41 protein-coding genes, 1 tRNA gene and 1 other RNA gene are annotated in these 53262 nt (G+C 58.4%); 17 read left to right on the forward strand and 26 right to left on the reverse strand.

The annotated features are described in order from the left end of the window. Positions 1–787 precede the first annotated feature (787 nt). Positions 788–2608, forward strand: coding sequence for a hypothetical protein (locus AAAX73_RS07380; protein ID WP_349125531.1), 1821 nt, complete (start codon positions 788–790; stop codon positions 2606–2608). A 278-nt stretch (positions 2609–2886) separates the two neighbouring features. On the opposite strand, the gene AAAX73_RS07385 is transcribed toward AAAX73_RS07380, so the two are convergent. The 3 genes from AAAX73_RS07385 to AAAX73_RS07395 form a co-directional block, all read right to left on the reverse strand. Next, on the reverse strand, positions 2887–3219 hold the full coding sequence (locus AAAX73_RS07385) for a hypothetical protein (RefSeq protein ID WP_250787847.1): 333 nt from the start codon (positions 3217–3219) through the stop codon (positions 2887–2889). Further along, on the reverse strand, positions 3164–3478 hold the full coding sequence (locus AAAX73_RS07390; RefSeq protein WP_124785972.1) for a hypothetical protein: 315 nt from the start codon (positions 3476–3478) through the stop codon (positions 3164–3166). The genes AAAX73_RS07385 and AAAX73_RS07390 overlap by 56 nt, the downstream gene beginning before the upstream one ends. 106 nt (positions 3479–3584) lie before the next feature. Then, positions 3585–3809: a hypothetical protein gene (locus AAAX73_RS07395; protein ID WP_096227031.1), complete on the reverse strand. Its 225-nt coding sequence runs from the start codon at positions 3807–3809 to the stop codon at positions 3585–3587. Between the two features lie 131 nt (positions 3810–3940). Between AAAX73_RS07395 and AAAX73_RS07400 the strand changes: the two genes are divergently transcribed. Then, complete coding sequence (locus AAAX73_RS07400; RefSeq protein WP_124785971.1) at positions 3941–5107, forward strand: WYL domain-containing protein; 1167 nt, start codon at positions 3941–3943, stop codon at positions 5105–5107. A gap of 1010 nt (positions 5108–6117) precedes the next feature. Beyond that, a complete protein-coding gene (locus AAAX73_RS07405; RefSeq protein WP_349125532.1) occupies positions 6118–6792 on the forward strand; it encodes a DUF3800 domain-containing protein in 675 nt (224 codons plus the stop codon). A 476-nt stretch (positions 6793–7268) separates the two neighbouring features. Here AAAX73_RS07405 and AAAX73_RS07410 read toward each other — a convergent pair whose 3' ends face one another. The 4 genes from AAAX73_RS07410 to guaA all read right to left on the reverse strand — a co-directional run bounded on the left by AAAX73_RS07410 (position 7269) and on the right by guaA (position 13366). Continuing rightward, positions 7269–8030: a nucleotide-binding protein gene (locus AAAX73_RS07410; protein WP_349125533.1), complete on the reverse strand. Its 762-nt coding sequence runs from the start codon at positions 8028–8030 to the stop codon at positions 7269–7271. Between the two features lie 41 nt (positions 8031–8071). Continuing rightward, entirely contained in the window at positions 8072–9892 is a 1821-nt protein-coding gene (locus AAAX73_RS07415) for a DUF262 domain-containing protein (protein ID WP_349103168.1), read from the reverse strand. Positions 9893–10114: 222 nt separating this feature from the next. Then, positions 10115–10300, reverse strand: a complete 186-nt coding sequence (locus AAAX73_RS07420; RefSeq protein WP_349103169.1) for a hypothetical protein — start codon at positions 10298–10300, stop codon at positions 10115–10117. A 1467-nt stretch (positions 10301–11767) separates the two neighbouring features. Further along, the gene (gene guaA, locus AAAX73_RS07425) at positions 11768–13366 is read right to left on the reverse strand and encodes a glutamine-hydrolyzing GMP synthase (RefSeq protein ID WP_349125534.1); all 1599 of its coding nucleotides are present in this window, start codon (positions 13364–13366) and stop codon (positions 11768–11770) included. Positions 13367–13634: 268 nt separating this feature from the next. Between guaA and AAAX73_RS07430 the strand changes: the two genes are divergently transcribed. Beyond that, positions 13635–14648: an asparaginase gene (locus AAAX73_RS07430; protein ID WP_349125535.1), complete on the forward strand. Its 1014-nt coding sequence runs from the start codon at positions 13635–13637 to the stop codon at positions 14646–14648. Positions 14649–14670: 22 nt separating this feature from the next. On the opposite strand, the gene AAAX73_RS07435 is transcribed toward AAAX73_RS07430, so the two are convergent. After that, positions 14671–14889: a helix-turn-helix transcriptional regulator gene (locus tag AAAX73_RS07435; RefSeq protein WP_349125536.1), complete on the reverse strand. Its 219-nt coding sequence runs from the start codon at positions 14887–14889 to the stop codon at positions 14671–14673. A 76-nt stretch (positions 14890–14965) separates the two neighbouring features. Between AAAX73_RS07435 and AAAX73_RS07440 the strand changes: the two genes are divergently transcribed. After that, a complete protein-coding gene (locus AAAX73_RS07440) occupies positions 14966–15355 on the forward strand; it encodes a hypothetical protein (protein WP_349125537.1) in 390 nt (129 codons plus the stop codon). Between the two features lie 9 nt (positions 15356–15364). On the opposite strand, the gene AAAX73_RS07445 is transcribed toward AAAX73_RS07440, so the two are convergent. From AAAX73_RS07445 to AAAX73_RS07460, 4 genes are all read right to left on the reverse strand, one after another. Beyond that, a complete protein-coding gene (locus AAAX73_RS07445; RefSeq protein ID WP_349125538.1) occupies positions 15365–15748 on the reverse strand; it encodes a DUF1648 domain-containing protein in 384 nt (127 codons plus the stop codon). 11 nt (positions 15749–15759) lie between these two features. Then, complete coding sequence (gene ychF / locus AAAX73_RS07450) at positions 15760–16836, reverse strand: redox-regulated ATPase YchF (protein ID WP_055309950.1); 1077 nt, start codon at positions 16834–16836, stop codon at positions 15760–15762. A gap of 126 nt (positions 16837–16962) precedes the next feature. Then, positions 16963–18306 carry a 6-phospho-alpha-glucosidase gene (locus AAAX73_RS07455; protein ID WP_195520637.1) on the reverse strand — a complete coding sequence of 448 codons (1344 nt, stop codon included), beginning with the start codon at positions 18304–18306 and terminating at the stop codon, positions 16963–16965. A 155-nt stretch (positions 18307–18461) separates the two neighbouring features. Continuing rightward, positions 18462–20096, reverse strand: a complete 1635-nt coding sequence (locus AAAX73_RS07460; RefSeq protein WP_349125539.1) for an alpha-glucoside-specific PTS transporter subunit IIBC — start codon at positions 20094–20096, stop codon at positions 18462–18464. Between the two features lie 334 nt (positions 20097–20430). Between AAAX73_RS07460 and AAAX73_RS07465 the strand changes: the two genes are divergently transcribed. Together AAAX73_RS07465 and AAAX73_RS07470 are read left to right on the forward strand one after the other, a co-directional pair. Beyond that, on the forward strand, positions 20431–21456 hold the full coding sequence (locus tag AAAX73_RS07465; RefSeq protein WP_117716787.1) for a zinc-dependent alcohol dehydrogenase family protein: 1026 nt from the start codon (positions 20431–20433) through the stop codon (positions 21454–21456). A 65-nt stretch (positions 21457–21521) separates the two neighbouring features. After that, positions 21522–22277 (forward strand): GntR family transcriptional regulator, encoded by a 756-nt coding sequence (locus tag AAAX73_RS07470; RefSeq protein ID WP_117876759.1) that lies wholly within the window; start codon positions 21522–21524, stop codon positions 22275–22277. Positions 22278–22408: 131 nt separating this feature from the next. On the opposite strand, the gene AAAX73_RS07475 is transcribed toward AAAX73_RS07470, so the two are convergent. The 4 genes from AAAX73_RS07475 to AAAX73_RS07490 all read right to left on the reverse strand — a co-directional run bounded on the left by AAAX73_RS07475 (position 22409) and on the right by AAAX73_RS07490 (position 27432). After that, positions 22409–23662: a 4Fe-4S binding protein gene (locus AAAX73_RS07475; RefSeq protein ID WP_349125540.1), complete on the reverse strand. Its 1254-nt coding sequence runs from the start codon at positions 23660–23662 to the stop codon at positions 22409–22411. A gap of 150 nt (positions 23663–23812) precedes the next feature. Next, positions 23813–24880: a glycerol dehydrogenase gene (locus tag AAAX73_RS07480; RefSeq protein ID WP_349125541.1), complete on the reverse strand. Its 1068-nt coding sequence runs from the start codon at positions 24878–24880 to the stop codon at positions 23813–23815. Between the two features lie 144 nt (positions 24881–25024). After that, positions 25025–26125 (reverse strand): glycerol dehydrogenase, encoded by a 1101-nt coding sequence (locus tag AAAX73_RS07485; RefSeq protein ID WP_117563611.1) that lies wholly within the window; start codon positions 26123–26125, stop codon positions 25025–25027. Between the two features lie 83 nt (positions 26126–26208). Continuing rightward, a complete protein-coding gene (locus tag AAAX73_RS07490; RefSeq protein WP_117655226.1) occupies positions 26209–27432 on the reverse strand; it encodes an iron-containing alcohol dehydrogenase in 1224 nt (407 codons plus the stop codon). A 500-nt stretch (positions 27433–27932) separates the two neighbouring features. Between AAAX73_RS07490 and AAAX73_RS07495 the strand changes: the two genes are divergently transcribed. The 4 genes from AAAX73_RS07495 (at position 27933) to AAAX73_RS07510 (ending at position 32650) form a co-directional block, all read left to right on the forward strand. After that, the gene (locus AAAX73_RS07495; protein WP_349125542.1) at positions 27933–29009 is read left to right on the forward strand and encodes a hypothetical protein; all 1077 of its coding nucleotides are present in this window, start codon (positions 27933–27935) and stop codon (positions 29007–29009) included. Next, positions 29009–30052, forward strand: coding sequence for a hypothetical protein (locus AAAX73_RS07500; protein ID WP_349125543.1), 1044 nt, complete (start codon positions 29009–29011; stop codon positions 30050–30052). The genes AAAX73_RS07495 and AAAX73_RS07500 overlap by 1 nt, the downstream gene beginning before the upstream one ends. 45 nt (positions 30053–30097) lie before the next feature. Further along, positions 30098–32275, forward strand: coding sequence for a MurT ligase domain-containing protein (locus AAAX73_RS07505; RefSeq protein ID WP_349125544.1), 2178 nt, complete (start codon positions 30098–30100; stop codon positions 32273–32275). A gap of 298 nt (positions 32276–32573) precedes the next feature. Then, a tRNA-Glu gene (locus tag AAAX73_RS07510) sits at positions 32574–32650 on the forward strand. Positions 32651–32928: 278 nt separating this feature from the next. On the opposite strand, the gene AAAX73_RS07515 is transcribed toward AAAX73_RS07510, so the two are convergent. Both AAAX73_RS07515 and AAAX73_RS07520 read right to left on the reverse strand, forming a co-directional pair. Beyond that, positions 32929–33690, reverse strand: coding sequence for a 4Fe-4S binding protein (locus AAAX73_RS07515; RefSeq protein ID WP_349125545.1), 762 nt, complete (start codon positions 33688–33690; stop codon positions 32929–32931). 183 nt (positions 33691–33873) lie between these two features. Further along, positions 33874–35961: a glutamine synthetase III gene (locus AAAX73_RS07520; protein WP_118205277.1), complete on the reverse strand. Its 2088-nt coding sequence runs from the start codon at positions 35959–35961 to the stop codon at positions 33874–33876. Between the two features lie 426 nt (positions 35962–36387). Here AAAX73_RS07520 and AAAX73_RS07525 point away from each other — a divergent pair, with 426 nt between their 5' ends. The 6 genes from AAAX73_RS07525 (at position 36388) to AAAX73_RS07550 (ending at position 43757) form a co-directional block, all read left to right on the forward strand. Then, positions 36388–37260: a methylenetetrahydrofolate reductase gene (locus tag AAAX73_RS07525; protein ID WP_349125546.1), complete on the forward strand. Its 873-nt coding sequence runs from the start codon at positions 36388–36390 to the stop codon at positions 37258–37260. Continuing rightward, positions 37260–38048: a hypothetical protein gene (locus tag AAAX73_RS07530; RefSeq protein WP_349125547.1), complete on the forward strand. Its 789-nt coding sequence runs from the start codon at positions 37260–37262 to the stop codon at positions 38046–38048. Before AAAX73_RS07525 ends, AAAX73_RS07530 begins: the two co-directional genes overlap by 1 nt. A gap of 9 nt (positions 38049–38057) precedes the next feature. Next, a complete protein-coding gene (locus tag AAAX73_RS07535) occupies positions 38058–40613 on the forward strand; it encodes a homocysteine S-methyltransferase family protein (protein WP_349125548.1) in 2556 nt (851 codons plus the stop codon). Between the two features lie 108 nt (positions 40614–40721). Next, positions 40722–42086, forward strand: a complete 1365-nt coding sequence (locus tag AAAX73_RS07540; protein WP_250786845.1) for a PFL family protein — start codon at positions 40722–40724, stop codon at positions 42084–42086. A 382-nt stretch (positions 42087–42468) separates the two neighbouring features. Next, a complete protein-coding gene (locus AAAX73_RS07545) occupies positions 42469–43299 on the forward strand; it encodes a methyltransferase domain-containing protein (RefSeq protein WP_349125551.1) in 831 nt (276 codons plus the stop codon). Positions 43300–43457: 158 nt separating this feature from the next. Beyond that, positions 43458–43757 (forward strand): YhbY family RNA-binding protein, encoded by a 300-nt coding sequence (locus tag AAAX73_RS07550; RefSeq protein ID WP_117839974.1) that lies wholly within the window; start codon positions 43458–43460, stop codon positions 43755–43757. A gap of 58 nt (positions 43758–43815) precedes the next feature. On the opposite strand, the gene AAAX73_RS07555 is transcribed toward AAAX73_RS07550, so the two are convergent. From AAAX73_RS07555 to ssrA, 8 genes are all read right to left on the reverse strand, one after another. Next, entirely contained in the window at positions 43816–46812 is a 2997-nt protein-coding gene (locus AAAX73_RS07555) for a BTAD domain-containing putative transcriptional regulator (protein WP_349125549.1), read from the reverse strand. Between the two features lie 450 nt (positions 46813–47262). After that, on the reverse strand, positions 47263–47991 hold the full coding sequence (gene nagB, locus AAAX73_RS07560) for a glucosamine-6-phosphate deaminase (RefSeq protein ID WP_349116551.1): 729 nt from the start codon (positions 47989–47991) through the stop codon (positions 47263–47265). A gap of 272 nt (positions 47992–48263) precedes the next feature. After that, positions 48264–48761 carry a PTS glucose transporter subunit IIA gene (locus tag AAAX73_RS07565; protein WP_117839977.1) on the reverse strand — a complete coding sequence of 166 codons (498 nt, stop codon included), beginning with the start codon at positions 48759–48761 and terminating at the stop codon, positions 48264–48266. A 71-nt stretch (positions 48762–48832) separates the two neighbouring features. Further along, positions 48833–50170 carry a phosphoglucosamine mutase gene (gene glmM, locus AAAX73_RS07570; RefSeq protein WP_349125550.1) on the reverse strand — a complete coding sequence of 446 codons (1338 nt, stop codon included), beginning with the start codon at positions 50168–50170 and terminating at the stop codon, positions 48833–48835. A 123-nt stretch (positions 50171–50293) separates the two neighbouring features. Next, a complete protein-coding gene (gene rpsI, locus AAAX73_RS07575; RefSeq protein ID WP_022094634.1) occupies positions 50294–50689 on the reverse strand; it encodes a 30S ribosomal protein S9 in 396 nt (131 codons plus the stop codon). Positions 50690–50691: 2 nt separating this feature from the next. Then, complete coding sequence (gene rplM, locus AAAX73_RS07580) at positions 50692–51135, reverse strand: 50S ribosomal protein L13 (protein ID WP_022094635.1); 444 nt, start codon at positions 51133–51135, stop codon at positions 50692–50694. A 157-nt stretch (positions 51136–51292) separates the two neighbouring features. Then, positions 51293–52171 (reverse strand): patatin family protein, encoded by an 879-nt coding sequence (locus AAAX73_RS07585; protein WP_118080924.1) that lies wholly within the window; start codon positions 52169–52171, stop codon positions 51293–51295. Positions 52172–52610: 439 nt separating this feature from the next. After that, positions 52611–52974, reverse strand: a transfer-messenger RNA (tmRNA) gene (gene ssrA, locus AAAX73_RS07590). Between the last annotated feature and the right edge of the window lie 288 nt (positions 52975–53262).

The following is a 53262-nucleotide window of genomic DNA, read 5'->3' on the forward strand; positions in this document are numbered from 1 at the left end:
ATCTCCACCGTTCCTTCAACTGGGAAAATGCCGCCCCCGGACCCCGGGAGGGGCCGCGGGGGCGTTCGGCTAACTGCGGGAATGGGCTATTTGCTCAATGTGTTCGGCTGAGATTGGAAATCAACCAATAAATCAGGAGGGCATTCACTGGAACACCCTCCGGTTTTGGTGATTACCGTGCGCCTACCCTTGTTTTTTGCCTTGCGGCCCGTTTCCGTTCCTTTTCAGCCTGTTCCTGCTGGTAAGCGGCCTCTAATATTCTGTCCGCCTGTTCCGTGCCAATGGCCCGCCTGACCCGCTCGTAGTCCCTGACCTTTCCCTTTAGACTGTCTCTCTCGGCGCAGACCTCGTAAATCCTTTCTGACAAAGAACTGTTTTTGCTGACCTCCCGGCCATAGTAAGTGAATCAGCGCGGGTGGTTTGCGCGCCATTTGCAAAACCCCAGGTCGCGACCCTTCGCCATTCGTGGGAAAAGTGAGTAGTCTCAGGTGGCTTACTCATGAGTTGAACCGCTTTCGCGATTAGGGGCCTAATAGCGGCTTCTCCACTAACTGCCCCTGGGTTTGCCTTTGTCCGCCGCACGGGATGGCTCCCGAGGCAACGCGGTGAGATAATGCCATCCAACGCAGGCAATGGAGCCTGAAAATATAGGTGACGGCGGCATGGCCCGAGCCAGCACTTTTGGCCCGCCTCCGTAGCCTCCTTTTTCATATGCGGTCCGCGATACGCCTATGGGAGCGATTCGCTCGTGCAAGGCTGTAAACACGCAGAGAAAACGAGGTATTGGATGAATAGCGAACCGATCTACAAAGAATTCCTTCTTGGAGAAGGCTTAAGCGAGTTGAAGAAAATTCGAGATGGCTGGAGGGATGAAAGCGGCTATTCCGAGTCGAGGGGAGGAACCTCTTTAATACCTGAAAATCTATGCAATGTCTCAGGGTCCGAACGGCTTAACTATACCTTCATCATGGACAGAGCCAATGAGTGCATGTATCGACTGATTTGCGAGTCGATTTTCATGCTTCTTACAGAATATGGATACATAACACTACGTGCCCGCGTTCGCAGAAGCGATGCTTACCAATATCTCCCAAAAGACGGCCTAGCCGGGCCGACCGTCCTCAAAGCGAGCAAGAGGGTGGTCCGCATAATCAAGGTGGATGTCGATGGCTCCCCGAGCGTTTTTGTATTCAAGGAACCTGGATTAGACCAGAGTCTCCCGAAAGAGCTTGAGGATTCGCTGAGGGAAAACTTTGGGGTATCGAAAATCACCTACGTCTCTTTGGTTATGGACGGAGCGAAGAGGGAGGTTCTCAATTACGAGTCGGTGAAGGACGCTACGCCCTACATCTCGGGTAAAGAGTTCTTCCGCCTGTTCTTTCCACAAGAGGAGTTCGACAAATTCGAGGAGGCTGTGGTTGAGCTTAGGCAGAAAGCGCGTTCCTACTATGGCTTGAGCATAACCAAATCGCTTAACCATTTGCGCATGGGCCATTTCAGGAGAGACATCCGAGACCGTCTGATCGGCTACAAACCAGACGTGGAATTGGGGTCCGAACAGAGAATGGCCATAGACAAGAGCTTTGTCGTAGACGGCAGATACTCGGCGTTGACCGGTGACACGGATTTCGCAGTAAGCTTCCAGACCGCAGAATGGCTAAGGGATTCTTTAACGCATGCAGGATGCATAGATTTCGCCCCCATCGCGTTGGAGTACTTCAAATCGCTCGAACAATTCCTGTACAGATTTCTTTACGCCATACATAAGACTTCGAAATCGAAGAGTAGGCGTATTTACTACGGCAAAAAGCTCGGAGAAAACCCTTACTACCTGCCTGCGAAAAGAGATGGCGTTCCCGACAAATCGCGACACATAGAAGTCAAGGACGGAGAAATCGAAATCAACGATGAGCTTTTCACGGATGGTTTCGAATATGTCTTAGACCTCGGTAGGCTCACAAGGTTCTTCGGCGACTATGTTTGCGAGAAGCAGCAGCTGTACAGCCGCAATGAAGACCTTCTCGATACGGCGATAAGCGAGGATACGTACGAGTCGATAATTCGCGCACTCCAAAGCGCTCGAACGATGAGGAACGGCATTGCTCACAAAGACAATCTCTACGATTGGACCGAGATGGAAAGCGCCCGGTCGTCAGTCCTCTTGGCTTTCTACTTAGTCCTAGGTTCTTACAGCATCGATACTGAAATGCGAAGCCTCCTCGGCATCGAAAGCGATTGCGTGCAGAAAAGCGAGGAGTGGAAGCTCTGCAACTACGTGGCATCGGCGGCCGTTCCTAAAGGCAATCCTCTTGAGTTTCCCGTTTTTTATCTCGATGGCGACGATTCCCCCGAGGCCGCCTTGTTTGCTTGCCCCGACGACGAAGAATCCGATCCCGACCGATATGGAAAAGCCCAATCGTTCTCGGGTGTGTACTTCAAGAGAATCGGATCGCATAAGCGTTACGATATCTCGTACCCAACTGACCGTCTTCCCTCATTGGTTGAACAAGGGATGCTGATTATCTGCGGTGAGGGGCTGAAGCTCATGGGGCCTCAAAAGGTCATCTACAGAGACGGAAATTACCTTGGGGACACGAGCGCAGAGTGACTTCGAACCCAGGGCGTGGACCTCGCGCTCCCGCCCTAAAGACCATCGTGGCCGGTTTTAAGGGCGGGAGCGCGAGGAATGTCCGTAGGGTTCATGCCTTCCCGGGCGCAAGCCACCAGTCCGTAACCGCAGGTGAGGCAGCGCCGTGGCTTGCACGCTGGTGGCAAATTCGCAGGTCAAACATCTCCGTCATCTATCGACGAAACGAGAAGCCCCACGTTGACGCGTCTATGAGTTGATGACCTGAACGACGGTCGTCCTAGTTGCCAGCTTCCGCATCAGAGAAACCACTTGGAGCAGAAGCCGATCTGGAAGACCGAATGGACGAGCATCGAGATTCCGAGGCAGACCATCATCGCGCAAAACCCGATTCCGGCCCATTTCAAGAAAGGGTCTTTTTCTTGCTTGTCGGAAGCTCGCTCCATCCAGTCGCGCGAATACGTATCGCCGTACTCGTCGCTCTTTGAGGCCTCTTTCGAAAGCAGCTCGAGAGCTTCGTCGAGGTCATCAGCAAGCTTGTTTCCGTCGATTCCGACCTTGAAAAGATGAGTCTCATCATGCTGCTTGAGCGCCGATTGGTTCTGCAAAAGGTAGAACCTCTCGCCGTTCACCCCGTTCGCCAGAGCGGTCCTCTCGCTCGAAAACGACCGAATCTCCTTCTTGAGCCTTGAGAAGGCCCCCCTTGCCCTCGATTCCGAACTTCTGCGCGAGCGACTCAAGCTGCCAGAGCAGGTCGTACAGCCCCGCCGCGGGCAGGAGCCCGGCCCCGTACGCCTTCTCGAGCATCGACCGCTCGAAGCGATCGTAAACGGGGATCGCCTCCCCGTACGTCAACCTGGTGCCAACTTCGGGGAAATCATTGCATTCCATATCGTCTCCTATCATTCGAATCGAGAGTTAATTCCTTGGGGCGCGTCACGCGTCGACGACGCCGCGTCCCACAACAGCGGTTGTTGCTTCCGCGTGGGCGCATCGCCTAGCACGCAGGGCGCAGATCAAGCCTGAAATCACCTTTGGCGATAGAGAGGCTGTAGTTCGACCCGACTAAAACAGCGATGCCCATCAAGGCCAGACCGCAAGCGGCGATCAGCTGCTCCGGCGAAAAGCCGAGGATCCTCCTTCCGTTATCGCACGCCGCCTCCGCTACGGCATCGGCTGACGAAATCGTCGGGGCGTTCACCGCCCGTCCGGCGTCGTTCATAGTTGGCTCCCTACTCTCTCTTCCATTGCTTCGACCCTTATTTTCAACCGCCATCGGAATTTCGTCTCCTCTGACTGGTTTGGATTGCCTACAATTTCATAGGCAATAAAGCTGTTTATGGAGGACCTGCAATGTCTAGGACATTCACCGAGGAGGAGATCTCCGAGTTAAAGGAAGCCGGATTCGCGGCGAGCGGCACATCGAGAAGCAGGATCCTGTCCGTCCTCGACCTCCTCGTCCGCTTCACCGATGAGAGGACGGGCATATCCGCATCGGAAATCGCGCGCGTCATAGGCATCTGCTCCGAGAGGCCGACGTCGGAGAACGCCATTCTCAAGGACCTGCACCAGATAAGCGAAAGCATGCCCATGGGAATCCGCATGGCGATACCTGGCCACGGCGAGAACGTCGGGTTCAGGGCCGTAAACAAACCCCTGTCATCCGAGGAGGCGATCCTCATCTCGGACGTGCTGGGGACGAGCTCCTTCATCGGCGAGGGGCGGAAGGACAAGATCTCCTCGAAGGTGCTCGCATTCTCCTCCGACTATGACGTCGACGAAAGCGTGGAGACCGTGTTCGTCGACCGCAAGGCCGGCAGGGACACCGACGCGATTTTCAACGTCCTCCATGCCGCATCCCGAGCGATCCGCATGAACGAAAGGCTCGCCTTCAAGAAGCAGGTTCACCTGATGAACGGATCGACCGTAAAGATTGGGCCGTACGAGGAGGACCCGGTGGCGATCGTGTTCAGCTTCGGCCGCTACTATCTCGAGAGCATGCATATCGACGAAGGCGGTTCCCCCAGTCCCTACTTCTACCGACTAGACGATATCGCGGACCCGGTTGTCACCGGAAAACCGGTGTCGGATCGGGATAAGGTAGAGGCGCTGAGGACGCGCGTGGTCGCGGACACGCGCCAGCGGGTCGACATGTTCGGCTCGGGCACCGCCAGAAAGCTGTTCCTGGAAGTATCCGGCACTCATGCCAAGTACGTTTACGAAAGGTTCGGCCACGACCTCAAATTCTGTCACATCGACGAGAGCGACGAAAGAAACGTCATCGGCTACGCCTGCGTCAGCGCGATGCCGTCTCCGACCTTTTACAGGTGGCTATTCGGGATGGACGGCGCGGTGAGGCTGGCGAAGCCTAAGGGGAAACGGTGGGTCGAGAGCTTCCCGAATGCCGTCGCCTCCGACCTAGAATCCTATATCCAAGATTACGAAGCAGCATCAGAGGGCTACAAAGCCGCACTGGATGCAGCTATTTCACGATTGGACTCGAAGAGCTGCCGGCAATGAGGCAATCCCAATCGGTCCGATTCAAAAGCCAATATTGACTAACTCGAATTCGGCTCGCATCCTCGCGCCGTTCGTCTGCTCCCATTCGTCCGAAATGACAACCACAGCAGGTCGTGTCCCAACGGATGGGTACCATTTATCCGGGTGCACCTGGGGCAACGGGTTGAAGAACCTGCACAAGGTCGCTCGCAGAACACGCAACATCAAACACGACAGAAGAGGCGAACGACAGATGCCGGACCCCGGACGACAGCACCGCGGAAGACGAGCATTCCGACCACAACCGAACAACTCCAGCTACTAGGCAGGCGCCCGCATGGGTGCCTTTTACTTTTCAGGGACTTAGCTGCGAGCTAAGGCACGCGGCTCATGGCCGTTTCGTGAAGGCACGACCAGCTCGACCCACTTCGACCCGTCTCCGCTCCTGCCGTGCTCACCAATCGCCATCAGGCGGTTCAATCGTCGTGCAGACGAAAAGGCACACGGTGTCGTGCGGTGTCCTCGCGCGGTGCCGCACGGGAAGATTGGAGGAACCATGGCACGCACAGCCGAATGCGCCGCGCCCGAGGGAAGCCGAGATCGGGACGAATGGATGACGGTGATCGAGATGCAGGAGTACATGAGGGCGAGCCGAAACAAGGCGTACGACCTCATCTGGTCGGGAGAGATCGACTCGTACAGGCTCGGCAGGAAATGACGGCGGCGACCGCCCCGGGAGCCGCCCGCGGCCGGGCACGCGAGGGAGCCTTGAAACGAAAGGAACTCGAGGACGACCATGACAAAGAGCATTAGCAGGAGCCAGGTGAGGCTCATCACATCGACTAACGCGATATTCGGCGCCGACGAGGCGCGCGATGCTGCGCATAAGCCGCGACGCCATGTACCGGCTCGCCCCCCCTTGCACTCACCGTCAGAGCATGCTATAAGATTATTGGTGGCTCATTAAGCTACCTCCAAGTGCCGGGGGAGTCCCCCGGCTATTTTTTTATCCATTCCATTAGGAGTCCCCATTGGCCAAGGAGCTCAGCATCTTCGTCGACGAGAGCGGCGACCGCAGCGGCAAAGCTCGCTACTACCTGCTCACACTCGTCTTTCACGACCAGGCAGACAGCATCGCCGAGGCGGTCACGGGCTATGAGGCCAAGCTTGCCAGGGCCGATCTCCCTAACATTCCGTTTCACTCCGAGCCTCTCATGAACGGGCACAAGGATTATGAGTTTCTTAACATCGAGCAGCGCAAGGTGATGCTCGCCTACTTCTCCTCGTTCGTCCGCAAACTTCCCATTTCCTATATTACGTTCGTCTACCGCCGCAGCCAGTTCGAAGACCCGACAAGGCTAATGGAGCGTATGGGGCACGATATCTCCTCTGCCATGATTGAACACCTGGGCTTCTTTCAATCCTTCGACGATGTGAAGGTCTATTACGACAACGGTCAGGACATTGTCAAGCAGGCGCTCGACCGCTCGGTGGGCAAGGTCCTCTCAAAAGGGGTCGTCCGACGCCGTAAGACCTCGATGACCGACTACCGCCTCGAGCAAGTTGCGGATTACCTCTGCACTATCGAACTTGCCTTGGTCAAGTACGAGGCCAAGGAGAACGGTGAGACGTACAACAAGTTCTTCGGAGGTATAGGCTCTTTCAAGAGGAACTGGCTCAAGCAAGCCCGCAGCAAGCGGATATAGGTGGTCTCGCGGTTTCGCAAGGAACGGTTAGCTCTCCCCTGGCGGGGAACTCCAAGCGACGTGCTTCGAGCGGCGGAAGCTGAAGCGCAAGCAGAAGCAGCGCGGGCAATGGTCGGTGCCGACATGGGCCCAAACGTGAACAGTGCTACGTCCCCTGTTCACGGGGCGCGAAACCGCAAAGGTTACAAAATAAGAAACCTCGACCTGTTCTCGCAGGTCGAGGGCTTGAAATCAACGAATATCGCTCACGCCCACTCGATGGTTAAAAAAACTGCCTCCAGTTTGTTGCAGTTTGTCCCATTTGCATCCAGTCTCAAAAATGGCCGCGAGTCCATGGGGTCAAATTTGGATCACAGATTTCGGGGCGGGGCAGGGCGGTTTCGTGAGCCACAGTGGGTCACGATTTGCTCCTGATCAAACGGCGAACGCATTATGAAGCGAAAGTTTATCGCGCGAAGAATGGCTTACTGGATTAGTTAGAAGTCCATCTTGTTGAGATCAATGGAGTATCCCATCGATCTCAACTCTTTCAGGAGTCTGAATTCCCAATTATCTGTTCCGGTATATACGACGCCTTGAAGATCGGAGGGGATTTCGATTCCTTTATCTACGAGGATGGTGACGTTCTCTCGGCCCAGCCGACCGATAAAGTATCCTGCTTCAAAGACGACATTCTGTCGTGCCCTGGGCCTTGCTGATTGTTCAACACGTGATTTTCCCTCATCGTCTGCGGTAAAGAGACATACGGCACCAGCGGCGTTTCCTTCTGTCTCTAATTTCTCAATGATTGTCTGACCGTGGTTTGATTGCTCGTTTAGAATTATCGCTTTCAAGCCCTGCCTTTCGATGATTCTTGCAACTCTCTCTCGAAGTTCTCCGTCATGACCATGAACAATGAATACTTTCGAGAAGTCACCTATGTTTGTTATCGATGCAGACTCCTCCTGGTCCGAAAATTCATCGAGGTATGTTTCAAGTACGGCCTTCGCCTTTCGCAGGCCGCTTGTGCAAGCTTCAACGAACGCTGAGTCAGGTGTGCTGATAGTGAAGAGAGACAGAGAATAACTGATTTTATTAAAGCTCTTGAATTCGTAGCTGTCTTCGCCGAATCGCCTTATCAAAAGCCTATCGGCTTTCGTCTTCCATGCTTTGAAGTCAGGCGAGCTAGCGCTGGTATACCTATTGGACAACTGATCGGCTGTGTTGCATAACTGCTGCAAAGCTTCGAAATCGGTCATCAAGCCTTCTTTCCGTGAATAATACAAACTCTAATAACTTGTTATTCCAGCGAACAACCAAATCTCTTTATCGTTTCCTCTGTGCTTCTGTCGGAGATAGATTTGCCCATAGCAAGCTCAATCGCATCAAGCAAGGCAATAGCACGAGCTTTGAAATAAGCGTCGAAATCATCCACAATAAAGGCGTCCCATGCGATGAGGTTCGACTCGATTCGATTACGAAGCTCATCTTGTTCGATATCAGCCTTCTTGAGGATTTTCGCTGAATAGACGCTAGGAGCTGCACCTCCGATTTCTCTATTCGATTCAGGAAGTAGGGGCGTCTTATTAATGACAGAATTCCATTTCTGCCTGTCGTACCCCATCTTTTCGCAGTAGCTCTGCGGAAAGACGTGATGGATATCAGGAGCCGTTTCCATGCTGTTCACGATATCGATGGATATACCACGCATGAAATCTAGACCCTTACCCTTATAGAGAAGAGCCATGATTCCCTTATATGCTGCCGATTGCCTCGACTGGAGTCCCAAAAGTCGGGTGGATTGGAAGTGGGCATCGTTCACGGTGCGCATCTCGGATTCAGCGCCTTCAATTTCAGCGACTACATCCTCGATGTCATAGCAGTAGCGGGTTTCGTTCGAGCCGCCATACATCTCACCGAAGATTCCGCACCAGAACCAGCGCGCAACAATTTTCTGACTCTTAGGGTCTTTGAACAGCTTGGAGCCCACGTAGCCTGCAATTGCAGCCAATGGAATGATCTGGGTTGTGTATGGAAGATCGCGCTTCCTAAATACGGACTGCGATAGCAAAAATTCGCGAGCAAGCTCATAGCCCTCGATGACGACTTCCTTGTTTGCCTGATAATCCTCGAATCGCAGGTCCAGCACGTCTTTCTTTTTGCAGCTGACGGCTCCACTCAAACCATCGCGTTTGCGCTTGTAGTTCGTGAACAGTGTCACTGTGGTCAGGAACGCGGTTTCGTCCACACTTTCCGTAACGTCGGTGCGAATGTCCTTGTCGAGCGCATGGATTCGGCGCTTGTTGGCTTCCCAATCGCCCCGGAGGTCAAACTCGTATGTGGCAAAAGTGGCAGTAACGAGCTCGAATACGGTGAGGGATACGCCTCCGGTATTGACGTTCTCGAATACCTTGCAAACAGCCTCGCGCGGCGTGCTTTTATCCATGGTTATTACAGGAAGTCTATATGAGGTGATTGTCTCGATGACATCTTGCTGGAACTTGTTGAACTTGGCCATAGCATCCGGAGATGATTGGTGGAAAGCCATGTATCCAAGAAGCCATTGCGTTGCAGCGCTGGAGTCAAAAAGGATGTTTGCAGGGTACATCTCATGTTCATATTCGAGTTCACGGGTAGATAAGTCGAGCTTGACGTCTCGATCGAAATTCTCCTTAATTCTCCTGTCCTCGGGAACGGAAACAATGGCGTCATACCTATCAGCTTCCGGATCAAGGCAAGTGTTCATGTCCAGATAATAGAGACGTGAGATGGCGACGCGTTTGTCGTTGGTTGTAGCAACTGCATCCTTCCCGTACAGGGATCGATACATCGAAGTCAAACGCTGCTGACCGTCCATAACTAAATAACGAGGTGTTGCTTCTGAGGAAGGAGCTCCTTCGATGGTGCGATATTTGAATTTAACCTCCGAGCCGCCATATTCAAGTTGCATCAATGCGCCCATTGGATAACCTTGCGAAAGGCTTGCGAGCAAGCTTCTAATTCGATTATCGTCCCAGGTCCATTTGCGTTGGAAGTCGGGAAGCTGTGTCTCTCCCTTATGAATGCTGAACAGCAAATCGGAAAGATTCGTGTCATTTGATTTTGGTGCTGATATTGCCATCTTTGCCTCTGTGAGTCTTTTCGATACTTATTGGATAAGGAGACTATTCTGCTCTGAGTAGACGCCTTTTCTGGGGTGTTTTCCAAACTCGTCGGCGGGATTGCACATTTCGAGTGCTAGTCCAAGTCGATTAACAAGGATCTCGGAATCAATACGGTCCAAAAACAACTCCTATGTTCGGGTTGGAGCGTGTCGCGCCATCGATGAAATGCAGGTATTCCTCTATTGCCCCTCTTCGAATTCCAGGGAAAACAAATCAGGGAGCATCGCGCTTCCAACTTCCTTCGGGAGGATTTCCAGAACATCGCCACTATAGCTTCGTCCGCATAGCTCAATGAAAGCAAAGTCAATGCTATTGTAGTACGCCAATAGCGCAATTTCATGATTGAAGCCATCGTTGAATTTCATTCTATGCATCGTGTCGGTGGAAACCGCGGAACATGCATTGAGAACAAACTTCGGATACAGGTTGTTACGCCTTAAGAAAAAAGCGTCGGGAACCCATACGGATGGGACGGAATACCAGCTGCCGCTTATCGAGCATTTATATTCTGCGTGCTCGCCATTCTCTTCACCTTCGTCAAGGTACGGCATGCTGAACGGGGTTCAGCATGCCGCACTGATTGGGTTTAAGGACGAGTAGTCGAGACCTCTTTCCTACAGCCCTGTTCTCTTTCCAGTCGTGCTCCTCGAATCTAATTCTCGATGCACGCGAACTTCTGCCAATTGGCGGCATGGCAACAATCCAGTTCATACTTGTAAGAGGTGTTGTCGTCGAGAGAGAGAAAACCTGTTGCTTCCTGTCGTTATGCCCACGTTGATTAGAGCGACGTCCGAAAAATGCACGGATCTCGAGTCTCGCTTAATTTCAAATAGAACTTTGGCATCTTCAGCGCCAATGAAACACTTCATCCATTTTTCATGAACGCGCCTTATTGGCTGAAATGGAATAGTGGAGATGTCACGTTTCGACAAAGTCTCTATGTCTTTGACTCAATTTCACGGATTTTGCCGTCATCGGTTCCCCTTTTTCCAACAAACACGAGCACTTCTTGTTCAATTTCAGGAAAGACAAGCACCTCGAATGTGAGCAAAGTAATACTCGAAAAATGTGTTGATAAAAACAATCGTAGGTCTTGCGCGTACGCAACTTGAATGACTTCGGCTGGAATAACAAAGGCCAGAGTTCCATCATTACGAAGCATATCGGTACAAGCGACTACAAATCCAACCCAAGCATTAACTAGCTTGTTTGACCAGCTTGTTTGCTTTCATGTTGTGCGAGGTCAATATCGAGGATAGGGAGAGCGCTGGGTGCTTTCGCGATACTGATACCTAATGTACGGAGGATTGCCAATTATGAGATCAAACTGCGAAGACTCATTCTTCCTGTAAAAGTCGAAAAAATCTTCATTTAGCACGGTCATGTTCTGGTGCTGAGAGTATCGATCTTCTTGGACATGCTCTGGATGATTCCGGCGTCCTTCAGCGCGGCCACTGGAAACAAAACACGGTCTCCGTCGGGTAGTGGCGGGCATGCAGGAGTTTGCATCAGCAACCCGTCTCCTCGGTTGCCCCTTGTCTGCATGGTCGTCTACATAAAGGGGGAATCAACCATGCAGATCAGCTTGTCGTCAACCCTGACTGTATATTACGATGGTCAATTTTGTGTTGGGTTGGCGAAGCGCGCCGAGGAGGGAAGGTACGATGCCGCGCGGAAGAGGTGGAGGAGCGTTTCGGGCGACGAACGCTGAGGTGCAATCAGAAGCATCGCGGGCATTGATGCCGACATTGACCCATATGCAGTAGCATGTGCAGCTTCAATTGAAACTGCACATGCTACCTGGTACTATAAAATAACCGAACGTATGTACGTTATTCCCACTCGATCGTCGCAGGCGGCTTGGACGTGATGTCATAGCACACGCGGTTGGCGCCGGGAACCTCGGCAACGATACGGCCGGAGATGCGGGCCAGTACGTCGTAGGGCAGCTTGGCCCAGTCGGCGGTCATGGCATCGCTGGACTCGACGGCACGCAGGATGATCGGGCGCTGATAGGTACGCTCGTCGCCCATAACGCCGACGGACTTAATGTCGGGCAGAACCGCGAAATACTGCCAGCAGCTGTGCTCAGAGTTGCGCTCGCCGGTCTGCTCAAACAGACGCTGGTTGTAGGCGTCGAGCTCCTCGCGCACGATAGCGTCGGCGTTCTTGAGGATCTCGAGCTTCTCCTTGTCGACCGCGCCGATGATGCGGATGGCCAGACCCGGGCCCGGGAAAGGCTGGCGGAACACGATGTGACCCGGCAGGCCCAGTGCCAGACCAAGTGCGCGGACCTCGTCCTTAAAGAAGTGGTCGAGCGGCTCGATAAGATCGAAGTGTACGCCCTCGGGGAACGGAATCAGATTGTGGTGGCTCTTGATGGTGGCCGTCTTGCCGCCCGTCTTGCGAGCGCCGGACTCGATGATGTCGGGGTAGATGGTGCCCTGAGCCAGGTACTTGACCGGCTTGCCATCGGTCTCGAGCTGCTGAGCAACCGCGAAGAACTCTTTCCAGAACTGCGTACCGATGATACGGCGCTTCTCCTCGGGCTCGGTCACGCCGGCCAGAAGCTCGGCATAACGGTCCTCGGCGTGAACATGGATAAAGTCGACGTCAAACTGCTTGGTGAAGACCTCCTCCACCTGCTCGGGCTCGCCCTTGCGCAGCAGACCGTGGTTGATGAACACGCAGGTCATCTGCTTGCCCACGGCGCGGGCGCCCAGCGCAGCCACGACGGAGGAGTCGACACCACCGGACAGAGCCAGAATCACGCGGTCGTCGCCGACCTTCTCGCGGAACTCGGCCGTCATGGTCTCGACCAGGTTGTCCATGCTCCAGTTGGGCTCCAGGCCGCAGATCTCAAACAGGAAGTTGCTCAGCAGCTGCTGACCGTACTCGGAGTGCTTGACCTCGGGGTGGAACTGCGTGGTGAAAATCTTGCGCTCGACGCACTCCATGGCAGCGACCGGGCACACGTCGGTGCTGGCGGTAACGGTAAAGCCCTCGGGCACCTCGGAAACGGCATCGCGATGGCTCATCCACACGGTCTGCTCCATGGGCGTGGAGTTAAAGAGCTTGGCGCCTGCCCTGCGCGTGATGGTGGCGCGGCCGTACTCGCCTACCTCGGAATGGCCGACCTTGCCGCCGAGCGTCACGGCCGTGATCTGATGGCCGTAGCAAAAGCCCAGGACGGGAAGGCCCAGGTCAAAGATGGCGGGATCGATGGACGGAGCGTCCTCGGCGTACACGGAAGCCGGGCCGCCGGAAAGGATGAGCGCAGAGGCGTTCATCTCGCGAATCTCATCGGCCGAGATGTCGCAGGGCACAATCTCGGAATACACGTTGAGGTCGCGGACGCGACGGGCAATGAGCTGACCGTACTGCGCACCAAAGTCGAGTACGAGGACCTTTGCGGAAGCCTTTTGATCCATGGTTTCCCCCTCTTGTTGGCGGGGAGCCGGTGCCCACCCGCGTGAATGAACAAAAATAACTTTCATAGTGTACACGTTATATGGGGTTTCTCGTCCCTCGCAGCCATCAGCGCACGGCAAACGCACGACCTGGGCCCCTATTTGACGGCAATTGAAGTGTTACCAAACGCTACAGATGATGTAATACGTTTGAACATTGGACGCCCTGTGCCACAATACTGCCGAACGACTCCGCCTCTGCGGCGGCAAATACGATAGGAATACCAGCATGAAGCGCATCCTTCTCATCGCCACGGGCGGCACCATCGCATCGACCGAGGACGGCAACGGCCTCTCCCCCGCCCTGACCGGTGAGGAACTCGCCCAGAGCGTCCCCGAGATCTCGGGCCTCTGCGAGCTCGACGTCGTGCAGCCCATGAACATCGACAGCACCAACATGCGCCCGAGCGACTGGATGCGCATCCGCGACGTCATCGTCGAAGGCTATGACGACCACGACGGCTTCGTGATTCTGCACGGCACCGACACCATGAGCTACACCGCAGCAGCGCTTTCCTACCTGATTCAGGACAGCCCCAAGCCCATCGTGCTCACCGGCTCGCAAAAGCCCATGGGCAACCCCTTTACCGACGCCAAGCTCAACCTGTACCAGAGCCTGCTCTATGCGCTCGACGAGCACTCGCACGACGTTTCCATCGTGTTTGGCGGCGTAGCCATTGCCGGCACGCGCGCCCGCAAGCAGCGCACCATGAGCTTTAACGCGTTCATTAGCGTCAACTATCCGCCCATTGCCTACATCCGCAACGACCGCATTGTGCGCAACGGGCTTCACGGCACGCATCAGGGCGAAAACCCGGTGCGTTTCTACGACAGCATCGACCCGCGCGTGTTTGTCCTTAAGCTCACGCCCGGCGTAAACCCGGGCATCCTCGATGCCCTTGCCAATAGCTACGATGCTGTAATCCTGGAGACCTTTGGCATTGGCGGTATCCCCGAGTTTGGCGAGTCCGGTGAGTCGTTCCAGGAGGCAATTTTCCGCTGGGTCGATTCGGGCCGCACTGTCGTTATGACCACGCAGGTCCCCGAGGAAGGCCTTGACCTAGGTGTTTATGAGGTCGGCCGCGCCTACGCTGATCATCCGGGTATTTTGCGCGGCGACGATATGACAACCGAGACGCTCGTGGCCAAAACCATGTGGGCACTCGGCCAGTCACGTGATGCGACCGAGATTCAGCGTCTGTTCTACAGCCAAGTCAACCACGACCGCATCCCGATGGCGTAATTCAGTTGTCGACGGGTATCCCCTATTCGATACCTTCGAGAAGTTCTGACACCGTCATGCCGAGTGCGGGCGCGATCTTAAATAAAACCTTGAGCGTGAAATTTGCCGTCCCACCTTCGATTCGGTCGAGGTAGGGTCGGCTGATTCCTGTTGCCACACAAAAATCAACCTTGGAGATACCAAGGTCCCTGCGTGTCTCTTCGACCCGCCTGCCAAGAATCTGTTTCGCACGTTCGTCCATGCAGCCGAGTTTGAAATGGAGCCGAACATAAACGTAAACTATAGTTTACGTTTTGCCGAATACACAGGAGTTTTCTATGTCGGGTTCTTCGGTCCGCATGTACCGAGCCACGCCTCGCACAAACAGCGCACCGCCCAAGCTCGTCGTCGTTGAAGCAGAATGCCTTTCGCCCGATGAGCGCACAGCATTTGCATTGCTATCAAGTCGCGTCGCCGCCGTTCTGGTCCCTTGCCCGGCGCAAGGTGAACTTGCCATCCGATGCCAAGCGCACAGCTGCTCACTCAATCAGGCTGCCGTAATCGCAACCAGCCAGCGCGGTCTGCCTCTTCTCCTGGAAGCCGGTATCGCACTCGCCCTTCGCGGCGCCGGATACGAAAACGAGACCGCCGCTGACATGGTCTTTAAACCACGATCGAGCGGCGGCCTCGCAGCAGCCATTGAATATGCGTGCAGGCTCGTTGCCTAAAAGGACAAGCTAGAAACCAAAGCCAAAGCCCGTTCCGGTAATCGCCGAGTACATAAAGTAGACGTTGATTACGTTGAGGAACACGCCCGTGATGCAGCCGTTGCGCAAGTAGCGCTCGCACACGATGCGCGCCATGGCGTCGGAGTCATCATTGTTTTTAGCCTGGCGTCCCGCCGTAAAGTACGTCGCCACGCTCAGCAGCAGGTTGAGCACTGGCAGCGCCAGCAACTCGTAGCTCTTGCCCCAGCGCGTCACCTCGCCGGCTGCGTTAAACTTCGTTGCCACCTCGGGACCAATGTTGGGGATAACAAACGCTGCGACCACCAGCGGAAGCACCGCAAGCACCAGCAGCGCGATGCCCATGTAGCCAGCTTTTTTGCCGTATTTGAACATATGCGTCGCCCTTACACGTTAAAGCGGAAGTGCACGACGTCGCCATCGGCCATGACATAGTCCTTGCCCTCGATGCGCAGCTTGCCGGCAGCCTTGGCGCCCTGCTCGCCACCGAGCTCGATGTAGTCGTCGTAACCAATGACCTCGGCCTTAATAAAGCCGCGTTCAAAATCGGTGTGGATGACGCCGGCGGCCTGCGGGGCGGTCGCGCCCTGACGCACCGTCCAGGCCTTGACCTCCATCTCGCCGGCCGTAAAGAACGACTGCAGGCCGAGCAGCTTATAGGCCGCCTGCGCGAGCACGTCCAGACCGGGCTGCTCCAGGCCCAGGCTCTCCAGGTAGTCGGCGGCGTCCTCGGGATCGAGCTCGGAAAGCTCGGCCTCGATCTTGGCGCAGATCGGCAACGGCTTGACACCATCGATGGGCGCCAGGTCCTCGTTGAGCATATCCTCGTCCACGTTGGCCACATACAGGATGGGCTTCATGGTGAGCAGGAACAGGCCCTTGGCGGCAGCACGCTCCTCGTCGGTCATCTCCATGGATGCGGCGCGCTTGCCCTCGTTGAGCCAGGCAAGCAGGCGCTTGGCCACCTCGAACTTGGGCATGAGCTCCTTGTCGCGCTTGGCCTCCTTCTCGAGCTTGGGCAGTTGCTTCTCGAGCGTGCCCATGTCGGCCAGGATGAGCTCGGTCATGATGGTGTCGGCGTCACCGGCGGGGTCGACGAACTCGCCCGTGCGGCCCACCTCACGCATAACGTTGGGGTCCTTAAAGTAGCGCACGACCTCGCAGATGGCGTCGGTCTCGCGGATGTTTGCCAAGAACTGGTTGCCCAGGCCCTCGCCCTCGTTGGCACCCTTCACCAGGCCAGCGATGTCGACGAACTCGACCGTAGCCGGCACAATGCGGCCGGGGTTAACGATGTCGGCGAGCTTTTGCAGGCGGCTATCGGGCACATCGACGATACCCACGTTGGGGTCGATCGTGGCAAACGGGTAGTTGGCGGCAAGGCCGGTCTTTTTGGTAAGCGCGGTGAACAACGTCGACTTGCCCACGTTGGGCAGGCCCACGATACCGATGGAAAGGGACACGACAGCTCCTTTTGGTACAGGTACTTCAAACCTCATAAGTATAGCGCCGCCGCAGCATCCGGGCGAATCCGGACACCGCGGCGGCGCAAATGAAGCAGAGATGCGTGAGGTTCGAGACAGTAGTCCTTACTTAAGCTCGGGCCAGAAATCCTTGTTGGCCTCGATGAGCTCGTCCAGGATCTGCTTGGCAACGCTCGCCGAAGGAATGGTCTTGGAGAGCGTGAGTGCCTGCCAGAGCTTCTGGTAGCTGCCCTCGACCCAAGCCTGGACAACGAGCTTCTCGACGGAAACCTGCTGCTCCATCAGGCCCTTCTGGAACTGCGGAATCGGGCCCTGGCAGATCTTCTCAAAGCCGTTGGAGCCGACGATGCAAGGCACCTCGACCATGGCCGTCGGGTCGAAGTTGGGCACAGCACCATCGTTGGGGACAATCAGCAGGAAGCGCTCGAGCGTGTTCTCGGCCAGTGCGCAGGCAAGGTCGACGATGTAGTTGGCATGTACATCTGGCTCAAAGCCGCCGTCTTTAGCCGTACCCTTGGCGATGATGTCGCGGCAAGCGCCAAAGACCTTCTTCTCGCGGCCGTCCATAACCTCATTGGCGCGAGTGTAGTTGGGGTCAGACGTCTCGACGACATAGTCCGGGTACAGGTAATACTTGAGGTAGGTATTGGGAATCGTCTCGGGATCGACAGCATAGACATCCTTGGCCTTGCCGAAGGTGTGAATCCAGCTCTCCTCGACATGCTGCTCCTTACCGGCCTCGTGCTCGATGCCGTCCAGGTAGCCGTTCTTAGCCATGTGCTCCTTAATCTGCGGCATGAGGTCGTTACCGTCCTTGTCGTAGATCTTGCTCCACCAACCAAAGTGGTTGAGGCCGTAGTAGCTATACTGCAGCTCGCGACGATCCTTGATGCCGCACATACGGCTCATCTTATCCATAAGGTCGATCGGCATGTCGCAGATGTTGATGATGCGGCTGTTGGGGCGCAGCACGCGGCAGGCCTCGGCGACGATAGCCGCGGGGTTGGAGTAGTTGAGCATCCAGGCGTTGGGGCTGTACTTCTCCATGTAGTCGAGGATCTCGATGACACCACCGATGGAGCGCATGCCGTAGGCGATACCGCCGGCACCGCAGGTCTCTTGGCCAACGCAGCCGTACTTGAGAGGAATCTTCTCGTCGAGCTCACGCATGGCGTACAGGCCGACGCGGATGTGAGCAAGGACGAAGTCGGTCCCGGTGAATGCGGTCTCGGGGTCGGTGGTGTAGCTAAACTCAACCTCGGGGGCGTTCTCGTGGAAGTAGATCTCGCAGGCCTTTGCCACGATCTCCTGGCGCTCGGCGTTGTTGTCGTAGAAGGTCACCTTGTTGACCGGGAAGCGGTCGCGCTCCTCAAGCAGCATCAGAGCGATGCCCGGGGTGAAGGTAGAGCCACCGCCGGCAATGGTCACGGCATAGTTTTTCTTGGACATGATGTCCTCCTCATTCTGGCCGCTTGCTCAATCCATCCCCGTACGCGGCCTGCACGGTTTGGAATTGTTACCTAGAAGTGGAGTTTTTTATCTCTAGAATCGGCCTTGCGGTGCATACCGGCTCTGCAAGGCCGATTGTTTCGATGGACGATGGTTTACAGAAGACTCTCGAACTTCAGAAGACTCTCGAACTTCTCACGAACCTGCGGGACGCTAAGGCCGACGATGACCTGGATTGACTGACCTTGGACCACCAAGCCATGCGTACCGATCGCCTTGAAGGAAGCCTCGGGTGCAACGACGCTCTTGTCCTTGACGTTAACGCGCAGACGGGTAGCGCAGTTCGTTACATCGATGATGTTATCCGTGCCACCGAGCAGATCGAGGATGTTCTCGGCAAGCACCAAGCGCTCATCATCTTTACTCTGGGCGGCCGATTTGCCAGCAGCAGCACCGCCCTGCTTTTGCTTGTAGTCGGCCTTGGACTTGAGCTCGACCTCAACATCGTCATCCTCGCGACCGGGGGTCTTAAAGTCGAACTTGACGATCAGGAAACGGAAGACCACAACCCAAAGAGCGGTAAAGCACAGACCGACAAGGATGGAGATGGCGTACTGCAGACCGTGTGCGGCCCAAAGGGGCAACCAGTCCCACGAGAGCATCGAGATGATGCCGCCGTCGAAGATACCCACGACGCCAAGGAGGTTTTGAGCCATGCAGCCAAGCGCTCCGAGCACGCAGTGGACGACGAACAGGCCGGGCGCGATGAACAGGAAGGTGAAGTCAAGCGGCTCGGTGATACCGCAAAGCATAGCGGTAAGGGTGACCGGGATCAGCAGAGCCTTGACGCGCTGCTTGCGCTCGGGTTTGGCGGTCATATAAAACGCAATGGCGACGCCAAGCGAGCCGAAGACCTTAGTCCAACCAGGGCAGGTATAGGCAGCCCAGGGTGCGGCATCCTTAAGAGCAATGCTCGGATCGGCAGCCAGTTGGGGCAGGATGTTGGCCCAAGCAGCAAAGATGCCGCCGTTGACCGCCGCGTTGTCGTAATAGAACGGCGTATAGATAAAGTGGTGCAGGCCTGTAGGGATCAGCACGCGCTCGAAGAAAGCAAAGACACCCACGCCAAACGTACCGGCGGAAAGGATGAATCCCTGGAAGGCGGCGATAGCAGCCTGAACATGCGGCCACACCAGGCAGGCGATAAGAGCGACCGGAACCATAACGAAGAAACCGATCATATAGATGAACACGGAACCCGAGAACACGCCCAGCCACTCAGGAAGTTCGGTGTCGAAGAACTTGTTATGCAGCATCGTGGCGATACCAGAGATAATGAGCGCGCCCATGATGCCCATGTCAAGCGTTTTGATGCTTGCGATAGTGGCAAGACCAGTACCGCTGCCCGCCTCGACAGAATAGTCGACACCAAAGACAGGGCCCCACTGCCCCAAGATTGTGCTTACAAAGTAGTTGAAGGTAAGGTAGATGGCCAAAGCCTCCATGCAGCAGCGAGCGTTCTGCTTGTTCGCGAGCGAGATTGGCAACGCTACGCAAAACAGCAACGGCATCTGGTTAAAGAGCGTCCAACCACCCTGGAGCAGCACATTCCAGCAATCAAACCAAAGATGGCCCGCAGTGGCCATCTCGCCAAAGATCGCCTCGGTGGTAAACAACGTACCCAGGCCGACGACGATTCCGGAAAATGCGAAAAGAATTGCAGGCGTGTACATTGCACCGCCGAAACGTTGTATCTTTTGCATCATGACGGGGAATCCCCCTCTCTTCATTCGGAGCGGCTGCGGTTTTGGCTTCACTCGAGACCGCAGACGCGCCGTTTGCGTGTACCTCGTGCAATAGGACGGGTGGGCCCGTGTCCCCGACTTCTTGCGCTTCTTTTTTTATCATATCACTTATCTAGACAAGTTAATACGGTTTCTATGTTCGGTCAGCGGTCGATAATTGACGGTGAACGGTTTATTTCAAATAATTTACCTGTTATTGCCTGTTTGTCGTAATTCTTTAAAACCAAAAAATTTATCAACTTGTCTAGATATGCTTGTATAAGGATGTTTACATACCTATACTTCGATACAACATTCACCGCCACGTTAAGGAGTCACCATGAAAAGTGCGGTCTTCTATGGAAAGCACGACCTCAGAGTCGAGGAATCGGCAAAGCCGGCCGTGGGCAGGCGCGACGTTCTGATCAACGTCAAAGCTTGCGGCGTCTGCGGTACCGACGTTCATATCTATGAAGGCGACAAGGGTGCAGCCGACGTTACCCCGCCCACGATCCTTGGTCATGAGTTTGCGGGCGTTGTCGAGGCCGTGGGCAGCGACGTCGCTGGCTTTAAACCGGGCGATCGCGTGTGCATCGACCCAAACCATCCCTGCGGCTGCTGCGAACCCTGCCGCGACGGAATCAACCACTACTGCGAGCATATGACCGGTTACGGCACCACCGTTAACGGCGGCTTTGCCGAGTACTGCTCCGTCGATATGCAGCAAGTCTACAAGTTGGGCGATCACACCAGCTTTGAGCAGGGTGCTATGACCGAGCCCGTCTCCTGCTGCCTGCACGGCATTGATATGTGCAACATCAAGCCCGGCAGCACAGTTGTCGTTATCGGCGGTGGCATGATCGGTCTGCTCATGATGCAGCTTGCCAAAAACGCCGGCGCCACCAAGGTCGTCTTGCTCGAGCCCGTCGAGGGCAAGCGCGAGGTTGCGCTCAAACTCGGCGCCGACCTGGCAATTGATTCCATCCACGAGGACGTCCCGGCCCGCCTGAAGCAGGAGGGCGTCGGCAACGTCGATGTCGTTATCGAGTGTGTTGGCAAGCCCGTCACCATCGAGCAAGCCATCCAGATCGCCGGCCACAAGGCTACGGTCATGATGTTCGGCCTCACCAAGCCCGATGAGACAATCACCGTCAAGCCCTTCGAGGTCTTCCAGAAGGAGCTTGTGCTTACCTCGTCCTACATCAACCCTTATACGCAGCGTCGCGCGCTCGAGCTCATCGACTCTGGCAGGCTCGACGTATCCTCGATGGTCGCCAAGGTGGCTTCCCTCGACGAACTCGGCGCCATCCTGTCAGACCCAGCTCTGCGTGCCATGGGTAAATATATAATCGACCCCAGCAAGTAAATCGATTGACACCTGCGCGGACGGCCCTCATCCGTCGTTCACGCACCCAGCTCTAGGAGACCGTCATGGCGCGAGCCATCTTCCAAACTATTTATGACAACGTGAAGCAGTCGATTGACGACGGCACATACGCCTATCAGAGCTATCTGCCTTCGGAGACTGAGCTCACGCAGCTGTTTGACTGTTCGCGCATGACGGTCCGTCGCGCCATCTCGATGCTTGCGGCAGATGGTTACGTGCTCCCCCAGCAAGGCAAAGGCATGCGCGTCATTCGCAACATCAGTGACGAGAAGAGTCGTGGTGGCGGCGGACTCGAGACCTTTAAGGAAATCGCGGTCAACCGAGGCTTTGAGCTCAAGACTGTCACCACCGTCTTTGAGCTCCTCATCTGCAGCAAGGCGCTCTCCAAGATTACCGGGTTTCCCGAAGGCTGTGAGCTCACACGCGCCAAACGCATCCGTTATGCAGACGGACAAGCCGTGTGCTCCGACGACTCCTATTACCTAAGCTCACAGGTACCGGGGCTGACACCCGAGATTGTCAACGACTCGATCTATCGTTACCTCGAAGAAGACCTTGGCATTAAGATTGCCACGGGCAAACGCGATGTAACGATCGAGCATCCCACGCCCGAGGATACGCGCGTGCTCGATCTCGACGACTTTAACGCACTCGCCGTTATACGCGGACAGACCTACAACGCCGACGGTATCCTTATGGAATACACCGAGACCAAACAGGTTCCCGGGTTCTTTTTGCTCCATGAAACCGTGACGCGCAACGGTACCGGTCGAACCGGCCACCAAAGCAGCATGAACTAACCATTTATTAGTTGCGGTGGAATAGTTCCTAGAATGGCCAGCTTAAGGGCAAAACAGGAACTATTCCACCGCAACTTTTTTGGCCGGCGGGGCAGTACCTGTCCCACCGGCCATCATTTACGCTCTTTTAGCTAGTCCGCGAGCTTCTCCACCTGGTCGAGCATCTTGTCGAGCTTGGCCTTTGCCTCGGCCTTGACCTTCATCGCCTCTTCGTGGGCCTTGGCCTTCTGGGCAGCCTTTTCCTCGGCCTCGGGATCGACGACAACCAGATTGGAGGCGTCGTGCTCGACCAGCTTGAGCGCATGCTCGGGACAAACCTTGACACAGGCGCCACAGCCTAAACAATACGTGGACTCCAACGCAAAGCGGCCGCTTCCCACCAAATCGCAGGCGGACGTGGGGCACGCGTTAACGCACTCGCCACACGACGTGCACTTGTCAAAATCGCACTCCGGCGTGCTCACCTGCATGTTCTGGGCAAGCTCGGGATGGTTCTGCAGTGTCGAGAGCACCAGCTGCCGCCCGTGCGTGAGCGAACGGCGACGCTTGGTCGTCGTGGTGCCGCACATGGTGTTGAGCGTGCGCTCCAGCTGGGTAATCTGATGACGATGGGCTTTGAGCTTCTGCGTCACCGAGGCCAGCGCCGCCGTCGCCGGGTTGAGCTTGGTCACTGTCAGGCCCGTCGTGCGGGCGATCTTTTCCATGTACTCCTTGCGTTCGTACTCGCGAAGCTTATGGCACTTGAGGCTCTTGGGGTCGACCTCCAGGCCCAAACCCGTGCCAGACCACTCCTCGGCCTTCGCAATCGCCTCGCCCAGAATGTCCTCACCGCCGGTGTTGCGACACTTATCGCACACGCCCAGTGGCAGGTAGACGCTCACGTTGGGATAGTCGGCCAGCACCGAGAACCAGGTCTCGGCCGTAATATCGCCCACACAGGCAACGACGACCTCGTTTTCGCGCGGCATGCGCTTGAGGGCGCGCGTGCAGGTGACGTAGGCGGTCTCGTGGCTCGTAGCAGCAGAGACGATATCGTCATATAGGTTTTTAGGCGCCAGGCGCGGCGAGATGATCGCCTCGGTCGGACAGGCAGCGGCGCACAGGCCGCACTTGCGGCAGGAGTCGAGGATCTCGATGGCGTCTTCCTCGACCTCGATAGCGTTGACCGGGCACACGTCCATGCACGCGGTGCAACCGCTCTTTTCGTTTTTGCAGGTCAGGCACGGAATGGTGTTGCCGCGCGGACGCTCCTTGTAGTCGGCAGGATTCCACTGCGGTGCCGACGGATCGAGTGCATCGGTCACACCGCCAAGCGGGTTTTTAAGAAAGTCGAAACCCTTGCTGATCTCGATAATGTCATCAAACAGATCGTGTTCCTGCGCCATGCGCGGCCCCTCCCTGAGCAGTGCAAACAAGCAAGAGATAATGATACGCTATCGGCCCACGCCTCGGGCAAATTACACGCGGCGCATCTTTGCGGCAAATAGCCTATGCCTATCGCCGCCTCGATTGCACAAGGTCAATCAAGCGCCAAGCTATGCCTCGCACATGAGCTGCACGAGCTTCTGTTTGGTCACCTTGGTCTGCTCGTTGGCCATGTTACGCTCGTTTCTAAAGACCGCATTTGCAACACTCTGCAGATCGGCATCGGAAATCTCGCCAAGGCCCAGCTCCTCGAGCGTCGTCGGCAGACCGACGCGTTGGCAAAACTCGAGCACCCGATCAAGCTCGGGTGCACGCTCCAGGCGCAGCTGCACCACCAGACCAAACCCTACGGCCTCGCCGTGCATGGCCTTGCACTCGGGCAAAATCGTCAGGCCGTTGGCGATCGCATGCGCCAACGCCAAGCCACCGCTCTCAAAGCCGACGCCCGAAAGCAGAATATTGCACTCGATCAGGCGCTCAACCGCTGGCGATATACGGCCCTTTTTGAGATCGCGCTTGGCAGCGACGCCGCACTCCATGAGCGCGTCGTAGCAGGCACGTGCCGCGACCAGAGCCAAGTGTCCCGGCGTGCCACCGTGCTCGTTGGAGCCGTGCGCCGCGGCGCACGAACGCGCCTCGAAGTACGTTGCCAGCGCGTCGCCCATACCAGCGACTGTCATGCGCAGCGGGGCTGCCGCGACCACGTTGGTATCGACCACGACCAGGTCTGGATTCTTCTCGAGCATCAGGTAGCGGTCGAACGACCCATCCTCGTGATACAGCACCGAAATCGCGCTGCACGGACCGTCCATCGAAGCCGCCGTGGGGCATACGCACAACGGCACCTCGGCATAAAACGCAACGGCCTTGGCAATATCGAGTATCTTGCCGCCGCCAATGCCCACCACCACGTCGCAATACTCGGCCCGGGCTTCCTTAGCCATTTCGACAACGGCGTCTTCCGTACACGGACCGTCATAAATCTTAAAGAACGGCTCACTTAGATCTTCGTCCAGAAATCCATCGACGATCTGCTTGCACAGCCGATCCTCGGTGCCCTGGTCAAACAAGACATAAGCAGCGCAGCCCAACCATGACAAATACCTGCCCTGACGCGAAAGTTCGCCCGGCCCCTGAACATACCGGCCGGGACCGCCATAAACCATGGGAAGCGCCATACGAGAATCCGCCCTTCATCAAATAACGATTGGTGCAAAGTAACTTGCCCCCTGCACCAACTTGTGCATTGGAGACAGGCCACTTTGCACCATAGCAAAAAGGGGCAAAGCCATCTGCCGGCTTTGCCCCTTCCTTAGCTTGATTTACTCATCCATGAGGTAATAATGACCCAGCGCGTCGGCACCCAGGATGGCGTTGGCGACCATCTCAGGCGTCACCTCAAACGGCATGTTGCACATGGTGTCATCGGGCGCGCAGGCGGCCTCGGCAACAATCATGGCCTGCTCGCGTGTAAGCTCGGCAACGCCAAGTTCCTTCATCGTGACCGGCAGGCCCAACTCAATGCAGAAGCCCAAGACTTCCTCAAGCTTCTCAGTCGGAGCATCCTCGAGTACCAGCTGGACGATGGTACCAAAGGCGACCTTCTCGCCGTGATACATGCCGTGGCACTCGGGCAGCATCGTCAGGCCATTGTGGATGGCATGAGCAGCAGCAAGGCCCGAGCTCTCAAAGCCAATGCCCGAAAGCAGCGTATTGGCCTCGATGATGTGCTCGACGGCAGGCGTGAGCGCACCCTTCTCCAGCGCGACCTTGGCCTTGACGCCATCGGCCATGAGCGTCTCATAGCAGAGCTTGGCGAGCGCCAGGCCAGCCATACCGCCCTTGCCGCCGGCGCAGGTGCCGCCGTCGGCATCATGCGTCGCCTGTGCCTCGAAATAGGTTGCGAGCGCATCGCCCATACCGGAAACCGTCAGGCGCACCGGGCTCGCCGCGATAACCGTCGTATCCATCAGGACAATGTTGGGGTTTGCCTTAAGGAAGAGATATTTATCGAACTGGCCGTCATCGGTGTAGAGCACCGAAAGTGCCGAGCACGGTGCATCGGTCGAAGCAATGGTGGGGCAAATGATAACCGGAGACTCCAGGTAATAGGCGACGGCCTTCGCGGTGTCGAGGATCTTGCCGCCACCGACGCCGACGATGATGTCGCAACCGTTGTCGCGAGCGAGCGCAACCAGGCGATCGACCTCGCCCTTGGAGCACTCGCCGTTAAAGTCCTCAAACAGCAGCTCGGCCTTAGCCTCGGCAAAACCGCCCTCGATCTTGGCACCGACACGCTTCTTGCCCGAAGGCGTCACGATGACGAGGGCCTTAGCACCGAGCGGCTCGACATAGGAACCGAGCTTGGCCAGCTCGTCCGGGCCCTGGATGTACTTGCTGGGGCTATTGAAAATTGCAGCCATAACTATCCCATTCTCTAAAATAAAAAAGAAAGGGGCTCCGTACAGATACGTGCGGAGCCCCTCGTTACGATAACAAGAGTCGATTAGAAATCGATGTCGGTGTCGTAGTAGCAGGCCTTGAGAATCTTCTCGAAGTCGGCAGCCTTGGTCTCACGCGGGTTCTCGGGCGTGCAGGCGTCGGTCTCGGCGTTCGCGGCGATCTCGGGAAGCTTGGCGAGGAACTCCTCCTCGGAGACCATCTGCGGGTTCTCGGCGTCGACCTTCACGCCACCATTCGCGTAATCCTTGATGGACTGCGGAATGTTGAGCTGGTCGTTGAGGTCGCGAATCTTCTGGACGAGCGCGGCGATGAGCTCCTCGTTGGTCTCGCCGGGAAGGTGCAGGATCTCCTTGGCCACGTAAGCATAACGCTCGGCAGCACGGGGATCCTTGGAGTTCCACTGGATGACCTTGCCCAGGTACATGGCGTTAGCAGCACCGTGGATGATGTGGCCGTTCTCGAAGGCAGCACCGGTCTTGTGAGCCATGGAGTGAACGATGCCGAGCAGGCCCGAGGAGAAGGCGATACCGGCGATGCACTGAGCCTCGTGCATGTGCTGACGGGCCTCATGGTCGCCAGCATAGGACTTGGGCAGCCACTCGACGATCTCGCGGATGCCGTGCAGAGCGTTGGCGTCGGTGAACATGGAAGCGCAGGTGGAAACGTAGGCCTCCATGCAGTGGGTCAGAGCGTCCATGCCGGTGTGAGCGCACAGCTTGGCGGGCATGGTGTAGGTGAGCTCGGGGTCGACGATGGCGACATCAGGGGTGATGTTGAAGTCGGCCAGCGGGTACTTGATGCCCTTGGCGTAGTCGGTAATGACGGAGAAGGCAGTGACCTCGGTAGCGGTACCGGAGGTAGAGGAGATGGCGCAGAAGTGAGCCTTCTGACGCAGCTCGGGGAAGCTGAACGGCTGGATGATGTTATCGAAGGACTCCTCGGGATACTCGTAGAAGACCCACATGGCCTTAGCGGCATCGATGGGCGAGCCGCCGCCGATGGCGATAATCCAGTCGGGCTCGAACTCGCGCATGGCCTCGGCGCCCTTCATGACCGTCTCGATGGATGGATCGGACTCGACGCCCTCGAACAGCTTGACCTCCATGCCGGCCTCTTTGAGGTCGGCCTCAACGTCCTGCAGGAACCCGCCGCGGCGCATAGAGCTGCCGCCAGAAACGATGATGGCCTTCTTGCCCTTGAGGTTCTTCACCTCGTGGCGAGCGCCCTCACCAAAGTACAGATCGCGAGGATTGGTAAAACGTCCCATACTGTGCCTCCTAAACAAGCCCCTCTTAGACTTGCGTATATAACGGAGCACCCGATTGGCTCCGTTAGGACCGTTTTGCGCGTTGCCGGCGATGACAATGCGCGATGTCTAAACGTCTCAACGCTCAGACAAACACTATTCTACCGTTCTGGTTGGTCAGTTATTCACCTAAAGCCGACAATGATGAAACGTTTTTTCTATCCCTGAAGACCCTTGTGGGGCATTCATACTCCCAAGCTGGGCAAACGTTTTATCAAGGTTGACCACATATCCCGGGCAGGACTGTGGCCCTCCAAAATGTGCCCCGTTCGCCGCCAAAAATCGACCGTTTGCGGCATCGTGATACCACTCAGTCGTCCAAGGTGCCGACATTTGTGCGACATCCGTCTTCGTGGTGCAAAGGTGCATGTCCAAGTGCGGCACCCCCGGTGTGCCACATGCGGGTAAACTAGAACCTTATATAGAGACATTTGAACCCTAACCGCAGCAAAGGAGGCCCCATGGCATTCGATCCCCTTCAAGAGGATTGCCATCGCCTCGTTCTTGAGGCCTTGCGCCGCGACAATATCCCGCTCACCGACGGTGCCGCCGTAGAGCGTCTGATGGAACAATTCACCCGCAACCCCGCGCCGCTCATCGTGCACGACCGCGACCGCGCCGGGCACCTCATTGCCAAGGTGGTCGAGGCTGTCGACTACCGCATTCCCTTTATCCCTGACGATATCCAGGCAGAGCAAGAAGAGGCCGCTGCCGAGAACATGCTTCGCGAGGCGGCCGAGCTCGATCCCGCCAACTGGGACGCTCAGCGCATGCTGACCGCCCTCACCGCCAACTCCAACGAGGAGTACGTACAGTACTTGGTATCCAAGCGCGATGAAGTCGAGCATGATCTGGCGCTCAAGATCGCCTCGGCGCAGGACCCCTACGAGCGCGAGGCCGCAGGCGACCTTATGCGCCGCCCCTACCTGCGCTGGCTTGCTGCCCTTGCGTCGCGCGCCCTCATTAGCGGCCGCTATCGCATGTCGCTCGAAGCCGCAAACCGCAGCCTCGACTTTGCCCCTAACGATCCGGCCGGCGTCCGCCACACCGCGATGCTCGCCATGGCGAAGCTCGAATACCCCGCCGAGGAGCTCAAGCGCTTTCGCTCTGCCCACTCCGTCCCCTATCTCGCCAACACGCCGCTGCGCCGTCGTCCCAAGGACGCGGAGCGCGACTTGGACCCATGGACGCTCATCGCGCTGATGAGCGCAGCCTGGCGCGAGCTGGACTACGAGGACGCCGAGCACTACTTGCGCATCCTTGCACGCTCGTGCCCGCACGCAGCCGAGGCACTCTACTTCCAAACCGAGTTTCCCGATGGCGTCTATGCCCGCGTCAACGTGGGCGTGGGCTCCACCGACGAGCTTGTCCTTGCGCTGTCCGAGGCGACGCCGGTACTGCAGGAGGGCTTGGGCGCCCCCGACAACGCCAGCTTTGCCGCCTGGGTCGCCACCAACGATATCGTGCGCTCCCAGATCGATGAGCACATCCTGCGGGCGGCCGAGCAGGGCTTGCCGTTTAAGGGAGGGGACCTCTAATGGATCCGAGCGTCTACATCCCCGCCTACCTGGAGCGCGCCTACGTTGCGTCGCACCCCGAGCTCACCGATGCAGCACGCGAGCTTGTCCATAACGACGTGAGCGTCAACCCTCATAAGTATGCGCAGACCGAGCATGCCCAGGCGCTGCTGTCCTATGCCGGAGTTCATCGCCACCTGCTCGACGAGCTCCATCGCATCGAGGACATGGGCAGTGACGAGGAGTTTGAGCAGACGCGCAACCGCCTGTTCGACGATATGCGCGATGAGTTGCTCAAGATCGTCCGCGTCGATGCGTATGTCCTCGATGCCCAGCTGCTCGCCATCATCCTGGCGGACACGCCCGTCGATGCCTGCCTGGGCGACCTGATGAAACTCGAGGCGACCACGGCCGATTACCTGCGGCAAAGCGTGCCCGGGTTCGACATGGAGGCCCCACACTACTGGGCCAACAAGGTTTTGACGGACGGCGTGACGGCGGCCGATCTCACCGTAAGCGAGCCGGCTCTTATCGGGTGGCTCCACACGCTCGAGGCCATCTCGCAGCTGTGCATGGCGAGTGCCCGCTACCGCGCTGCCGCCAACTATGCCCGACGCGCCCTTAAGGCAGAAGGCTATCCCACCCGTGCCGCCGGCACCGTACTGCTTGCCCTCGCACGCCTGGAAGACCAGGACGACTTTTTTGCCTTGGCCCACCAGCTCGAGGAGCAGATGGGGGCCGATGCCCTCGAGAACTCTCCCTGGTACCTGCTCGCCCGTACGATTCTGCTGTTCAAAACAAACAAGATGCGTCCGGCGACACGCGCCCTGCGCGAGTTTGCCAACCGCTGCGAGGGTGGCGCGTTCTTTTTGCTGAACCCCATGTATCAGACGCCATACCTTCCCTGCCGGCCCGAGCCACACGATCCCTGGGACCTTTCGCACCAAGCAGTTTGGGAAGCCGACGGCATCATCTCGGACACTCCCGACTTTGCCCCCTGGGCCAATGCCTGCGAAGACGTGTCGCAGCTTGCCCAGGAATTTGCGCGCCGCTACGGATTTTAGTGATGCACTCAACCCGACCATGTCGTTTACGTTAGGAACGGTTTCATGAACCTCCGCTCATCTCTCGCCTGCACCTCGAGCGATATCGCCCGCTGGGGGCTGCGCTCCGTCCTTAAGCGCCAGGGCGGCGTACTCCCCGGCCGCATCGCCATGAAGATCAACCCCAAGCTGCTGAGCGACCTCGCGGGCCTTGTCGACCGCAGCGTGGTGATCACCGGCACCAACGGTAAGACCACCACTTCGAACCTGATCGCCGACGCCGTTGCCGCCAGCGGCGCCACCGTGGTATGCAACCGCGCCGGCAACAACATGGAGCCGGGCGTGGTGGGCGCACTGCTCGAGGCGCGCAGCGGCCTCAAGCGTGCCGGCAGCGGCAAGCGCGTAGGCGTCTTTGAGTGCGACGAACTCTACACCGTGCGCGTCCTGCCCAAGCTCAAGCCGACGTACTTCGTGCTGCTCAACCTGTTCCGTGACCAGCTAGATCGCTATGGCGAGATCGATCACACCCAAGAGGTCATCGCCCACGCGCTGGAGCTTTCGCCGGCAACGACACTCATCTACAACGCCGATGACCCGCTGTGCGCCTCGATTGCCGCGCGCGTTCCCAACGCGAGTATTGCCTTTGGCATCGATGGCGCCACCGACACCGAGTCTGACCGCATCAGCGACTCGCGTTTTTGCTCGCAGTGCAACGCCCCGTTGGAGTACGACTACGTACAGTATGGTCAACTCGGCGCCTACCATTGCCCCTCGTGCGGTTGGGCACGCCCCGCACTGGTCCGCCGCGTAACGAATGTGGAGCTCAGTCGCGATGGCTATGGTTTTGACCTGGTGTTTGGATCTGATTCCAACGCACCAGCCGCGCACATCGCCACGCGCTACAACGGCCTGTACATGGTCTACAACGTTGCCGCCGCATTCTTTGCCGCACATGAGTTAGGCGTGGATACGGCGCACCTGCAGCCCACGCTCGATGCCTACGTGCCCGCCGGCGGACGCATGGGCCGCTGGGAGATCGCCGGCCGTACCGTCGAGGCAAACCTGGCCAAGAATCCCGTGGGCTTCGATCGCCAGATCCAGTCTATTAAAACGGCAGGCGGCAGGCTCTGCGCTTTCTTCCTGAACGACAACAGTGCCGACGGCCACGATGTCTCCTGGATCTACGACGTCGACTTCGAGCGCATCGCCGATACCCCAGGGCTTGTCGCCTTTGCCGGCGGCACGCGTGCACACGATATGCAGGTACGTCTCAAGTACGCCGGCATCAATGCCGCAATTATCTCGGACGTCGCGCAGGCAATTGGCACCGTGGCAGACGAGGCTGCCGGCAACACTTTCTACGCTGTCGCTAACTACACGGCCTTCCCGCCGCTGGTCAAGGAGCTCGACGAGCTTAAGGGCGCCACCGCCGACGTTGTTGCCGGACGCGCCGTGGCCCGCGCCGATGGCAACGCCATCCCTTCCGCCGTCGCGCCGGTCGAGCTTTCGCGCCCGTTGCGCATCGTCTACCTGTATCCCGATGCGCTCAACCTCTATGGCGACGGCGGCAACGTTATCGCGCTCGAACGCCGCTGCGCCTGGCGCGGCATTCCCGTGCGCGTGGACGAGGTCCACATGGGCGAGGTGCTCGACCTGACCGACGCCGATATCGTCATGATGGGCGGCGGCTCCGATCGCGACCAGTTGGCTGTGGCACACGAGCTGCTCGCTCAAAAAGACAAGGTCGCGGCCTATGTTGAGGATGGCGGCACACTGCTTGCCATCTGTGGCAGCTATCAGCTGCTCGGCCGTTCGTACTACATGGGCGACGATCGCATTGAGGGTCTGGGCGTCATTGCCGCCGAGACTGTGCGCGGCTCCGACCGCCTGATCGGCAACGTCGCCGTCAAAACCGACCTGGCACCCGAGCCCTTTGTGGGATTCGAGAACCACGGCGGGCGCACGCTTTTGGACGCCGATGCCACGCCGCTCGGAACGTCTGTCGTCACGGGCACCGGTAACAACGGCGACGATGGCTTTGAGGGTCTCATCTACAAGGGCGTCATCGGCACGTACCTACACGGACCGGCACTGCCCAAGAACCCCGAGCTCGCCGACTGGCTCATCGTCCACGCCCTCGAGCGCCGTGGCGACGCGCAGGCCAACGCTCTGCTGCCGCTCAAACCCCTCGACGACACCTACGAGCACGCCGCCCACGACGCCGCGATGAAGCTCCTCCCCTAACGCCCGCCACCACAAAGGGGACAGGCACCTTTGTGGTGGTTTTGAACCGTCCCAGCAGTTTGTCTCGATCTGTAACATCTAGACCGTTGAAAGTCGTCTTACTGTTACAGATTGAGATGTTCGTCCCGACGCCCGCCGTTTGTCTCGATCTGTAACACATAGAGCCGATTTGCCCGCCCAGATGTTACAGGTTGAGGTGTTTGAAGATCGGGATAGAGAGTCGGCTCCTGTGTGGTGGTTTTCCAGTTTACCAACGATATACGCGCCGGCAAAAAAGTCTGCTATACTCTTTCCCGCTGTCCCCATCGTCTAGCGGCCAAGGACGCCACCCTTTCAAGGTGGATATCGCGGGTTCGAATCCCGCTGGGGGCACCACAGAATCTGAGAAGCCCGTTACCAATTCGGTGGCGGGCTTTTTGCTACCCATACGCCGGGATTCGAACCCGACAGGGTGCGGAGCTGAGGAAACGCGGAGCGTTTTCCAGCACAGCACGCAAGGAGCGGAGCGACGCAGCGGAAGCGGGCGGCGCCAGCCGCACGCGGACATCCCGCTGGGGGCACCAACTCAAAAATGTACGAACCCGCCGGATGTAAGGTCCGACGGGTTCGTTCTTTTTGCCGTTATAAGACGAAAAGTACTCAACGCCCTTGCGCTAGATAAACAGCTCGCATTCTTTTCGCTCAGAGCAGGCTTTGCTCAACATCTTGGTAGCCGCAGAGAGCATGACGGGATTTACCGTGCGAGCGCCCCACGGACATACGGCAATGCAGCGCATGCAGGAAATGCAGGCCTTTTTGTCCACCCGCTTGGGATCGTCTTTATCGATAGCGCCAACGGGACACGCTGCGACGCAAGCCCCGCAGGCGGTGCACTCCTTTGTGGCCCTAGGCACCATGCCGGTACCCCCGGCCTTCTTATAGGGACGATTACCCGGAATAGCCGGCTCAGAAGCATCTCCTGCAGACATCTTTTGCTGAATCTGATCCGCAAACCCAGCGAGCTGCGCCGCGTCCTGTGCATCAGGCCGACCGGCTGCAAACTGGCGAACAATAGAATGCTCGGCGATGGCAGAAACCGCCGCGATCACCCGAAAGCCCGCATCTTTCGCCGCATCCTCAAGCTCGACCAGCGTGTCCTCATACGCGCGGTTTCCGTAAACACAAACCAGAACCGCCTGCGCACCGTTTCCCCGCATCATACCCAAGCGCTCCGCAGCCACAGCCGGGACTCGCCCGCCATACGAGGGTACCGCGATCACGGCTACATCCTCTTTTGTCATCGCAACCGTGCGAAAACCAAGCCCGCTATCGGTCAGATCTACAGCAACGGTTTCCCCTTCCAACGCATTGGCAATGTAGCCAGACGCCTTTTCCGTTCCGCCGGTCGGGCTAAACACGATATCGAATACCTTCATCGGATAATCCTCCCCTTTATGAACAAACGGCCGAAACGTCCGCGTGCCAAAACAGGTTACAACTTTTAAGATGTCCCGCGCGAAACGCTCGCTCGGCTGCAAGTTCAAAGCAGGTCAAAGCGGCAAAAAAGAAGGGGCCTCACACAGGCGAGACCCCTTCACACGCAAAATCAAACGTGTCTGTTACACATAGAACAGAATGTCGTCGTAGGTCGGGACCGGCCAGTAGTCAGCGGCCACAATCTCCTCCATAGCATCCACGGCGGCGCGCAACGTATCCATAGCGGGAACGACCTCATGTGCATACACGTTGGCCTGCTCCTGGCCATCGAGAGCCTCGGCCTTCTGATGCACGGCGTCGAGCGCCTTGATGGAGTCGTTGATGGTGGTGATGCCGTTGCAGAGCTTGTTGAGCGTGTTCTGCTCGCACTGCATGGCGGCCTCCGCACCAGCGGCACGAATAGTCTCAAGGCCCTTAGCGACCTTGGTGGCATAGGCGGTAATGACCGGGCGATAGGTACGACGCGCCTCGCGAACCATCGTGGTGGCCTCGATGTTCATGAGCTTGTTGTACTTCTCGAGCTTACAGTCGTAGCGGCACTGGGCCTCGGCCTTGGTCAGGACACCCGTCTCCTCAAAGAGCGCAATGGCCTTATCGGAAACAAAGGCGGGCAGGGCGTCAGCCGTGGTCTTGTTGTTGGCAAGACCGCGCTTCTCGGCCTCAACGGGCCACTCGTCAGAGTAGCCATCACCGGAGAACAGGATGCGCTGGTGGTCGGTCAGGACCTTCTTGCAGTACTCGAGCGCGGCGTCCTGGAACTCATCCTCGGGCGTACCCTCAAGCGCGTCGGCGAAGGACTTGAGCGACTTGGCCACGGCGGCATCGAGCACCAGGTTGGAGTCGGAAACGTTCTGCTCGGAACCGCAGGCACGGAACTCGAACTTGTTGCCGGTGAAGGCAAACGGGGAGGTGCGGTTGCGGTCGGTGTTGTCCTGCATCAGCTTGGGCAGGGTATCGGCGCCCAGGTCGAGCACGCCGCGCGTGGCATGGACGGAAGCCTTGCCATCGATGATCTTCTCGACGACCTCGGTAAGCTGGTCGCCCAGGAAGATGGACATAATCGCCGGAGGAGCCTCGTTGGCGCCCAGACGATGGTCGTTGCCGGCAGAGGCAACGGAGGCACGCAGGAGCTCCTGATAGTTATCGACGGCCTCGATCACCGCGGTGAGGAAGACGATGAACTGCAGGTTGTCGAGCGGGGTGTCGCCCGGATCGAGCAGATTCTCGGACTCGGTGCCAAGCGACCAGTTGTTGTGCTTGCCCGAACCGTTGATGCCCTCGAAGGGCTTCTCGTGCAGCAGGCAGACCAAGTCGTGGCGGGAGGCGATGAGCTTCATCTTCTCCATCATGACCAGATTCTGGTCGATGGCCTCGTTGACCTCGCCATAGACCGGTGCGAGCTCATGCTGGCAGGGAGCAACCTCGTTGTGCTTGGTCTTGGCGGGAATGCCAAGCGCCCACAGCTCATCGTCCAGGTCCTTCATATAGGCCGAGACGGTGGGGCGGATAGCGCCAAAGTAGTGCTCCTCGAGCTCCTGGCCCTTGCAGGGAGCAGCACCAAAGAGGGTGCGGCCGGTGATGACCAGGTCCTTGCGCTTGCGATAGGCGTCCTTCTTGATCAGGAAGTACTCCTGCTCGTCGCCCACGGAAGGAACGACCTTCTTGGGGGTCTTGCCAAACAGCGCCAAAACGCGCTTAGACTCACGCGAGAGCGCGGTCATGGAACGCAGCAGCGGGGTCTTCTTGTCCAGGGCCTCGCCCGTGTAGGAGCAGAAAGCCGTGGGGATGCACAGGACATCGTCCTTGATAAAGGCGGGGCTAGTGGGATCCCAAGCGGTGTAGCCACGGGCCTCGAAGGTAGCGCGCAGGCCGCCGTTGGGGAAGCTGGAGGCGTCCGGCTCGCCCTGGATGAGGTTCTTGCCCGTAAACTTGGTAATGGCGGTGCCGTCGTGGTTGGGCTCCAGGAAGCTATCGTGCTTCTCGGAAGTAATGCCCGAAAGCGGCTGGAACCAGTGCGCGTAGTGCGTCGCACCCTTGGAGATGGCCCAGACCTTCATGGCATGAGCAACGGCGTTGGCCACGTCCAGGTCGAGCGGCTCACCGCCCTCGAGGGTTGCAGCAAGGCGCTTCCAAATGTCCTTGGGGAGGTAATCCTTCATGACTTCCTCAGAGAACACCATGGTCCCGAAGCGGTCAGTAAGTTCGGCCATACGGAACTCCCTTCGTATCGGCACCGCGTGAGAAGCGGTGTTGATTACTAACGAACGAGTCATAGCTTAGACTCGCCGTGTTTCCGCGACATTACCGTTATGTTGCTGTCGCGAAACCAATCAATGAGGTTACCCTATCGAGGCGGCGTTGCCACCCTCAACAGCCAATCAACTGCATAAATTGCAGACCTCTCCCCATGGTTTAAGGGTAGTCAATTTGGGACGGGGCTTTATTAACTGGTATTTCGTATCAGATACCATTCGATATAGCCCCATCCTACATTGACCGCACTGTTATAGGAAATGCCGATAGCGAAGCATTTTCGATTGGTATCCCCAAATAGCGAGTGAAACTCCATCGTGGCACAGTGGTGCTGTAGAATCCTTACAACACATCGCACTATTACGTATCTAAAGGAGAACGATATGCGCGTCGACGAGCTTTTTAAGCAGGCAGCATCCCAGGGCACCGTACCCGTTTCGTTTGAGATGTTCCCACCCAAGGGCGAGCTGACCCTCGACACGGCTCGCAAAGTGGCAGGCAATCTGTGCAAGCTTTCGCCGAGCTTTGTCTCGGTCACCTGCTCAGCCGGCGGCTCGGGTAACGGTGCCACCACCGCCCCCATCGCGCATATGATTTCGAGCGAATTCGATACGCCCTCGGTAGCGCACCTCACCTGCGTGGGCCGCACCCACGCCGACATCGCCGCCAAGATCGACGAGTATCGCACCGCCGGCGTTGAAAACATCCTGGCCCTGCGCGGTGATCTTCCCGCTGGCGCGACCGAGGACGACAAGCCCGCCTCGGACTACGCCTACGCCCGCGACCTTATCCCCGAGCTCGTCGACGCCGGCTTTTGCGTGGGTGCCGCAGCCTACCCCGAGGGCCACATTGCCTGCGAGGATCTCAACCTCTCGGTCGAGCACCTCAAGCAAAAACAGGACGCCGGCGCGAGCTTCTTTGTGACGCAGCTCTTTTTTGATAACGAGTGCTTTTACCGTTTTCGCGAGCTTGCCGACAAGGCCGGCATCACCGTGCCCATTACCGCGGGCATCATGCCGTTTATGGGCAAGTCGCAGATCAGCCGCATGGTCTTTATGTGCGGTGCGTCGCTGCCCTCCCCCGTCATCAAGATTCTCGCCAAGTACGAGAACGACCCCGAGAGCCTGCAGGCGGCCGGTGTAGATTATGCTGCTCGTCAGCTTTGCGACCTTAAGGAGCACGGTGCCGACGGTCTGCACCTGTACACTATGAACCGTCCTGCAATCGCCGCGACCATTATGGAGCGCCTGGGGTAATGGAAAAACCGCACGCCGATATAACCGTTGTTGAAGTGCCGGCCGACCTTGCGTCGCCGGCGCTTTATCGTATCGACGCTGCCCACCACCCTCGTGTCGACCGTGCCGAGATGCTGCGCTACCTGGGCTACGGCGGCCAGCAGATTGAGCCAGAGCTGTCGCAGCGTATTGAGCTTGTCGTTGAGCGTCTGGAGCTGGACATTGAGCCCCGCGGCGTGCGCCGCACATTTGCCATCGATGCCACGGGAGTCGATGAACAGGGCGATCCTTGCATTCGCTTGGTCGGCACCAACGTTGAGCTGCGCGGTCGCGATATCTATCGCCACCTCAAAGACGCCCGCTTTGCCGCACTCATGGCATGCACCCTCGGCATGGACGCCGAGCGTCGTCTGCGCACCACGGGAGCCCAGCAGCCCCTGGAGGGAGCCGTGCTCGACGCCGCATGCTCTGCCTATGTAGAAGCCGCCGTCGAGCAGATGGACCAGCAGGTCAAGGCTGCGGCCGCCGCACACGGACTCGCCGGTAACTGGCGCTTCAGTCCCGGCTACGGCGACTGCCCGCTTACGGCCCAGCGCTCAATCGTTGCTGCGCTCAACGCTACGCGGCTCATCGGGCTTACCGTCACGCCTACCAGCCTGCTCATGCCCACAAAGAGCGTGACCGCGGTGATCGGTCTGTTTGACGGCGAGGTCCACGACGCCCAGAGCCGCCCCACCTGCAATATCTGCCGCATGCGCGAGCACTGTCGCTTCCGCGCCGCCCACACCACCTGCTATTCCAGCCATTAGGAGCCCTCGATGTTTACTCCGCTTATCACTCATGATCTGGACGGCGCCGCGCTGGCGGCGCCCGTTGATGCCGCACGCCGCAATGGCGCTGTATACAAGACGCGCACAATCGACGACCTTCGCATTAAGGACGATCGCCTGCGCGCCGCCATCGAGGGCACGGGGCACCTGCTGTTCGACGGCGGCATGGGCACCATGCTGCAGGCGGCCGGCATGAAAGCCGGCGCCCTGCCCGAGCTGCTCAACTTTGAGGAGCCTCAGGTCATTACCGACATTCAGCGCCAATACGTCGAGGCTGGCTGCGACGTGATCACCGCCAACACCTTTGGTGCCAACGCCCACAAGCTCGACGGCGCCGCCACCGTGGCAGATGTCTTTGCCGCCGCTGTCGCCTGCGCCCGCGCGGCCGGTGCCCACTACGTCGCCGGCGATATCGGCCCCATCGGCGCGCTACTTCGCCCCTTGGGCACCCTGAGCTTCGACGAGGCCTATGACCTCTTTGCCGAGGAAGTGCGCGCCGGCATCGATGCGGGCGTGGACCTCTTTATTATCGAGACCATGACTGACCTTGCCGAGATCAAGGCGGCGGTCCTCGCCTGCCGCGAGAACTCCGACCTGCCCGTCTTTGCCACCATGACCTTTGAGGAAGACGGCCGCACCTTCCTGGGAACGAGCCCCGAGGTCGCCGCCATCACCCTCGACGCCATCGGCGCCGACGTCCTGGGCATCAACTGCAGCCAGGGCCCGGCCGAGCTCCGAGGACTCGCCGCGCGTATGCTCACCGTCACCGACAAGCCCGTTATGGTGCAGGCCAATGCGGGACTGCCCCGCGTGGACGATGACGGCAATACCGTCTTTGACATCCAGGCACCCGAATACGCCGAGGCCGTCGCCGGCATGATTGAGGACGGCGTGAGCGTCGTGGGTGGCTGCTGTGGCACCACGCCCACGCACATGGCGGCACTTCGCACCCTCATCGACAATCACACGCCCAGCCCGCGTCACCGCAAGCCCAGTATGTCGGTCACGAGCGCCCAGACGGTCGTGGACCTCCCCTGCGACGGCCACAAGATCGCCGTCATCGGCGAGCGCATCAATCCCACCGGCAAAAAGCGCCTGCAACAGGCCCTGCGCGACGGCGACCTAGACTACGTCGTGAGCCAGGGCATCAGCCAGCAGGAACAGGGCGCCGACATCCTGGACGTCAACGTAGGCCTGCCCGAGATCGACGAGGTCAAGATCATCCAGCAGGCGACCGAGCAGCTCCAGGGCTCCACGCTGCTGCCGCTGCAGATCGACTCCACCGACCCCGCAGCCGTCGAGGCAGCCGTGCGCCGCTACGCCGGCAAGCCCATCATCAACTCGGTCAATGGCAAACGGCAAATCATGGACGAGATCTTTCCCCTAGTCGCCCACTACGGCACCAACGTTGTCGGCCTCACGCTCGACGAAGACGGCATCCCCGATACCGCCGAGGCTCGCTTCGCCATCGCCGAGCGCATCGTGGCAGAGGCTGCCCGTTACGGCATCGGACCGAACCGCATCCTCATCGACTGCCTGGTCATGACCGCCTCGACCAACCAGCGCCAGGCCGAGCAGATCCTGCGCGCCATGTCCCTGTGCAAGGAGCGTCTGGGCGTCAAATGCGCACTCGGCGTGTCGAACATCAGCTTTGGTCTGCCCGCCCGCCCGCTGCTGGGCTCGGTCTTTTTGGCTGCCGCCTTCGGCGCGGGCCTGGACGCCCCCATCATGAACCCAGGTTCCAAGCGCTTTATGGATACCGTCTACAGCTATCGCGTCTTGAGCGTTGAGGACGAGGGCTCGACCGGATACATCGAGCGCTACGCCGGCTGGACCGATCCGTACAAGATCGCCGCTAACCCGGCAGCAGCTCAAGCAGTATCGAGCGATGCCGCACCTGCCGCAAGCACCACCGCAAGCGCCGATGACGATCCCATCCGCCACATGGTCGTCTCGGGCCGCAAAGGCGAGATCGCAGCCGAGACCGAGCGTCTTCTGGCAGATCACGACGCCATGGACCTCATCAACAACCACTTTATCCCCGCCCTCGACGAGGTTGGCGTCCTCTTTGACCAGGGAAAGTTCTTCTTGCCGCAGCTCATGGCCTCGGCCGAGGCCGCGCGCGTGGGCTTTGACACCATTAAGCGGCTGATGCCCGCCGGCGAGATTGCCGATAAGGGCAAGATCTGCGTGGCCACCGTCAAGGGCGACATCCACGACATCGGTAAGAACATCGTCAAGATGCTGCTCGATAACTACGGCTACACCGTCTTTGATCTGGGTCGCGACGTCGACCCGCAGGAGGTGCTCAAGACCGTCAAGGAACGCGACATTAAGCTCGTCGGCCTCTCGGCGCTTATGACCACCACGGTCGTCGCCATGGAGGAGACCATCAAGCTGCTTCATGCCGAGGTGCCGGGCGTCAAGATCATCGTGGGCGGCGCCGTGCTCACCCCCGAATACGCCAAGCAGATCGGCGCGGACTACTACGCCAAGGACGCCGCCGAAAGTGCTCGTATCGCCGAAGAGGTCTTTGGGCAGTAACACAACGGAAACAACCGAGCACCAAAACGTGCCGCATGCGCCACTTGGCACGTGCGGCACGTTAGAATAGATAAGACTATGCTCGTTTTGGCAGATAGGAGCGCAAGGATGGCGATTACGCCCGCAGAAATCGCGGAAACCCGCGGCATGGTTGAGGAGCAGAACCTCGACATCAGGACCATCACCATGGGTGTTTCGCTCATGGGTTGCGGTGACGAGAACCTCGACCGCATGTGCACGAAGATCTACGACCACGTGACGCACACGGCTGAGCACTTGGTCGAGACCGCCGAGAACCTCGAGCGCGAGTACGGTATCCCCATCGTCAACAAGCGCGTTTCCGTCACCCCGGTGGCGCAGATTGCCGCTTGCTGCAAGGATGAGAACCTCACCCCTATCGCGCATGCCCTCGACCGCGCGGCCGAGACGCTCGGCATCGATTACCTGGGCGGCTTCTCCGCGCTCGTCCAGAAGGGCATCGGCGACGCCGACCGCCGTGTCATCCAGTCCATCCCCCAGGCGCTCGCCGCCACCAGCCGCGTCTGCTCCAGCGTCAACGTCGCTAGCCTGCGCGCCGGCATCAACATGGATGCCGTGCTCATGGCGGCTCAGACCATCATCGATGCCGCCAAGCTTACGGCAGACGAGGATTCCGTTGGCGCCTCCAAGTTTGTCTGCTTTGCCAACATGGTCGAGGACTCCCCGTTTATGGCGGGTGCCGTCCACGGCGGTGGCGAGGCCGACGCCGTCATCAACGTAGGCGTCTCGGGTCCCGGTGTTATGGCTGCAGCCCTGGAGACGCTGCCCGATTCCGCATCGATGATGGAGGTCGCCGAGAAGATCAAGCAGACCGCCTTTAAGATCACCCGTGCCGGCGAGCTCATGAGCCGCGAGGCCGCCCGTCGCCTGGGTGTCGAGAAGGGCATTGTCGACCTGTCGCTGGCTCCCACGCCCGCCATCGGCGACTCCGTCGCGCGTATCCTCGAGATCATCGGCGTGGGCACCTGCGGTGGCCCGGGCACGACCTGCGCACTCGCCATGCTCAACGATGCCGTCAAGAAGGGCGGCGTCATGGCCAGCTCCAGCGTGGGTGGCCTCTCGGGCGCCTTTATCCCCGTGTCCGAGGACGCCGGCATGATTGCCGCCGTCGAGGCCGGCGCGCTTTCGCTCGAGAAGCTCGAGGCCATGACCTGCGTGTGCTCCGTCGGCCTGGACATGATCGCCATCCCCGGCGACACCCCGGTCGAGACCATCGCCGGCATCATCGCCGACGAGATGGCCATCGGCGTCATCAACAATAAGACCACGGCCGTGCGCGTGATTCCCGCTATCGGCAAGGGCGTGGGCGACTGCGTTGAGTACGGCGGTCTGTTCGGCCGTGCGCCCATCATGCCGGTGAACCCCAACGCCGGCACCGTGCTTGCCCACCGTGGTGGACGCTTCCCGGCACCGCTGAACTCGCTGAAGAACTAGCTGAGGGGTTCGGGCGAGGAGCCCCGCCGCCGGGCGGCAGACATATAAGGTCGCCTGCTCGGACAGTCCTGACTCGCACGGAGAGCACATTTAGTGCTCTCCGGCTCGTGCGGAACTCGCGATCGACCTTATATGTCTGCCGCCCGGCGGCGGGGCTCCCGCACAACGGGACCTCGGTTGGGTTCTGTCCCGTTTGGCAGTCGCTTCGCTTCTGCCCGCCTTGGCTGTGAGGGCGGTTTGGCGTTGGAACGGTTCTTTCTGATATATGCTGGTTGCGGCTCTTCTTTTGGGAGGAGTCGCTTTTTTGTTGTGAGGGGGATGGCCCGTGGCTGATGATTTGATTCGTTCCGAGCTGCTTTCTGCTGATTGGAATGGCGAATGGATGCGTCTGCAAGCTGATCGGCGACGGGCTGATGATCCTTTTGAGTGGGATAAGCGGGCTCGGCATTTTCGGCCATTGGAGACTGCCCCGTATGCTCGGGATTTTATAAAGCTGTTGGCGCTTGAGCCTGGTGAGTCGGTGCTCGATATGGGGTGTGGGGCTGGGTCGATTGCTATTCCGCTTGCTCAGGCTGGGCATCCCGTGATTGCTGCCGACTTCTCTCCTGCCATGTTGGGCACCCTTGATGCCGGCATTGAGTATTACGGGCTCGAGGATCTTATTTCGCCGCTTGAGCTTGCCTGGGATGACGATTGGAATCTGGTTGGACCGGTTGCCAAGGCTGTTGATGTTGCCTTTGCGAGTCGCTCTGTCACCACGACCAACCTAAAAGACGCACTTGCCAAGCTTGACCGTACGGCTCGTCGGCGTTGTGCTGTCACGATGGTCACCAACTCCAGCCCGCGCTATGACCTGCACGTGATGAACGCCATCGGCGCCTCGGTTACCTGCAGTAATGGCTTTGTGTATGCCTTTAACATTCTCATTCAGATGGGTGCTCTGCCGCAGGTTACGTACTTTGAATCGCCTCGGCGCGACACCTTCGATAGTCTTGAGGCGGGCGTGGCGGACTTTTCTCGCATGCTCGAGCATGGCAACGAAGATAAGATTGACCGCCTGCGCGACTATATCGCCCACCACATGATCGAGAACCCCCATGTCGGCGAGCCGGGATCCAAGGGCGTACCGCAAGGACGCTACATGCTCGACCACATCCGCAAGGTCCGTTGGGCGTTTATTGCATGGGAGCCGGTCTCCGCGCTCCGCCCCTAGCCCATCTAAACCTTGCATCGTCTTCCCGCGCGGCATCCGCATTCTTTTTGAACTGGCCAAACGCACTCCACACCGCGCCGTTCCTGCGCTATCGTGGGACAGCTCACGTAGATTAAGGCCCCATTGCGGGGCGCCCCATACATAGAAAGCGAGAACCCATGGCACTGACAGGAGCCCAGGTCAAGCAGCTTCGCAGCATGGCCCATCACCTCAACCCCGCCATCATCATCGGTAAGTCCGATGTCAACGAGGGCACCGTCGAGCAGACGGTCGCCTACCTGGAGAAGCACGAGCTCGTTAAGTGCTCCGTGCTGGACGGCTCCAGCCTTTCTGCCCGTGAGGCCGCCGAGGAGCTCGCCGAGCGCTGCCACGCCGACGTCGTACAGGTTATCGGCCGCAAGTTCTCGCTGTATCGCGAGTCCTCGCGCAAGGATATCGAGAAGATCAAGCTCGTCTAAACCGACTGGTCATACCGAGCAAGCCTGCGGGCGTCCGAGTGATTCGGGCGCCCGCTTTTTATCGCTCGACAAGCACGCGCTTGAGTCTGCCTTCGACCAAGCGCTCATACAGACGCCTTGTCTCGGGCTCGGGCACTCCCTGTACCTGCTCTCGCAGGTGGTGCATGTGGCCGCTGTATAACTCGACAACATCGCGGCGTCGTCCCGCCGCGCCGTAAACGCGCATGGCGCAGCGAACCATGTCCTCGCGCGAAGTCTCTTGGCGAAGCCCCGATTCCACGAGCCAAATTGCCGATTGCAGGTCATTCTCCTCGAGAGCGGCATTCGCCCCCCTAATCATGCAGTCGATGTACTTGGATTGCATAATGTGGCGCATGCGCGTAAAGAACGTGGGATTGCAACCGGTGGGAACATACAGCGGGCCCGTGTAAAGCTGCTCAACCTTAAGACATAGCTCAACCAGGTGAGGCCCTCTCGCACCCATGCGATTTCCCAAGATCTCGCGGCTCAGCTGTTCAAAGAGCCTAACATCGGTCTTAACGTAGTCGCCGTTGAGTCCAATGCACTCGTTTTGGATGAGCACGCACGACTTGCCATCCGGCGTTGGACCCAAAGCCGAGCGCAAGCGCGATACCGTCGAATACAGATTGTTGCGCGCGGCGCTAAACTCGGCATGGGGCCACAACTCCATGGCGATTGTCTCGCGGTCGACCATGGCATCCATGCCCAACGCGAGCCGCTCGGCAAGTGTTGCCGCCTTTTTGCGACGCCACATCTTATCCGTGATGGGAAAGCCGTCGCGCTCGGCGCGAAATGTGCCAAACATGCGCATCTCAATATGGCCGATCGTATCGACAGCCTCAACCTCGCCCGCCTGGAACAGGTGCTCGCTTTCGCCCTCAAAATCATCGCGTAGTGAATACCGCGACAGCTCACGCACCGGAAGCTTCTTGCGAATCCTGACGGCAGGCTCGCCCAGACAGTGCATCGCAAGACGCGCAAATAGCCGATACGATGGGTCTAAAATCCCCGAGCGATTCATAGACATCCAGGCGGCAAGATCGCTATCGCGGCCCGCAGCGGCCAGGTGCAGCGCCACGATCCAGGCTTCTGAGCCACCGACCTGCGTCTTGCTAATGTCGAGCAGCTCCGCCTCTTCGCGAACCGATACCAGCGACGTATTGCGCAGGTACGCCACGCGCTCCAGCAGCAACGCGTTTTCGCGCATGTACGCAATCGATTCGTCGGCGAGCTTGAGCACCTGAACCGCGCGGAACTTCGCGTTGACCGGCCGCCCCTCCGCCAGCGATTGCCAACCCTCCAGCAATAACCCAAACAGCTGAATTTGATTGTCACGAACACGCACCGCAAAGCGGTCGAGCTCGCCAAACGCCACATCGTCGGTCACGGGCAAGCCCGCGAGCAGGCGCCGCGCCGCGAGCACCATACGCAGCCAAATGGATGGTGCCTTAAGCCCGCGGATATCGAGTGCCTCGAGTATCTGCGCCATCTTGTCATCGCGCTCGTCGGGTTTAGCAAACGAGCCGTCGAACAGCTCCACCAGCATATGGTCGGCCTGTATGAGAATCCCCGCGATGTCGAGCTCGCAATCATAAGCTTTGCACGCCTTGAGCTTCGCGAGAACATTGCCGTCTTCCGCTCGCTCGGTTAGGTGGCGCTTGACCTCGATATGCGCGGACAGCATATCGAGCACCTCGCAGGATGTCTGTTCTTGCACAACAGGGTTGGCGGGAAGCCCCAGGTCATTGTCGCCGTAAAAGGCGATAGTAAGCGCCTGGGCTATTTTCCAGGTAGCGGGGTCGACCTCGCGGGCCGCCTGGTCACCCGCACGTTCGATAACGGACGCCATATACCTTGCCAGCTTTGTATTGCACACGCTGACAGCCGCCAGATACACGCCGAGTGCCTCGGCGGCTGTCGGCTCTTGCTCCTGCTTTTCCGCATTGATCATCGCCGATGCTGCACGGCAAATGTCCCCTCCATGCCCGGTCAGGGCAAGATCGGCCCCATACTGCCCGGCAAGCTCCAACACCACACGGCGGTCCAAGAACGCATCGGCCAGGTCCATGGCCAAATCGCATCGGGCCGCCTTTATCAAAATGCGAGCAGCCCGCGATACTAGTTCGGGACGGATCTCGGCAACAAGCTTTCGCAGCCTCAGGCGCGCGTTGTCCTTAGCGCCCAAACACCTAAAGGTGCGATCAGACGGATCCACGCCAAAAATCGGATAATCGCGCACAAAGATGGACTGGTCGACCATCGAAAGCCTCACGCCGCACGCCTCTAGCTCCGCAATGCGGCCCTCGCCCATCAGTACCATCAAACAGGCAACGGTAAACAACAGGTTGTTCTCGAGCGATGCGAGATCGGCCAGCGCCGCACCGTACACGTTGACGATTTCGTTCTCGAGCAACCCGGCAACATCGCCCTGTCCATACATTCCCGTCTGCAGGGCAGATACCAGCTCGGGTACACCCTGTGTGAGCCGATAGAAATCAAGCGATGTGCTGATTGAGAACGCCGTGGCCCATGACGAATACTCATAGGCGTGCACCTTGAGCATCTGCGCATTGACTTTTACAGAATCGCCCAGCCCGTGGATAAGCAATCGGTTGGAGGGGCGGCAGGCAATAAAGACCCCCGTCCCCGTAGCACGTAAGCTGCGGATTCGATCGATGAGGTCCTCGGTTTCGTGCTGCTCGAGATTGGGCACGTTGTCGATCGCAACGAGCGAATGAGGTTTGTCCTTAAGCTCATCGGCGACAACCTCGAGCTGCATAAAGAGCTCGCGTCCAATCGCGCGGTCGGCCTCGATAATCCGAACCGGCCCTCGCGTGGGGTCCGATTTAACCTCCTGCACGTATTGCAGCAACACCGACGTCTTACCAAACCCGTCGGGCGCGTAGAGCAAAACAATTCCCGCCTTGCGCCCTTTAACGATGAGCTCGTTCATCAAGCGATCGCGCCGCACCATATAGCCGCCGCCCGTCGGCATCAACTCGAGGTCGTCCGTATTGCCCAGATCGTTTACCATGCTTGCTCCTCAACTCGACCATATGGACACCGTAGCTGCAGGACCATATGAGCCGCCCCGTGAATAGCGCGACTTAGAGTTTTTAATTGTCTGCCGGTACGTGTTTGGCAAGTTTTTGTACAGCGAGGCCCGATGGTAACTTATCCCCCGACCAATAGGTCTTTGCGCAGGTCAATGCGCTTGCCAGCATGTCCCATCCCATTTGCAGTGTAGCGCAGTCGGCTATTTTTATTTGAGTTGCGCAACTCGCCTACTCCTCGCTACCGCCTGCGACTCTATGGTGGCAAATGTGCATAGAATCTGCTATAGAATGAATCACAAAAATTTAAAACCCTCCAGTCAAGCACGCGGCAAGGTTTCCGTCATGTATACGCCACGGCGTATGTCCACTAAAAAGGCCCCCGCAAAGCGAGGGCCTTTTGAGAAACTATGTAAGATCGCTTGATCGCGTTACTCGCAGAGCGAAAGAGCGGCCTCGTCAGCAACGACAACGCAGTTGGTGTGCAGCTGCAGGATCGAAGCCGGGCATTTGGGCGTAACCGGACCATAGCACATATCGTGCACGGCCTGAGCCTTGGCCTCGCCGTTGGCGACAACCAGGATCATGCGGGCATACATGATGGTCTGGGTGCCCATGGTGTAAGCCTGACGGGGCACGTCATCGATGCTGTCGAACAGGCGGCTGTTGGCCTGAATGGTGCTCTCGGTGAGGTCGACGCAGTGCGTGCCCTTGGAGAAGTGGTCATCGGGCTCGTTAAAGCCGATGTGACCGTTGTTGCCAATGCCGAGCAGCTGCAGATCCGGGTAACCGGCGGCAGCGACGATCTTGTCGTACTCGGAGCAGGCAGCGGCGGCATCGGGGTTGGAGCCATCGGGCACGTGCGTGTTGTTCAGATCGATATTGATGTGATCGAAGAAGTTCTCGCGCATAAAGTAGTGATAGCTCTGGGGATCGTCGTGCGAAAGACCACGATACTCGTCCAGGTTATAGGTGCTGACCTCGGCAAAGTCAATGTCGCCCTTCTCGTACCAAGCAGCGAGCTGTTTGTAAGCGCCAATCGGGGTGGAGCCGGTGGCAAGACCCAACACGCAATCGGGCTTGAGGATAACCTGAGCCGAGATGATATTAGCGGCCTTGCGGCTCATATCCTCGTAGTCTTTAGCTTTAATGATTTTCATTACGCGTCCTTTCTCGTACAAGAGAGGCAAGGCTCCCCTTACAAGCACTTGCCCGCGGCCCGCGTCGGCCGCAACCAACGTGTGCGGCCACCAGGGCGAGGTCGCGTAATATATGTGTCTCGTGTCTAACCGCGTCGAGGCCCCTGCCCGTCCACGGTGACCCAAAGCTGTTTAGCTTCGGACAATCCCCATCTTGCCACGGAGGGCGCCCTCTTTCAAGGGCGCCCTCCGTAAACGTGATTGAATTGTAGGCTAAAGGCCAAGCGGAGCGACTAGCGCTCGCGAGCAACGATGAGCTGGTCCATCTCCTCGACATGCTCGCCAACGGAGCCCTTGATGCTCGAGAACTCAACAGAGTTGCACACCAAGATGGGAACCGTCACATCGTAACCCTCGGCAGCAATTGCCTCGCGATCGAACTCGATGAGCACGTCGCCCTTATGGACGACATCACCCACCTGTGCATGCACGCTAAAATGCTTGCCCTCAAGCTGGACAGTGTCCAAACCAACATGGATGAGCACGTCTAGACCATCGACCGTGTTGAGCGCAACGGCATGACCCGTGGGAAAAATGGCCTCGACCTTGGCGTCTGCCGGCGCAATCACACGCGTGCCGGTAGGCTGAATCGCCACGCCCTGGCCCAAAAGGCCGGTAGCAAACGTCTGGTCTTTGACCTCGGATAACGGAATGACGTCGCCCGAGATGGGAGCATCCAGCGTAAGGACTCGACCACGCATACCAAAAGACCTCAGGACTTTAGTGAACATGCTCCCCCTCGGACATACCAATCAATCAAAATAACTTTAACAGTTTACCACTTGGCACCCGTTTTTGACCATTAGGGAAGTTCGCGCTTGACAACCTCGACGATGTCGTCAACCACACGCTGGGTCAACTCGTGCGTCTCGGCCTCGGCCATCACACGGACCAGCGGCTCGGTGCCACTCGGACGTACCAGAATGCGGCCGCGGCCGTTGAGCTCCTTCTCGGCGGCAGCGACGGCGTCCCAAATGGGCTGACAATCGTCCAGGCCGGCCTTATTGTCGGAATGTACGTTGACAAGTACCTGCGGGTACTTCTTCATGATGCCGGCAAGGTCGGCGAGGGTGCGGCCGGTGCGCTTGAGCACGGCCAGAAGCTGCAGGGCCGTCACCAAGCCGTCGCCGGTGGTGTTGTGCTCCAGGAAGATGATGTGGCCGGACTGCTCGCCGCCGATGACGGCACCGTCCTCGAGCATACGCTCGAGAACATAGCGGTCGCCCACGGCGGTCTGGACCATCTCGAAGCCCTGCTCCTTCATGGCGATGGAGAAGCCTAGGTTGCACATAACGGTCGAGACGATCTCGGAGTTGGCGAGCTTGCCGCGAGCGGCCAGGTCGGAACCGCAGATGGCCAGGATGTAGTCGCCATCGATCTCGTTGCCCTCGCTGTCCACGAACAGCACGCGATCGGCGTCGCCATCGTGAGCCAGGCCGATGTCGGCGTGGGTGCGCAGCACGAGCTCGCGCAGGGGCTCAAGATGAGTGGAGCCGCACTCGACGTTAATGTCGGTGCCGCAGTAATCGGTGTTGATGGCATGGACCGTGGCGCCCAGGCGCTGCAGTGCGGCGGGCGTGGTCTGGCAAGAAGCGCCGTGGCCGCAGTCGACGGCAACAACCAGGCCGTCGAGCTTAAGGCCGTCGAGCGTGCTGATGGCATGATCGACATATGCCTTGCGGGCGTCCTTCATCTTGATGATGTGACCCACGCCGGCGCCGGTCGGCAACGTGTCGGCAGCCATGGCCTCCTCGGACATGACCCAGGCGCTGATCTCTTCCTCAACCGCGTCGGGAAGCTTCATGCCCTTGCGGCTAAAGAACTTGATGCCGTTGAACTCCGGCGGATTGTGCGAAGCAGAGATGACGATGCCGCCGTCGAGCTCGTTCTGGACGGTGAGCAGCGCCACGGCAGGCGTGGGGATGACGCCGCAGCAGTGCGGACGGCCGCCCTCGGCCATGATGCCGGCGGTCAGAGCGCTCTCGAGCATGGTGCCCGAAAGACGCGTGTCGCGGCCGACGCAGATATCCGGACCAAGAAACTTGGTCGCCGCGCGGCCCAGGCGAAACGCAAGGTCGCACGAGAGGTCGGCATTGGCGACGCCACGGACGCCGTCGGTACCGAAGATGTTCTGGGGCATAGGATCGCTCCTTCCCTAGCAGGCGATATGCAACCGCCCACGCTAGTCGAAAAAGAAAAGCGGGACCCGCCGAGGAATCGGCAGGCCCCGCTTGTACATTGTATCTCGAAAGGAGATAAAACCTTAGCGCTTGGAGAACTGGGGAGCGCGGCGAGCCTTCTTGAGGCCGTACTTCTTGCGCTCGACCACGCGAGCATCGCGCGTAAGGAAACCGGCCTTCTTGAGGTCAGCACGGTAGTCGCCAGCGTTCAGAAGAGCGCGAGCGATGCCCAGGCGCAGAGCGCCGGACTGACCGGAGATGCCGCCGCCATCGCACAGAGCGATAACGTCGAACTGACCGGCGGTGTCGGTCACCTTGAAGGGAGCAAGGGCGTTCTCAACGAGCTGATGACGGCCGAAATACTGCTCGGCGTCACGCTTGTTGATGGTCACCTTGCCGGTGCCGGGGACGAGACGGACGCGGGCGACGGCGTTCTTACGACGGCCGGTACCCTGGTAGACAACGGTGTTCTCAGCCATCTTTAAGCCTCCAGCTCAATCTTCGTGGGGTTCTGGGCAGCGTGCGGATGCTCGGCACCAGCGTAGACCTTAAGCTTGGTCATCTGGGCACGGCCGAGGGTGGTCTTGGGCAGCATGCCGCGAACGGCGCGCTCGATGACCTTCTCCGGGTGCTTCTCCATAGCCTGGCGGAAGCTCTCAGCCTTGAGGCCGCCGTTGTAGCCGCTGTGGCGATAATAGGTCTTCGTGTCGGCCTTGTTACCGGTAAGCTGGACCTTATCGGCGTTGATGACGACAACGAAGTCGCCGCAGTCGCTGTTGGGCGTGAACTGGGGCTTGTTCTTACCGCGCAGAATCATTGCGATCTGGGTGGCAAGACGGCCCAGGACAGCACCATCGGCGTCGACGAGAACCCAGTTGCGCTGGACCTCGCCCTGCTTGGCGTAGTGAGTCGATTTCGAAATCACTTAGACTCCTCCATGTACAGTACGTGTTGTTACAGAGATTCACGGGGCTCTGCAAGTAACCCGTCCATATTACCCCGCTCGCCGCCCGAGTCAACAGGTATTTTGGTTCTGACCAGACTTTCTGCACATGTCGTCCATGGGTCATGACGTCGCGACACTAGCGCTCGACAAATGCCTCGATATCTCCCAGCAAGCGCTTTGCCTCCTGGCGGCCCTGAATATACAGGTCGAGGAGCTTTGCTGGATCGTGCTCAACGTGACCGACCTCGACCGGCTTTTGCGGAGCAACGACCAGTGCGCGGCCCTCGCGCTCATACTTCCACAGATGCATACGCTGGATGTTATAGCGGTCGTGGCGCGTCTCGATAGCCTCGAGCAGGTAGGGGTAGTCGGCATAGCGGGCGCGCGCGGCGGGCATAAACTCGTAGGGCTTTTTCTCGTACGAGCGGTCCTGCGTGACAATGACAACCGCGCGATCGAAGCCCGCCTCCTCCAGCACGTGCTCGATGGGAACCGAATCGGCTACGCCACCGTCGACGTATTTGTGTCCGTCAATCTCGACCGGCGGCGTCACCAGCGGCAGCGACGTCGAGGCGCGCACGGCATCGAGGTCGAGCACGGCGCTTTTGACCGGCAGGTACGCGGCAGTTCCAAAGAGCATGTCCGTCGCGACGGCGTACATCTCGATGGGGCTCGCATCAAACGTCACGTTGTCAAAGGGATCCAGGCGGTCCTGGACATCGTTGAAGATAAAGTCGTAGCCCACAATAGAACCCGTGGACGCAAACGATGCGGCACCCATGAAGCGGTTGTCGTTGCAGAAAGCCAGGTTGATGCGGTTGGCACGGCCGATCTGGTGCGACTTGTAGTTCACGCCGTTGAGGGCACCGGCCGATACGCCATATACCGCCGGAATCTCGACGCCAGCCTCCATGAGGACGTCGAGCACGCCTGCGGTAAACTGCCCGCGAAAACTACCGCCCTCCAGGACGAGCGCGACCTTGCCGGCGTTCTTTGCTTTATCTTCTGCAGTCATGTTGACCTCCTGCTGTTTCGTTTTGGCTTTCTTCTACCCAGTTTTGGGATAGAGAGCGCATTGGTTTTGGAGTTGCGGAGGACGGGGCGGTCGGCGGGAAAGCGCGTCCCACCCTGCGTTGCTGCGGCGTTTTCTTTACGCTCGCGCCCTGCGCAGAGTTCGATTCTCCGCGGTACGGGGGATCCGTTGATGCGGGGTTTGGCCAGCTGAAATTCAATAAACATCGCATCCGTTTTGAATCGAGGCTTTGCGCGGAGAATCCGCGTATTTGCTTCGCAAATCCGCACCGGCTTCGGCCGCCTGTCGGCGTCCTCGCCCGCTCGCTACAAACGCTTCGCGTTTGCTTAACGCTCGCGCCCTGCATAGAGTTCGATTCTCCGCGGTATCTGTAAGTAATAAAAAAGCAGGTAGGTGCGTTTACCTACCTGCTTGTAACTATTGGTGGAGGCGCGGAGAATCGAACTCCGGTCCACGAAAGCCCCCTGATTGGCATCTCCAAGCTCAGTCGCTGGTTTTGTCTCGGACGCTTTGCGCGCAGCGACACGCTCGCGGCGTCCTAACCGGTTCGGTCTTAGCCTGCGCCATACCGATTACGTGCGCAGGAGCATTCCCCTAAAATGACGTCGCGCCGGTGTCGGGGAAATCACCGGGTTGACGCGCCGCTATAAACTAAGCAGCGAGAGCCATAGGCTCAAAAGAAGAGTTGTTGTCAATTCAATTTGACGGTACCCCTGTTTAACGAGGCGAGGAGACCTCGGCTTGCTTCCTCTCTCAGAGCTATCGTGTCGAAACCAGTCGCCCCCGAATGCTGGGAAAGTCTGGATGGCGTCGGGCCTGCAAACACCCGATAACCGTCGACTTTTCAAGGAACACGCGGGTGAGCCCCGCTCGTGGATAGCTATCTTACCACGTTCTAAAGGATGACAGCTGCTCTATGCACGAGCTGTGAAGACCATAATGTGCACCCTTGATTATCGACTTTATCCGAACACCTCCCACATTCATCCGTACATGTACGGATGAATGTGGGAACCCGATACCCTGAGGGCCGGATCGGCCGGCCCCGGGAGATCGGAGGACGGCATGTCCGG

The sequence above is a fragment of the Collinsella sp. CLA-ER-H9 genome (assembly GCF_040092295.1).
In the GTDB taxonomy this organism is placed as follows: domain Bacteria; phylum Actinomycetota; class Coriobacteriia; order Coriobacteriales; family Coriobacteriaceae; genus Collinsella.

Bases quoted from the DNA above. Each gene is read 5' to 3' on its own strand.
- AAAX73_RS07380 (WP_349125531.1), top strand. From the start codon at position 788: ATGAATAGCGAACCGATCTACAAAGAATTCCTTCTTGGAGAAGGCTTA.
- AAAX73_RS07390 (WP_124785972.1), bottom strand. From the start codon at position 3,478: ATGGAATGCAATGATTTCCCCGAAGTTGGCACCAGGTTGACGTACGGG.
- AAAX73_RS07395 (WP_096227031.1), bottom strand. From the start codon at position 3,809: ATGAACGACGCCGGACGGGCGGTGAACGCCCCGACGATTTCGTCAGCC.
- AAAX73_RS07400 (WP_124785971.1), top strand. From the start codon at position 3,941: ATGTCTAGGACATTCACCGAGGAGGAGATCTCCGAGTTAAAGGAAGCC.
- AAAX73_RS07410 (WP_349125533.1), bottom strand. From the start codon at position 8,030: ATGACCGATTTCGAAGCTTTGCAGCAGTTATGCAACACAGCCGATCAG.
- AAAX73_RS07415 (WP_349103168.1), bottom strand. From the start codon at position 9,892: ATGGCAATATCAGCACCAAAATCAAATGACACGAATCTTTCCGATTTG.
- AAAX73_RS07420 (WP_349103169.1), bottom strand. From the start codon at position 10,300: ATGAAATTCAACGATGGCTTCAATCATGAAATTGCGCTATTGGCGTAC.
- guaA (WP_349125534.1), bottom strand. From the start codon at position 13,366: ATGGATCAAAAGGCTTCCGCAAAGGTCCTCGTACTCGACTTTGGTGCG.
- AAAX73_RS07430 (WP_349125535.1), top strand. From the start codon at position 13,635: ATGAAGCGCATCCTTCTCATCGCCACGGGCGGCACCATCGCATCGACC.
- AAAX73_RS07435 (WP_349125536.1), bottom strand. From the start codon at position 14,889: ATGGACGAACGTGCGAAACAGATTCTTGGCAGGCGGGTCGAAGAGACA.
- AAAX73_RS07440 (WP_349125537.1), top strand. From the start codon at position 14,966: ATGTCGGGTTCTTCGGTCCGCATGTACCGAGCCACGCCTCGCACAAAC.
- AAAX73_RS07445 (WP_349125538.1), bottom strand. From the start codon at position 15,748: ATGTTCAAATACGGCAAAAAAGCTGGCTACATGGGCATCGCGCTGCTG.
- AAAX73_RS07455 (WP_195520637.1), bottom strand. From the start codon at position 18,306: ATGTCCAAGAAAAACTATGCCGTGACCATTGCCGGCGGTGGCTCTACC.
- AAAX73_RS07460 (WP_349125539.1), bottom strand. From the start codon at position 20,096: ATGAAGAGAGGGGGATTCCCCGTCATGATGCAAAAGATACAACGTTTC.
- AAAX73_RS07465 (WP_117716787.1), top strand. From the start codon at position 20,431: ATGAAAAGTGCGGTCTTCTATGGAAAGCACGACCTCAGAGTCGAGGAA.
- AAAX73_RS07470 (WP_117876759.1), top strand. From the start codon at position 21,522: ATGGCGCGAGCCATCTTCCAAACTATTTATGACAACGTGAAGCAGTCG.
- AAAX73_RS07475 (WP_349125540.1), bottom strand. From the start codon at position 23,662: ATGGCGCAGGAACACGATCTGTTTGATGACATTATCGAGATCAGCAAG.
- AAAX73_RS07480 (WP_349125541.1), bottom strand. From the start codon at position 24,880: ATGGCGCTTCCCATGGTTTATGGCGGTCCCGGCCGGTATGTTCAGGGG.
- AAAX73_RS07485 (WP_117563611.1), bottom strand. From the start codon at position 26,125: ATGGCTGCAATTTTCAATAGCCCCAGCAAGTACATCCAGGGCCCGGAC.
- AAAX73_RS07490 (WP_117655226.1), bottom strand. From the start codon at position 27,432: ATGGGACGTTTTACCAATCCTCGCGATCTGTACTTTGGTGAGGGCGCT.
- AAAX73_RS07495 (WP_349125542.1), top strand. From the start codon at position 27,933: ATGGCATTCGATCCCCTTCAAGAGGATTGCCATCGCCTCGTTCTTGAG.
- AAAX73_RS07500 (WP_349125543.1), top strand. From the start codon at position 29,009: ATGGATCCGAGCGTCTACATCCCCGCCTACCTGGAGCGCGCCTACGTT.
- AAAX73_RS07505 (WP_349125544.1), top strand. From the start codon at position 30,098: ATGAACCTCCGCTCATCTCTCGCCTGCACCTCGAGCGATATCGCCCGC.
- AAAX73_RS07515 (WP_349125545.1), bottom strand. From the start codon at position 33,690: ATGAAGGTATTCGATATCGTGTTTAGCCCGACCGGCGGAACGGAAAAG.
- AAAX73_RS07520 (WP_118205277.1), bottom strand. From the start codon at position 35,961: ATGGCCGAACTTACTGACCGCTTCGGGACCATGGTGTTCTCTGAGGAA.
- AAAX73_RS07525 (WP_349125546.1), top strand. From the start codon at position 36,388: ATGCGCGTCGACGAGCTTTTTAAGCAGGCAGCATCCCAGGGCACCGTA.
- AAAX73_RS07530 (WP_349125547.1), top strand. From the start codon at position 37,260: ATGGAAAAACCGCACGCCGATATAACCGTTGTTGAAGTGCCGGCCGAC.
- AAAX73_RS07535 (WP_349125548.1), top strand. From the start codon at position 38,058: ATGTTTACTCCGCTTATCACTCATGATCTGGACGGCGCCGCGCTGGCG.
- AAAX73_RS07540 (WP_250786845.1), top strand. From the start codon at position 40,722: ATGGCGATTACGCCCGCAGAAATCGCGGAAACCCGCGGCATGGTTGAG.
- AAAX73_RS07545 (WP_349125551.1), top strand. From the start codon at position 42,469: ATGCGTCTGCAAGCTGATCGGCGACGGGCTGATGATCCTTTTGAGTGG.
- AAAX73_RS07550 (WP_117839974.1), top strand. From the start codon at position 43,458: ATGGCACTGACAGGAGCCCAGGTCAAGCAGCTTCGCAGCATGGCCCAT.
- AAAX73_RS07555 (WP_349125549.1), bottom strand. From the start codon at position 46,812: ATGGTAAACGATCTGGGCAATACGGACGACCTCGAGTTGATGCCGACG.
- nagB (WP_349116551.1), bottom strand. From the start codon at position 47,991: ATGAAAATCATTAAAGCTAAAGACTACGAGGATATGAGCCGCAAGGCC.
- AAAX73_RS07565 (WP_117839977.1), bottom strand. From the start codon at position 48,761: ATGTTCACTAAAGTCCTGAGGTCTTTTGGTATGCGTGGTCGAGTCCTT.
- glmM (WP_349125550.1), bottom strand. From the start codon at position 50,170: ATGCCCCAGAACATCTTCGGTACCGACGGCGTCCGTGGCGTCGCCAAT.
- rpsI (WP_022094634.1), bottom strand. From the start codon at position 50,689: ATGGCTGAGAACACCGTTGTCTACCAGGGTACCGGCCGTCGTAAGAAC.
- AAAX73_RS07585 (WP_118080924.1), bottom strand. From the start codon at position 52,171: ATGACTGCAGAAGATAAAGCAAAGAACGCCGGCAAGGTCGCGCTCGTC.